Annotated in this window: 32 protein-coding genes, 1 riboswitch and 4 other annotated features; of the genes, 28 read left to right on the top strand and 4 right to left on the bottom strand. The window is 30.9% G+C overall.

The annotated features are described in order from the left end of the window. The first annotated feature begins 36 nt into the window (after positions 1 to 36). The 5 genes from J418_RS17140 to J418_RS0113530 all read left to right on the top strand — a co-directional run bounded on the left by J418_RS17140 (position 37) and on the right by J418_RS0113530 (position 5,372). On the top strand, positions 37 to 171 hold the full coding sequence (locus tag J418_RS17140) for a zinc ribbon domain-containing protein (protein WP_472297967.1): 135 nt from the start codon (positions 37 to 39) through the stop codon (positions 169 to 171). Next, on the top strand, positions 129 to 293 hold the full coding sequence (locus J418_RS15730) for a zinc ribbon domain-containing protein (protein WP_472297968.1): 165 nt from the start codon (positions 129 to 131) through the stop codon (positions 291 to 293). Before J418_RS17140 ends, J418_RS15730 begins: the two co-directional genes overlap by 43 nt. 123 nt (positions 294 to 416) lie before the next feature. Continuing rightward, a complete protein-coding gene (locus tag J418_RS0113540) occupies positions 417 to 2,132 on the top strand; it encodes a sigma-54-dependent Fis family transcriptional regulator (protein WP_017895878.1) in 1,716 nt (571 codons plus the stop codon). 227 nt (positions 2,133 to 2,359) lie between these two features. Next, the gene (locus tag J418_RS0113535; protein WP_017751818.1) at positions 2,360 to 3,952 is read left to right on the top strand and encodes an acyl CoA:acetate/3-ketoacid CoA transferase; all 1,593 of its coding nucleotides are present in this window, start codon (positions 2,360 to 2,362) and stop codon (positions 3,950 to 3,952) included. Positions 3,953 to 3,977: 25 nt separating this feature from the next. Then, a complete protein-coding gene (locus tag J418_RS0113530; protein ID WP_017751817.1) occupies positions 3,978 to 5,372 on the top strand; it encodes a GntP family permease in 1,395 nt (464 codons plus the stop codon). 107 nt (positions 5,373 to 5,479) lie between these two features. On the opposite strand, the gene J418_RS16670 is transcribed toward J418_RS0113530, so the two are convergent. The 3 genes from J418_RS16670 to J418_RS0113515 all read right to left on the bottom strand — a co-directional run bounded on the left by J418_RS16670 (position 5,480) and on the right by J418_RS0113515 (position 6,403). Further along, positions 5,480 to 5,635, bottom strand: coding sequence for a hypothetical protein (locus tag J418_RS16670; protein WP_017895877.1), 156 nt, complete (start codon positions 5,633 to 5,635; stop codon positions 5,480 to 5,482). Positions 5,636 to 5,929: 294 nt separating this feature from the next. Further along, positions 5,930 to 6,127 carry a leucine-rich repeat domain-containing protein gene (locus J418_RS17125; protein WP_418235834.1) on the bottom strand — a complete coding sequence of 66 codons (198 nt, stop codon included), beginning with the start codon at positions 6,125 to 6,127 and terminating at the stop codon, positions 5,930 to 5,932. Between the two features lie 57 nt (positions 6,128 to 6,184). Then, the gene (locus J418_RS0113515; RefSeq protein ID WP_017895875.1) at positions 6,185 to 6,403 is read right to left on the bottom strand and encodes a hypothetical protein; all 219 of its coding nucleotides are present in this window, start codon (positions 6,401 to 6,403) and stop codon (positions 6,185 to 6,187) included. Between the two features lie 514 nt (positions 6,404 to 6,917). Here J418_RS0113515 and J418_RS0113510 point away from each other — a divergent pair. The 14 genes from J418_RS0113510 (at position 6,918) to J418_RS0113445 (ending at position 23,704) form a co-directional block, all read left to right on the top strand. Next, positions 6,918 to 7,145, top strand: coding sequence for a hypothetical protein (locus J418_RS0113510; RefSeq protein ID WP_017751813.1), 228 nt, complete (start codon positions 6,918 to 6,920; stop codon positions 7,143 to 7,145). 71 nt (positions 7,146 to 7,216) lie between these two features. Next, positions 7,217 to 7,786 carry a tRNA 5-(aminomethyl)-2-thiouridylate-methyltransferase MnmM gene (gene mnmM / locus J418_RS0113505; protein WP_017751812.1) on the top strand — a complete coding sequence of 190 codons (570 nt, stop codon included), beginning with the start codon at positions 7,217 to 7,219 and terminating at the stop codon, positions 7,784 to 7,786. 94 nt (positions 7,787 to 7,880) lie between these two features. Next, complete coding sequence (locus J418_RS0113500; RefSeq protein ID WP_017751811.1) at positions 7,881 to 8,207, top strand: HesB-like protein; 327 nt, start codon at positions 7,881 to 7,883, stop codon at positions 8,205 to 8,207. A 46-nt stretch (positions 8,208 to 8,253) separates the two neighbouring features. Beyond that, positions 8,254 to 8,553, top strand: a complete 300-nt coding sequence (locus J418_RS0113495) for an MTH1187 family thiamine-binding protein (protein ID WP_017751810.1) — start codon at positions 8,254 to 8,256, stop codon at positions 8,551 to 8,553. Between the two features lie 170 nt (positions 8,554 to 8,723). Further along, the gene (locus tag J418_RS0113490) at positions 8,724 to 10,895 is read left to right on the top strand and encodes a DNA topoisomerase III (RefSeq protein ID WP_017895874.1); all 2,172 of its coding nucleotides are present in this window, start codon (positions 8,724 to 8,726) and stop codon (positions 10,893 to 10,895) included. Between the two features lie 74 nt (positions 10,896 to 10,969). Beyond that, positions 10,970 to 11,164: a binding site (T-box leader), on the bottom strand. Between the two features lie 389 nt (positions 11,165 to 11,553). Then, positions 11,554 to 11,752 (top strand) — a binding site (T-box leader). A gap of 204 nt (positions 11,753 to 11,956) precedes the next feature. Next, a complete protein-coding gene (ilvC, locus tag J418_RS0113485; protein ID WP_017751808.1) occupies positions 11,957 to 12,970 on the top strand; it encodes a ketol-acid reductoisomerase in 1,014 nt (337 codons plus the stop codon). A gap of 29 nt (positions 12,971 to 12,999) precedes the next feature. Continuing rightward, positions 13,000 to 14,679, top strand: a complete 1,680-nt coding sequence (gene ilvB, locus J418_RS0113480; RefSeq protein WP_017751807.1) for a biosynthetic-type acetolactate synthase large subunit — start codon at positions 13,000 to 13,002, stop codon at positions 14,677 to 14,679. Positions 14,680 to 15,042: 363 nt separating this feature from the next. Next, complete coding sequence (gene ilvD / locus J418_RS0113475) at positions 15,043 to 16,701, top strand: dihydroxy-acid dehydratase (RefSeq protein WP_017751806.1); 1,659 nt, start codon at positions 15,043 to 15,045, stop codon at positions 16,699 to 16,701. Positions 16,702 to 16,907: 206 nt separating this feature from the next. Next, a complete protein-coding gene (locus J418_RS0113470; RefSeq protein ID WP_017895873.1) occupies positions 16,908 to 17,288 on the top strand; it encodes a hypothetical protein in 381 nt (126 codons plus the stop codon). A gap of 37 nt (positions 17,289 to 17,325) precedes the next feature. Then, positions 17,326 to 17,523, top strand: a binding site (T-box leader). Between the two features lie 127 nt (positions 17,524 to 17,650). Beyond that, positions 17,651 to 17,848: a binding site (T-box leader), on the top strand. Positions 17,849 to 17,894: 46 nt separating this feature from the next. Next, on the top strand, positions 17,895 to 19,505 hold the full coding sequence (gene ilvB, locus J418_RS0113465; protein ID WP_017895872.1) for a biosynthetic-type acetolactate synthase large subunit: 1,611 nt from the start codon (positions 17,895 to 17,897) through the stop codon (positions 19,503 to 19,505). A gap of 20 nt (positions 19,506 to 19,525) precedes the next feature. Continuing rightward, positions 19,526 to 20,017 (top strand): acetolactate synthase small subunit, encoded by a 492-nt coding sequence (gene ilvN / locus J418_RS0113460; protein WP_023625258.1) that lies wholly within the window; start codon positions 19,526 to 19,528, stop codon positions 20,015 to 20,017. Positions 20,018 to 20,087: 70 nt separating this feature from the next. Continuing rightward, positions 20,088 to 20,188, top strand: a riboswitch (THF riboswitch). A gap of 132 nt (positions 20,189 to 20,320) precedes the next feature. Beyond that, the gene (locus J418_RS0113455) at positions 20,321 to 21,112 is read left to right on the top strand and encodes an ECF transporter S component (RefSeq protein ID WP_017751802.1); all 792 of its coding nucleotides are present in this window, start codon (positions 20,321 to 20,323) and stop codon (positions 21,110 to 21,112) included. Positions 21,113 to 21,364: 252 nt separating this feature from the next. Continuing rightward, entirely contained in the window at positions 21,365 to 22,726 is a 1,362-nt protein-coding gene (locus tag J418_RS0113450; RefSeq protein WP_017751801.1) for a short-chain fatty acid transporter, read from the top strand. Between the two features lie 42 nt (positions 22,727 to 22,768). Then, positions 22,769 to 23,704: a 3-hydroxyacyl-CoA dehydrogenase family protein gene (locus tag J418_RS0113445; protein WP_017895870.1), complete on the top strand. Its 936-nt coding sequence runs from the start codon at positions 22,769 to 22,771 to the stop codon at positions 23,702 to 23,704. A gap of 57 nt (positions 23,705 to 23,761) precedes the next feature. On the opposite strand, the gene J418_RS0113440 is transcribed toward J418_RS0113445, so the two are convergent. Beyond that, positions 23,762 to 23,962, bottom strand: coding sequence for an alpha/beta-type small acid-soluble spore protein (locus J418_RS0113440; protein ID WP_017751799.1), 201 nt, complete (start codon positions 23,960 to 23,962; stop codon positions 23,762 to 23,764). Positions 23,963 to 24,278: 316 nt separating this feature from the next. On the opposite strand from J418_RS0113440, the gene nifS reads away from it, so the two are divergent. The 9 genes from nifS (at position 24,279) to J418_RS0113395 (ending at position 40,283) form a co-directional block, all read left to right on the top strand. After that, positions 24,279 to 25,433: a cysteine desulfurase NifS gene (gene nifS / locus J418_RS0113435; protein WP_017751798.1), complete on the top strand. Its 1,155-nt coding sequence runs from the start codon at positions 24,279 to 24,281 to the stop codon at positions 25,431 to 25,433. Positions 25,434 to 25,474: 41 nt separating this feature from the next. After that, the gene (mnmA, locus tag J418_RS0113430) at positions 25,475 to 26,551 is read left to right on the top strand and encodes a tRNA 2-thiouridine(34) synthase MnmA (protein ID WP_017751797.1); all 1,077 of its coding nucleotides are present in this window, start codon (positions 25,475 to 25,477) and stop codon (positions 26,549 to 26,551) included. A 269-nt stretch (positions 26,552 to 26,820) separates the two neighbouring features. Next, entirely contained in the window at positions 26,821 to 27,582 is a 762-nt protein-coding gene (locus J418_RS0113425; RefSeq protein WP_017895869.1) for a DeoR/GlpR family DNA-binding transcription regulator, read from the top strand. Positions 27,583 to 27,629: 47 nt separating this feature from the next. Beyond that, a complete protein-coding gene (gene pdxA, locus J418_RS0113420) occupies positions 27,630 to 28,628 on the top strand; it encodes a 4-hydroxythreonine-4-phosphate dehydrogenase PdxA (protein WP_017751795.1) in 999 nt (332 codons plus the stop codon). Between the two features lie 252 nt (positions 28,629 to 28,880). Further along, positions 28,881 to 30,197: a four-carbon acid sugar kinase family protein gene (locus J418_RS0113415; protein ID WP_017895868.1), complete on the top strand. Its 1,317-nt coding sequence runs from the start codon at positions 28,881 to 28,883 to the stop codon at positions 30,195 to 30,197. A gap of 31 nt (positions 30,198 to 30,228) precedes the next feature. Then, entirely contained in the window at positions 30,229 to 31,602 is a 1,374-nt protein-coding gene (locus J418_RS0113410; protein WP_017751793.1) for a GntP family permease, read from the top strand. 169 nt (positions 31,603 to 31,771) lie between these two features. Beyond that, complete coding sequence (locus J418_RS0113405) at positions 31,772 to 34,123, top strand: VIT and vWA domain-containing protein (RefSeq protein WP_017751792.1); 2,352 nt, start codon at positions 31,772 to 31,774, stop codon at positions 34,121 to 34,123. A 182-nt stretch (positions 34,124 to 34,305) separates the two neighbouring features. Next, the gene (gltB, locus tag J418_RS0113400; RefSeq protein WP_017751791.1) at positions 34,306 to 38,832 is read left to right on the top strand and encodes a glutamate synthase large subunit; all 4,527 of its coding nucleotides are present in this window, start codon (positions 34,306 to 34,308) and stop codon (positions 38,830 to 38,832) included. Between the two features lie 20 nt (positions 38,833 to 38,852). Continuing rightward, the gene (locus J418_RS0113395) at positions 38,853 to 40,283 is read left to right on the top strand and encodes a glutamate synthase subunit beta (protein WP_017751790.1); all 1,431 of its coding nucleotides are present in this window, start codon (positions 38,853 to 38,855) and stop codon (positions 40,281 to 40,283) included. Positions 40,284 to 40,378 lie beyond the last annotated feature (95 nt).

Here is a 40,378-nt window from a genome sequence, read left to right as displayed (position 1 = left end):
GAATGTTATAACCACATTATACAAGGAGGATATATTATGGAACAGAAGTATTGCCAAAGTTGTGGGATGCCATTAAGCGAAGAACTTTATGGTACTGAATTGAGCAAGGGAAAAATCATGAATACTGTATATATTGCTATGAAAAGGGAGAATTTAAACAGCCCGATATAACTATGGAAAAGATGATTAAAGCTTGTGTCCCTTTTATGGTAGAAAAGGGTATGGCAGAAAATGAAGCAATATCACTTATGGAAAATGTTCTTCCAAATTTAAAGAGATGGAAAAAAGATTGATGAATTTAAAAAAGTTGAGATATTATAGTTCTCAACTTTTTTTCTTTGATAAAAAAATATAGTATTAATATAATATAATTAGGTAGCTTATTTATAGAATGAAATAAGGAGTGTTGTTCATCTATGTTTTTGGAAAAATGTTTTGAATTGGTAGTACAAAATATAAACGAAGCTTTAATAGGTATAGACGAAAGTGGAAAACTAATCATAGCAAATAACAGAGCCGAAGAGATACTTTCAATTAACTCAAAAGAGAATATAGGAAAATATATAGAAGATGCGGTGCCTGAAACAAAATTAAATAGAATTTTAAAAACAGGTAAGGATGAATTAAACAAGAATTTTTTTGCGAACAACAGAGAATTTATGACAAGTAGAATTCCTATAATTATTAAAGGACAAGTTAAAGGAGCACTGGCAATTTTTAAAGACATAACAGATAATAAAAAGATGCAGGAAAAGCTATTAGATAATGAAATATATATAGATATTTTAAACACTATAATGAATACGCTTAACGAGTGTGTAGTTCTAGTTGATGAAAACGGTGTTATAACGATGATGAGCAAAGCCTATAAGGAATTTTTAGGGTGCAGTGACCCAGAGGGAAAAGATGTACGGGATGTAATAGAAAATACAAAATTACATGAAGTAATAAAGAGCGGAAATGTAAAAATAGGAGATATTCAGGAGATAAGAGGAAACAAGATGATTGCAGTACGTGTACCAATCAAGGAAGAAAATAAGATTATAGGAGCTGTAGGAAAAGTCATATTCAAGGACATTGGAGATTTCTATACTTTAAGTAAAAAATTAAATAATTTAGAAAGAGAAATTGAAGTATATAAGAATGAACTTGGCAAGGAAAGAAAGGCAAGATATTCTATTAAAAATATTATAGGCAATTCACCTAAGATACAGAAAGTAAAATCAATGGCTTTAAAGGTTGCCAAAACTGATTCTAATGTACTTATAACAGGTGAAAGCGGTACTGGCAAGGAGTTATTTGCCCATGGAATTCACAATGCAAGTGGCAGATATTTGGGACCATTTGTGGAAATAAATTGTGCAGCTATTCCTTCTGAGCTGTTTGAATCAGAGCTATTTGGATATGAAGAAGGTTCTTTTACTGGAGCTAAAAAGGGAGGCAAAAATGGAAAATTTGAATTGGCCAATGGAGGCACTATATTTTTAGATGAAATAGGCGATATGCCAATGTATATGCAGGCAAAGTTGTTAAAAGTTATACAGGATAGGGAAATTGAAAGAGTAGGTGGAAATATAATAAAGGAGATTAATGTAAGAATAATTGCAGCTACAAATAAGAATCTTGAGGACAGTATAAAAAAAGGAAAATTCAGGGAAGATCTTTACTATAGGCTTAATGTAATGAGAATAGTTATTCCTCCATTAAGAGAAAGAAAAGAAGATATTCCACTGCTTGCAAATAGTTTGAAAATTAAAATAGCTACTAAATTGGGGATATATGTTGAGGGTATATCAAAGGAGGCCATGAGCTGCCTTGTATCATATGATTGGCCGGGCAATGTAAGGGAGTTGGAAAATATTATTGAAAGAGCTGTAGATATGTTGGATTCAGACCTAATAATAAAAACTTATCATCTTCCAGAGAGATTGGCAGATTGTAAATCAAAAAATTATAGAAATTATATTAATGAAACTAATTATTTAAAGGATATAGTTTCAGAGGTTGAAAAACATGTTATTTTGGAATGTCTCAATAAAAATCATTGGAATAAAAATAAGACTGCAAATATACTTGGAATAAGCAGGGCTGGTTTATATAAAAAGATAGAAGAATATAATTTAAGACATTAGTATAGCCAGTTAAAAATATTGACATGTAAATAATCTATACACTGTCCATAAATCCAGTTAATTTAAGACAATAAGAGAAAAATATAAATATTTATGAATATATAATAGACATATTAATTGAATTAAAGTTTTTTAAAGCTTGAATTGGAGTCTTCTTCATTTTGGCATAATATTTGCTATATATAATAGTGTAATATATTTTATTATCATATGAAGGGGGATTCAATATGAAGTCAAAATTAATGTCTAAGGACAAGGCAGTTAAATTAATAAAAGATGGAGATACTGTTGCAGTAGGTGGCTTTGTTGGATGTGCACATCCAGAGGATATTACATCTGAAATTGAAGAAAATTATATTGAAAATCGTACTCCTAAAAATCTAACATTGATTTATGCTGCGGGACAAGGTGACAGCGCTGATAGAGGACTGAATCATTTTGGACATGAAGGATTAGTCAGTAAAGTAATAGGTGGACATTGGGCATTAAGTCCTAAACTTCAGAAATTAGCTCTTGACAATAAAATAGAAGCGTATAATCTGCCCCAGGGAATAATATCACAATTGTATAGAGATATTGCTGCTAAAAGGCCGGGAACCATAACCCATGTTGGATTAAAGACTTTTATAGATCCTAGACTTGAAGGTGGAAAGTTAAATACAATTACTAAAGAAAACATAGTAGAACTTATAAATATAGGAGGAAAAGAATATTTATTTTATAAAACTATACCATTGGATGTTGTAATTTTAAGAGCTACTTATGCTGATGAATTTGGAAATGCTACTATGGAAAAAGAAGCGGCAATATTAGATGCAACAGCTATGGCTCAAGCTGCAAAGAACTCAGGAGGTATAGTTATCGTACAAGTTGAACAAGTAGTATCAAAAGGATCTTTAGATCCTAAAAAAGTAAAGATACCTGGAATATATGTAGATGCTATAGTTGTATCACAACCTAAAAATCATATGCAGACTTTTAGTGAAAACTATAATCCATCATATTCTGGAGAAGCAAGATTTTTAGTGAATTCCATAGTTCCTATGCAACTTAATGAAAGAAAGGTTATAGCCAGAAGAGCGGCTATGGAGCTTGTTCCAAATTCTGTAACTAATCTTGGCATTGGAATACCAGAAGGAATAGCGACAGTTGCCAATGAAGAAGGCATTGCAGATGAAATGACATTGACTATAGAATCAGGTGGTATAGGAGGAGTACCTTCAGGTGGACTGAGCTTTGGTGCTTCAACTAATCCTCAAAGCATACTTGATCAGGCAAGTCAATTTGACTATTACGATGGAGGAGGTCTTGATGTAGCATTTTTAGGGCTTGCTCAGTGTGACAGAGATGGTAATATAAATGTAAGCAAATTTGGGCCTAAAATTGCAGGTTGTGGAGGATTTATTAATATAAGTCAAAATTCCAAAAAAGTTGTGTACTGTGGAACATTTACAGCAGGTGGTTTAAAGGTCAAAGTGGAAAACGGAAAACTTAATATAGAAAAGGATGGAAAGTTCAATAAATTTATAGATACTGTTGAACAGATATCTTTCAGTGGTCAATATGCTCAGAGTATTGGACAAACAGTACTTTATATAACTGAAAGAGCAGTATTTAGATTGACAAAAGAAGGTCTCTTTTTAGAGGAAATAGCTCCAGGTATAGATATGAAAAAGGACATATTGGATCATATGGATTTTAGGCCTAAAATATCTGAAAATTTAAAGATAATGGATGAAAGAATATTTAAAGAAGAACCAATAGGAATAAATATTGGACAATCATCAAAAGAATTCCCAGGAGAATTAAGCAATGTATAAAATAAATTGTATGGAGGTTTTCTAAATGGCAGTTATAGGAATTATAGCAAGTTTGGGATTATTAATATTCATGGCCTATAAAGGTTTTTCTGTTATTTTCTTTGCCCCTATTTTTGCTCTTCTTGCAGCATTATTTTCAGGAATGTCTCTTTTACCAACTTATACAGAAGTGTTCTTACCTAATCTAGGCAACTACGTAAAGATATATTTTCCATTTTTCTTGTTGGGAGCTGTATTTGGCAAGGCCATGGAAGAATCTGGAGCTGCAAAGTCAATTGCTAAAACAATTGTAGAAAAGCTTGGAAAAGATAAAGCAATATTCTCTGTAGTTTTGTCAGCTGCCATTTTAACTTATGGGGGAGTAAGTCTTTTTGTAGTAGCATTTGCAGTATATCCATTTGCTGCATCTATCTTTAAAGAAGCAGATATTCCTAAAAGACTTGTTCCGGCTACTATTGCTCTAGGTGCATTTTCATTTACTATGGATTCACTTCCCGGTACACCTCAGATTCAAAATACAATACCTATGAAATTTTTCAACACTGATTTATATGCAGCACCTGTTTTTGGAACATTGGGGTCTGTAATAATGTTAATTGGAGGAATATTTTATTTAGAGTGGCGTAAACGTTGTGCTCAAGCATCAGGTGAAGGGTATGGTTCAGGTCATATTAATGAGCCTGAAACAGCTGATGATAAAAATATACCTAATATGTGGATGTCGATTATCCCTCTTGTTGCTGTGTTGGCCATAACTTTAGTTTTACAAAAAGTGATTTTCCCAAACTGGGATATAATTTCATGGGTAACTCAAAAACCTTATAATATGCCTAAAGATGGAGTGGTAGGTTCCATGAACAATTGGGCACTTATAATTGCATTAGTGTTTGGAACTATAATTGCATTTTGTATTAATCCAAAAAGTATGAAAGGTAATCTGGCAAGAACAATAAATGCAGGAGCCATTGGTTCCCTATTGGCTGTTATGAATACAGCATCTGAAGTTGGGTTTGGAAACGTTATAAAGACACTTCCAGGATTTAAATCAATAGCCAATGCACTTATAAATATAAATCCTCATGGTAGTCCTCTTTTATCAGAAGCTGTTAGTGTAAATGTTTTATCCGGAGTTACAGGATCGGCATCAGGTGGTATGAGTATTGTCCTTGATATGTTTGGAAAAAAGTATGCAGAATGGGCGGCCAGTACAGGAATAAGCCCCGAACTGCTTCATAGAGTTGCATCCATGGCATCAGGTGGTATGGATACTTTACCTCATAATGGAGCTGTAATTACACTTTTGGGAATTGCAGGATTAACCCATAAACAAGCTTATAAAGATATTTTTGCTGTAACTTTACTTAAAGCAGGAACTTGTTTCTTCCTCATATTTATGCAAAGTATTTTCCACTTCGTATAAATGGCTGTATACCTTCGATTGCATGGATAAATGCAGTCGGGGGTATTATATTTTTGATAGGATTTTTAATGGGATTTTAAGTAAAAAGCCAAAATGGCAAAAATTTGTCAAAAATACTTGTTTATAGTTTCCATACCATATCTACCATTTTTTAATATTTTCCATTGACGTTGAACTTTTATTACACATCTTTTTTCATCTATAATTATAGAAACTGATAGATTGTCTTTTACGAAAGTATCAATACAGTTTTGAATATCCATGTTTTAAACTTTTAGCATTTCTGAATTATTCAATGTCTCAACTCCGTTCAAAACAGTACTGTAAGACTTAATGTATTATCTTCCTTGTACAGCTCAGCATGGCTTAAAAACATTTTTGAAAATTCTTTAAATGTTATATCTTTATAGTTAGCATCTAACTTTAGATTTAAGTTTAATATCTGATTTTAAATCTTCAAGCAATTTGTCTTTATTAAAATAATCATAAAGTTTACTTTCTATATTAGCCATTGCAATTTTATCCGTTATTTTAATTCCTCCACTGAATCTTATTTATTACTCATGTCTATAAGAAACTTTTCTGTATTTGACATTCCATATTTGATTACCAGAAAACGAGATATATTTTAAATTAGTTAAATTTTTGATGGAACTTATATCGGTTATCTGGTTGCCGCCTAATCCAAGTTTCTGTAAGGCAGTTAAATTTTCAACTCCACTAATATTTTTTATTTTGTTATAATAAAAATTTATTTCAGATATCTTATCTATATCATTTTTATATAAAGTACCAGTAGACTTATTTATATTTTATCTTATTGCTTGTTCTAAATTTTTATCTTTAAAAGATATCATTGTATTACCTTCACTTACGGCATTATTTATTTCATTAATTACAAAAATTGGAATTACGCTGGTTCCACCAATAACTTCTATATCAGTATTTTCTGTAACTTTAGTTTTTATATAATTTATGGCATTTACAGTTGTTAAAATTATAGAAGTTAGATAATGATGTATCCCACTCATTTATTATTCTTACATAATTGCCATTAGAATTTTATTCCCAACCTAATCCTATTATATCGTGATATCCTGTTAAGCTTGGATCTAGTGAACTTGTTGCAATACTAATAATTGGATAGGCGAAAAGAAATTACCCAGGAAGGAAATAGTCAAACGATTCCCTGAAAAATTCAATAGATACATATAAATATTTGAGGGTGAGGCATGGGTATTATTTTCAAAAGATAAATTGGTTAATATGGAAATTTACAACGATATAAATGGAGATCTAGCGAATCTGTTTAGATGTGTAAAATTTTATTTTGGGGAATTACAGGGAGAACTCTATTTTATGTTGAGTTCAAGGGAGCTGTTTCATGGTTTTGCCAGTTAGGAAAATAACTGATATTCAAAGGGTAGCTATATGATTATATATATCAATGAATTTTTTTTGCTATATGAACATGGACAAACTATTTGTATATTATTATAATACAAGAATAATATATAAATTTTATTGAAAGGAATGTGAAATTAAATGAAAATTGCAAGCATAGTTTTTATTGTATTAAGTGTGTTAGGAATCATCTTCAGTAATTATATGTATGGAGAAATAAAATTAATTATTATGACAGGTGCACTTGCTTCTTTGATGTGCGGCATAGGTTTTATTCTTTCTTACGTTAATTTTATTAGATTATATAATACAAAAGATTGCAGTAATTCTTGTATAAAAGGCAGAAATCCTGGACCTAATGCAATATAAAATTTAAAAGTATTTTATTGTGATATAATATATTATAAAGTTATAAATTAAATCATAGAGGAAGTACGATAATGAATAAAAATTATTTCACAAATGCCGTAAATATTGCTAAAGATATATGTAGAAAAAAGATCAACAAGGGTGATATTGTAGTTGATGCTACTATGGGAAATGGAAATGATACATTATTTTTATCAGAACTTGTAGGGGACTCAGGTAAGGTATATGCTTTTGATATACAACAAACTGCACTAAAAAATACATATGAGAAGATATCTAAAAATGGCATTTTACAACATGTGAAATTGATAAATGATAGTCATGAGAATATGGATATGTACATAAATGATAAAGTAAAGCTTGTCATTTTTAATTTAGGATACTTGCCTAAAGGAGACCATTCTATTACAACTACTGCTGATACTACACTACTTGGATTAAAAAAGGCTTTAGATTTAATTGAGGCAAATGGAATAGTAATTTTAGTGGTATATTATGGACATGAAGAGGGAAATCATGAGAGAGATGCATTGGAAGATTATATTAAAAATTTAAATCAAAGAACATATAATGTAGTTAAATTGTGTTTTGCAAATCAGGTAAATAGTCCACCGATGCTCATAATAATTGAAAAAAGATAATTTATATAAATTTTATTTGTTAAGTGGTTAATAAAATGGTATAATATCTACTAATATTATTATGAACTATTATACTTTAAGGGAGGGTATCCTTATGAAATTTATGAAAATTAGTGATGAAGCATATGATGAATTTAAAAGCTTTTTAGAATCCAGTAATGTACAAGATTATAATTTGAGAATAAATTATTTAGGCACAAACTGTAGTGGACCTGTATTTAATATTGATATTGGAAAAGTTGAAGATGATGATGTTTCCGATCAAGTTAAAGACATTAATTTTATAACCACAAGGGAACTTATAAATGTATGCAGTGGATTCGAAATCTTATCCAATTCAGAAAATAATGGTAAAGGATTGGAATTGAAGCCTTTTATAGCACCACCTTCAGGATGTGATGGATGCTCAAAAAATGTTTAGGAATATTATTTTTATATATAAAATATATTGATGGAAGGTGTAAAGTATGGCTATAGCACAATTGACTATAGTTCCTTTAGGAACTGAATCTACAAGCGTCAGCAAATATGTGGCTAATTGTCATAGAGTACTAGAAAAGGATAAACGGGTTAAATATAAACTTACTCCAATGTCTACAGTTATTGAAGGGGAATTGGATGTTATATTTGAAATTGTAAGGAAGATGCATGAAGTGCCTTTTGAAAATGGTGCTAAAAGAGTTATTACTTCAATAAGTATAGATGATAGAAGAGATAAAAGGGCTTCTATGGACCAAAAAATTAATTCTGTAAAAGAAAAATTATGAACCAATTAAAGCGATAATTTATATAAATTATCGCTTTAATAGTATATTAGCATAGACAGATTGCTTGTAAACAAAAATAATAAATCGTATAATATGAATTGAAACTCATAAACATATATGAGTTTTTAATTTTATGTATTATTAATACAATCAATGAAAGGAAATAAATAATGAGCAAAATATTAGTGCTGGCAGAAAAACCTTCTGTAGGAAAAGATTTAGCAAAAGTACTTCACTGTAATAGAAAAAATGGAGGATATATTGAAGGAGATAAATATGTAGTGACATGGGCCCTTGGACACTTGGTTACATTAGCTGACCCAGAGGTTTATGATCAAAAATACAAAAGTTGGAATATGGAAGATTTACCCATGCTTCCTAAATATCTTAAATTGGTAGTCATAAAGCAGACTGGAAAGCAGTTTAATATAGTCAAATCACAGATGAATAGAAAAGATATATCAGAAATAGTTATTGCTACAGATGCAGGAAGAGAAGGGGAACTTGTAGCAAGGTGGATAATAGAAAAGGCACATATTAAAAAAACATTAAAAAGATTATGGATTTCTTCTCAAACTCAAAAAGCTATAAATGATGGATTTAGAAATTTAAAGTCATCTTCAAAATATGATTATTTATATGATGCAGCAAAGTGCAGAGCTGAAGCGGATTGGATTATAGGTTTAAATGTTACACGTGCCCTGACATGCAAATATAATGCTCAACTTACAGCAGGTAGAGTGCAGTCACCTACTCTTGCAATGATAGTTAATAGGGAAGAAGAGATAAATAATTTCAAACCTAAAGATTACTATAATGTAGAAGCAAAAACTAAATATTTTAATTTGAAATGGACAGATAGTAAAGGTAATAGTAATATTTTTGAAGGAGAAAAGGCTAATAATCTAGCGAATCATCTGAAAAATCAAAAATGTACAATTATAGAAGTAAATACACATTGTAAAAAGCAGTTTCCTCAAAAACTATATGATTTAACAGAACTTCAGAGGGATGGTAATAAATTATTTGGATATTCAGCTAAACAGACATTGTCTATAATGCAAAGATTATATGAAAACTATAAGATATTAACATATCCTAGAACTGATTCAAGATATATTTCAACTGATATAGTTGGCACGCTGAAAGATCGTCTAAAATCTATATGCTTAAGTCAATATGGAATTTTTATAAATGAAATATTAAAAAATGGGATAAATGCAAATAAAAATTTCGTTGACAATAGTAAAATAGGAGATCATCATGCTATTATACCAACTGAAGAAAGTATTCCCATATCCCGTTTGAGTTTGGAAGAAAGAAATATATATGATTTAGTAGTTAAGAGATTTATATCTGTTATGCTTCCACCTTATGAATATATAGAGACATCTATAAAAGCCAATATAGGTAAAGAAATTTTTTCTTGGAAGGGAAATGCACCAAAAAATCTTGGATGGAAAAAAATCTATGTAAATAACAAACAAAATGTAGAAGATCATTCATCTGTTCCAAAAAGAGGAGACTCCATTGATGTCATTTCAATAGAATTGGAAAAACTTCAAACAAAGGCTCCACCAAGGTTTAATGAAGCCTCATTATTATCAGCTATGGAAAATCCTCAGAAGTATGTAAAAATGGATAAAAAATATGCGGATACGCTTGGAGAAACTGGAGGAATTGGAACTGTTGCTACAAGAGCGGATATAATAGATAAGCTTTTCAATATGTTTTATTTAGAAAAGAGAGGCAAGGAAATAATACCTACTTCAAAGGGAAAACAACTTATAAATTTAGTACCTAGAGGACTAAAATCACCATTATTAACTGCGAAATGGGAAAAGACATTGGATGAGATTAGTAAAGGGAAAAAAGACCCAAAAGTATTTTTAAGGGATATGAGAGAATATGCTGTTGAATTAGTTAATAATGTTAGTAGTAGTAATAGTAAATTTAAATATGACAATCTATCTGGGGAAAAATGCCCTAATTGTGGAAAGTATATGCTGGAGGTTAAAGGAAAACGCGGCAGAATGCTAGTGTGCCAGGATAGAAATTGCGGTTATAGAGAGAATATTGCAGTGTTTACCAATGCAAGATGTCCGGAATGTCATAAGAAAATGGAACTCCGCGGACATGGGGATGGTAAAATTTATGTTTGTTCTAATTGTGGTTTTAGAGAAAAATTAGCATCTTTTAAAAAAAGATTTAACAAAAGTGAAAGTAAGTTAAATAAAAGAGAAATTTCAAAATATATGAACAAAATGCATAATGAAAACAAAGAACCTATTAATTCTGCACTGGCAGATGCACTCAGCAAATTTAAAAATCAGAATAAATGATATTAAATATACACTAAATATTTATTGTACAATTAATTAAAAGTAGAATATAAAAAGGCAAATAGACTCCCAGTTAATGGGGCGTCTATTTGCCGCGGTACCACCCAAAGTATTACTTAATTATAGATAACGGCTGTGCCGGCGTAACTTACTTTTATTTTCAGTTTGCAACTCAGGAGTGATTTTCAACAATTTTAGCTTATTGGTTTCCACCATGCCCAATTCTCTGAAAGCATATTTTGTTTACTTATCTCCATCATAGTTTTTTATTGGAACTAATAGTACTATAAAAAATTATTTATGTCAAATACAACAAATAAGTAATTTTCATTAAATTACTTTCTAAAAACAATATATCAATAATAAAACATCTAAAAATATAGCATTTTGTTAATATAAATAAAGAAAATTAAATTTAATATAAATAAAACTTGTTTTTTAAAGTGAGTTTTATTTATATTAAAAACAAGCTTTTGTAACAAAAAAATCAAAAAACTATTGACATTCTATTCATAAGGTATTATTATCGTCACATACACTAAATATTAATTAAGTAATTTGTTCAATCTAAATATACGATTTGAAGTAAATCATTATTTATAGACATGATTGGTTTATAGTATTATAATTTGTATTAATTAGCATAAATTGTAGAATGTAAAAAACATTGATAGGGAAGAGTAGATAGTGACTATTTTTTAGAGAATGAGGATTTTGGTGAAATCTCATAATATAGCTATTGAAGGTAGCCCTGGAGTTATGAGCTGAACTTTGAGTAGGCTTTATCGGTAGAAACCGTTATTACTTTAAGTAAAAAAATTGGGTGGTACCGCGCGACCAGACTTCTCGCCCCAAAGCAGAGAATGTTGGTTGCTTTTTTTATACAAAAATTTATGATTTTAGTTATTTATAGAATGCATAAATATTAAGTTTATTTGTGTACATATAATAGTCTTAAAATTTAAAATAGTCATAAATTTCATTTAATTAATATTAAAATGCTAGCTACTAATTAAAATACATAATTAGTATAAATAAATTATTTTTAGGAGGAAATTTTTATGGAACCATTAAAAGTTTATTATGATGAGGATGCAAATTTAGACCTTTTGAAAGGAAAGAAAATAGCAGTACTTGGATTTGGTAGCCAAGGACATGCTCAAGCATTAAATTTAAAAGATAGTGGACTTGATGTAATAATCGGATTATATAAGGGTAGCAAATCCTGGAAAAAGGCTGAAGACTATGGATTTAAGGTATATGAAGTAGCTGAAGCAGTTAAGCAGGCACAACTTGTAGCAATGCTTTTACCAGATGAAAAACAAAAACAGATATATGAAGAAAGTGTAAGAGATAACCTAGAAGATGGAGATGCATTATTATTTTCACATGGATTCAATATTCACTTCAATCAGATAGTACCAGCTAAAAATATAGATGTACTTATGATAGCACCTAAAGGACCTGGTCATATAGTTAGAAAACAATATACTGAAGGCGGTGGAGTTCCATGCTTGTATGCAGTATATCAGGATTATACAGGAAAAGGCAAAGATTATGCATTAGCTTATGGAAAAGGAGTTGGCGGAACTAGAGGAGGGGTTATGAACACTACCTTCAAGATAGAAACTGAAACTGATTTATTTGGTGAGCAAGCAGTACTTTGCGGAGGAATCTGTTCCCTTATACAGGCAGGTTTCGATACATTAGTTGAAGCTGGATATGCTCCTGAAAATGCGTTCTTTGAATGCTTCCATGAAATGAAGATGATTGTTGACTTGATGTATGAAGGCGGCATGAGCAAAATGAGACATTCAATAAGTGATACAGCTGAATATGGTGACTACAAGATAGGAAACAGACTTATAAATGATAGTGTAAGAAAAGAAATGAAGAAAGTTCTTAAAGAAATACAGGATGGAACTTTTGCAAAAGATTGGTTACTTGAAAATAAGATAGGAAGACCAACTCTTGAAGCTAGAAGAAGAATAGAAGCAGATACTCAATTAGAAAAAGTAGGAAAGAGACTTAGAGGAATGATGTCTTGGATTGAAGAAAATCCTTCAAACGAGTAATTATTATATAAAAAGGAGGCTGTGATACTATGAAGGGAGCTAAAATGCTTTTAGAATGTCTAGTACAGCATGGAGTTGATACTATATTTGGATATCCCGGTGGAGCAGTTTTACCTATATATGATGCATTATATGATATGAAAGATAAGATAAATCATATAATTACTGCGCATGAGCAGGGAGCTTCTCATGCTGCAGATGGCTATGCTAGGTCCACAGGAAAGGTTGGGGTTGCACTTGCAACCTCAGGACCTGGTGCCACAAATACTGTTACAGGTATTGCTACAGCATATATGGATTCTGTGCCAATTATAGTGTTTGCAGGTCAAGTACCTGTAAGTTTAGTAGGAAAAGATTCATTTCAAGAAGTAAATATAAGAAGTATAACTGGAACTATAACAAAGAAAACTTTTACAATTGATAAAGTAGAAAACATAAAGAGTGTAATAGATGAGGCATTTAAAATAGCAACTAGTGGTAGAAAAGGACCTGTAGTTATAGAAGTGCCAAAGAATGTCCAGGTTTCTGAAATTAGTGAAATGTCTTTAAATAGTATAGAAAATGAATTAATATATGATTTGTTTTCGAATAAACATGAAAATGCTTTAAATAAAGCAATTAAAATCATAGAGAATAGTGAAAGACCTATGGTATATGCAGGTGGCGGAGTTGTGTCATCTGGTGCAGAAGATGAATTATCAAAATTTGTAGATAAATTAGATACTCCAATTTCTTGTTCTCTTATGGGCACGGGTGCTTTCCCGCAGGACAGGGATAATTATACAGGTATGCTTGGAATGCATGGAACACATACTTCAAATCAGGCTATAAATGATTGCGATTTGTTAATTGCTATAGGTGCAAGATTTAGTGATAGAGTTATAAGTAAAGTAAGCACTTTTGCTAAAAATGCTAGAATAATTCATATAGATATAGATGAAAAAGAGTTTGGAAAGAATATAGATGTAGATTTAACAATAAAAGGTGATATAAAAAATATTTTAGAAAAGTTGAATTCAAGTATAAAAAACCAGAATCACAGTAAATGGATGAGAAAAATAATTTCATCAAAGAAAAATGAAGAACTAAAAATAGAAAATAACGATTCAGAGAAAAAAGATTATGTAAGTCCTAGACATATTATAGAGACATTATATGAATTAACAGGTGGAGATTGTATAGTGACAACAGAAGTAGGTCAAAATCAGATTTGGACTGCACAATATTTTAAGTTTTTAAAACCAAGAACATTCTTAACTTCAGGTGGGTTGGGAACTATGGGATTTGGGCTTGGTGCTGCAATTGGAGCCTGTGTTGGAAATCCTGACAAGAGAGTAATAAATGTAGCTGGTGATGGAAGCTTTAAAATGAATTGTAATGAACTTGCTACTATTTCAAAATATAAATTACCTGTTATTCAATTGGTTCTGAATAATAATTCACTTGGTATGGTTCATCAATGGCAGGAGATGTTTTATAATAGAAGATATTGTTTTACAGAATTAACTGATGATGTGGATATATTAAAATTAGGTGAAGCATACGGAATAAAAACCTTAAAAATAGAAAATAATAATGAAATAGAAGATTGCTTAAGATTTGCTTTGGAGAAAAGAGAACCTATAATAATAGAATGTAGTATAGATATAAATGAAAAGGTATTTCCAATAGTACCTCCAGGAGCATCTATAACAGATAGTATAGGTTAGAGTTATTAAGTGAATTTTAGTTTAAATATAAATTTCATAAAAAAGTTTAAAAAATATGTTGCCTAAATTATATATAAAGTTTATTATATATGTAATTTAGAATTTAAAAAACTATGATGGAGAAGAGTAAATAGTGTAGGATTTAATAGAGAGTGGGAAAAGGTGAAAACCCATATATCTAAAACTTTTGAAAATCACTCTTGAGTTGTAAGCTGAAATATAATTAAGCTGTGCCGGTATTGCCGTTATTAATTAATTAAAAGAATTGGGTGGTACCGCAAAGCTTCTTGACCCAGACAGAGGCTTATTTTTTTACAAAAAATTAGAACTTTGAAAATAGATTATTCAGGGAGGTTTCACAATATGAAAAGTGATTCAATAAAAAAAGGAATAAAAGGTGCTCCTGCTAGAGCCCTTATGTATGGAATGGGATATACTAAAGAGGAAATTGAAAGACCTCTTATAGGAATAGTAAATTCGCAAAATGAAGTAGTTGCAGGCCATATGCATTTAGATGAAATAGCCAAGGCGGCAAAACTCGGAGTAGCTATGGCTGGAGGAACACCTATGGAGTTTCCTGCAATTGCAGTCTGTGATGGAATTGCAATGGGACATGTTGGTATGAAGTTCTCTTTAGCTAGCAGGGAACTTATAGCTGATTCTATTGAAGCTATGGCAACTGCTCATGGTTTTGATGGATTGGTACTTATCCCTAATTGCGATAAAGTGGTTCCAGGAATGCTTATGGCAGCTGCAAGACTTGACATACCATCAGTTGTAGTAAGTGGTGGCCCTATGAGAGCCGGCAAATCAAATGGAAAAGTATTAGATTTTAGTACTTGTATTGAGCAAGTTGGAGCTTGCAGTGATGGAAAAATAACGGAAGACCAGCTTGAAGAGGAAGCTAAAAAATCATGTCCAGGTTGTGGATCATGTTCAGGGCTTTTTACAGCAAATAGCATGAATTGTCTTACAGAAGTGCTTGGAATGGGACTTCCTCTAAATGGAACTGCACTTGCACAGACTGGAGAGAGAAGACAGCTTGCGAAATATGCAGGAATGTATGTAATGGACTGTGTAAAAAACAATAGACGTCCAAGTGACATATTAAAACTGGATGCATTTAAAAATGCTATAACTATGGATATGGCAATGGCTGGATCTACTAATACTGTACTTCATCTTCCTGCTATAGCTCATGAAGCTGGAATAAAACTTGATTTGGATTTATTTGATGAAATAAGTCAGAAAACACCTTGTCTTATAAAATTAAGTCCAAGTGGAAAACATCATATGGAAGATCTTCATATGGCGGGTGGAATACCGGCCCTTATGCATGAACTTTCCAGCAAAGGATTAATTGCTGAAGATTCCATGACTGTTACAGGAAAAACTATAGGAGAAACTATAAAAGAATATAATGTCCTCAATCGTGATGTTATCAGAAGTATAGATAATGCGTACAGTCCTAAGGGAGGACTTGCAATACTTAGAGGAAATCTTGCAGTAGATGGAGCAGTAGTTAAAGAGTCTGCCGTAGCAAAAGAAATGATGGTACATGAAGGTCCTGCTAGAGTTTATAATTCTGAGGAAGAAGCAGTTAAGGCTATATTTGGAGATGAGATAAATAAAGGTGATGTAATTGTAATAAGATATGAAGGACCAAAAGGCGGCCCAGGAATGAGGGAGATGCTTTCACCAACTTCTGCTATAGCAGGTATGGGACTTGACAAAGATGTGGCACTTCTTACAGATGGAAGATTTTCTGGAGCTACAAGAGGAGCTTCTATAGGACATGTATCCCCTGAGGCAATGGAAGGTGGATTGATTGGACTTGTAGAAGAAGGAGATACTATATTTATAGACATAAAAAATAAAAAATTGGAATTAAAAGTAGATGCCAAAGAATTAGAAGAAAGAAAGAAAAGGTATGTAAAACCTGAACCTAAAGTAAAAAAAGGGTATTTGGCTAGATATGGTAAGTTAGTTACTTCTGCCAATACAGGTGCAGTGTTAAAATAGTTTTAAGTATTAATAAAGTTTTTAAAGAATACTAATATAGTTCAGTACCGATTGAATAAAAATTCAATCGGTACTGAACTATTAATTTTTTATGAAAATAATGCAAGATATTTATTTTAATAATTATATAATTAAGATTAGTGGAAAAAATAATTATGATATAATATTGTTTAAAGATTTTATTTTGAAGAGGTGAATTTAATTATATGGATATTATTAAAGTTAATATATATGGAGAAAAAAACAAGAAAATAATTGGAGGATGTTGTAGTAATAAGGATACTGGTTGTAATTCATGTTCAAGTAAAAGTGGATGCAGCAATTGTAATACAGAAACAAGGACAATTATAGATGCATACAGGAGCTTAAATGACTTTTTGAACCTTACAGATGTATGCGGAAAAGTAAATGTGAATTTTATAGAATTAGATGATAATAGATTTGAGACAGATGAAAAAGATAGAGTATTGGATGTTATAGACAGAGGATTTGACGCACCTATAACTGTTATTGATGGAATCATAAGATATTATGGTGGTATATCAAACAAACTTGTTTATAAAGATGTGAAAGAACTATTGACATAATATTTTATTTATATTATAATAATGACAAAGTTAAATGATAAAGACTATGACAGGGAATATTAGATGTGTTAATTATTTTTAAGAGAGTGGGATTTGGTGAAAACCCATAAATATTTCATATTAAACTCGCCCTTGAGTTGCAGGCTGAATTAGTAGTAAGCTGAGCCGATGTGAATCGTTATTGAATTAAGTAATAAATTTGGGTGGTACCGCGAACAGATTTCTCGCCTCAAGGGAAGTGCTGTTTTTTTTATGCTGATTTTCAAATATGACAAATTTAGTATATTGGTATTTTAAATTATAATATTTAGTGTTTAGTGTTTAGTGTGTAGGATTATGAGCAAAAAGTGTGACATTTATATATAAAAACTTTGAAAGGGACAAGTAAATATATGTATTTTCAAAGAGAGTAGGTAATGGTGCGAGCCTATAAAATATTTATATTGAAAACTCACCCTCAAGTTGTAGGCTGAACTAAGTAAGCTGTGCCAGCATATAGTGCCGTTATTTAATTAAGTAAAATTTGGGTGGTACCGCGAAACAGACTTCTCGCCCCATGGGAGAGTCTGTTTTTTTGTATCCCAAAAAGTATGAGGAGAGATGAATATGAAGGCTGCTGAAGCTATTATCCAATGTTTAAAAAAAGAAGAAGTGAATATGGTATTTGGATATCCAGGTGCTGCAGTAGTTCCTATATATGAAGCGTTGAGAAAGTCAGATATAAAACATGTATTAGTAAGACAGGAACAGGCAGCAGGCCATTCTGCAAGTGGCTATGCTAGGTCTACCGGAAAAGTAGGTGTTTGTATTGTTACATCTGGCCCAGGTGCTACAAACCTTATTACAGGTATTGCTTCAGCATATATGGATTCCATTCCAATGGTTATTATTACAGGTCAGGTTAAATCTACGTTAATCGGAAGAGATGTATTTCAGGAATTAGATATAACGGGTGCTACAGAATCATTTACAAAATATAGTTTCCTTGTAAGGGAATCTAAATTTATTCCTAAAACTATAAAAGAGGCGTTTTATATAGCTAATACAGGTAGAAAAGGCCCTGTGCTTGTAGATATACCTGTAGATATAATGGAAGAAGATATTGATTTTAAATACCCTGAAGTTGTTAATATAAGAGGATATAAGCCTACTACAAAGGGACATATAGGTCAGATAAGGAAAATAATTGAAAGAATTAAAACTAGTAAAAGACCAATTATTTGTGCAGGTGGAGGAGTTATACTCGCAAAGGCTGAAAATAAATTAAGAGAATTTGTAGAAAAATCCAATATACCTGTTGTGCACACATTGATGGGAAAAGGAAGTATTAATGAAGATAGTAATTATTATGTGGGTTTAATAGGAACTCATGGATTTGATTATGCAAATAAAGCTGTAGATAATGCAGATGTTCTAATACTCATAGGTGCTAGAGCTACAGATAGGACTACAAGAGGAATAAAGGATTTTGCGAAAAATGCAGATGTAATTCATATAGATATAGATCCTGCTGAAATAGGGAAAAATTTAGAAACCTTCATTCCAGTAGTTGGTGATATTGAAAATGTTTTATCAAAATTGATAAAAGAAATAACCCCTATAGATACGGAAAATTGGATAAATCAAATTAGAATATGGAAAAATAGTATTGAAATAAATAAAAATCCAACAGATAAAATAAATCCTAGATATGCATTAAACAATGTTTCTAAAAAGCTGGATGAAGAATCTATATTAATAACCGATGTAGGACAAAATCAAATTTGGTGTGCACGGAATTTTAAAATTATGGGCAATAGAAAATTTTTAACTTCTGGTGGGCTTGGAACCATGGGATATTCAATACCAGCAGCTATAGGCGCTAAAATGGGATGCCCTGATAAAAATGTAATAGCAGTTGCTGGTGATGCTGGATTTCAGATGAGTCTCTTTGAGCTTGGAACTGTTAAAGAATATGATGTGAATATTGTTATGATTATTTTTAATAACTTAGGATTGGGCATGGTAAGGGAAATTCAGGATAAAAAATGTGAAGGAGAATTTGGAGTTAATTTTAAAACAAATCCGGATTTTGTAAAACTGGCAGAATCTTATGGAATATGTGCAGAAAGAGTTGAAAAAGACGATGAGTTTGAGACTGTTTTTGAAAAAGCTTTAAATTCAGATAGGGCATTTTTAATAGAGTGTGTTGTTGACCCACATGAAAGTACGTTTTAAAAAAATACGGGGTGATTGCTATAAAAAAATATGTGTTGTCAGTATTAGTAGAAAACCATCCAGGGGTTCTAAGTAAAATTGCTGGACTATTTAGCAGAAGAGGCTATAATATTCATAGTCTTACTGTAGGAATTACAGAAGATCCTGAAATATCAAGGATGACTATAGTTTCTGTTGGCGATGATTATATGTTTGAACAGATAAACAAACAATTAAATAAGTTAATTGAAGTTATAAAGGTAATAGACCTAAGTGATCATAAAGCTGTTGCAAGAGAACTTTCACTAGTAAAAGTTTCAGCAGATTCCAATAATAAAGTGCTTATTATGGAAATTGCCCATACTTTTAGAGCAAAAGTACTTGATATGGATGAAAAAAGTATGATAATTGAAATAACTGGTAGTGAAAGGAAAATATCTTCTTTTATTGAACTTATGAGACCTTATGGAATTAAAGAAAGTATTCGTACAGGGCTTACATCTCTTCAAAGAGGAAATAAATTAGAAAATTAATTGGAAAATAGACTTGTTTTATCAATAATATTGTAATATTATATTATTATAATGAATTGAATATAAAAGTAGCAGAGTAAATATTGTGCGTAAAGTGTTAGAGGATGGGAAGTTGCCTCTAAACGAAAAGCTCGGTTTTGAAGCTTACGATGCAATGTTGCTTCCACTGTTACATTAAAGGGATACGTATTTATTTACCTCTTTTCTCTTTAATGTGACCACATTAAAGAGAAAAGAGGTGTTTTATTTTTCTAATAAAACTATTTTTATATTGATTATTTTATTTAAAAATGGAGGAAAGATATGAACAATAATATGAATACTAAAGCCCTTGTTACTACAGCATTGTTTGTAGCTATTGCACTTGTTATAAGAACTTTTTCAATAAATATAGTAGCAGGTGGAATACTTACTATGAGAATAAGCTTTGCTGCAATATTTTATGTTCTCCCAGGTCTTCTATTTGGACCTCTTTATGGAGGAATTGCAGGTGGACTTGTAGATTTACTAGGCTATGTTATAGCTCCTATGGGAGGTTACATTCCACTTTTGACTATAACCAATGTATTGGCAGGAATTTTGCCTGTGCTCATATGGAGAATTATAAGAAAAGCGGATATTTATAAAGTAAAAAAATATTATGGAATATTTTTTGTGATTATGCTTTTAGTTGGATTAGTGAATTTTTTATTTACAAAATTTATGCCTTCTATGGTATGGAGCAGAATACTTTTAAATTTAGGTCAAAAATCTCAATATTTAGGAATAGGATTTATGATCGTAGCTGTAATAGGTCTTTTGTTATTAGTTATAAATACTTTCATAAACAAAAGAACTGGAAAAGTTTATAAATATGTAAACAGTAGATATTTTAAACTTGTAATTGCTCTTGGAATATCGGGAATCATAGTGTCTACCCTTAATACTTATATTTTACTTATATTCACTCCTGCACTTATGGCAAAAGGGTTTATGATATTGTGGATTCCAAGGATGTTTCAAACAATATTTATTACACTAATAGATTCTTATATTATATGCATACTCATGTATTATTATCAGTTATTGGAAAAAAGAATAGTAGAGAAAGTTTAAGAATAAAAAAATTGCCAGTTAATAAAACTGACAATTTTTTTTGTAAACAGAATATACATGTAAATAAAGTATACAATGCAGACTATTGGTTTATTGGCGAAATCAGCTAAAAACTAATGGTTTATAATGTATAAAGAGTATACATTAATAGGTGATTTTAAATATGGTATATAAATTGCTTTATTAAAATATAATTATAAAAAGTTTAATTTATACCGATAATTGAGAAAAATAAGGAAGGACGTGAAATTTATGTTTAAAAAGATCACCAATGCATGTGTTATACTAGTCCAAAAATACTTACCAGATCCATTTCTATTTGCATCAATACTTACAGTAATAGTGTTTATAGCTGGCATAATAGTCACCAGGCAAACTCCTCTTGATATGCTTATACATTGGAATTCAGGATTTTGGGGATTACTGTCGTTCTCAATGCAGATGGCTTTAGTAGTAGTTACAGGTCATACACTTGCCAATACTCCTGTAGTAAATAAGGGAATTAAAAAGATAGCTTCTATTCCCAAAACGCCATGTCAGGCTATAATAATAACTACAGTTTCTGCTGGTATAGCATGCTGGATAAATTGGGGATTTGGTCTTATACTAGGTGCAATATTGGCAAAAGAAATAGCTAAAAAAGTTCCGAAAGTTGATTATAGACTTTTAATTGCTTCTGCATACTCTGGATTTGTAGTATGGCATGGTGGATTATCTGGCTCAATACCACTTACGATTGCTGCAGGAGGACAAGATGTAAAAACTGTAAGTGCAGGCATCATAACTTCTGCCATACCTACTAGTCAAACCTTGTTCAGTCATTATAATTTATTTATAGTAATAATAATTTTAGTTACCATGCCAGTTGTAAATTGGTTTATGCACCCAAAAGGAAAAGATATATTTATTATAGATCCTAAAAGATTAGAAGATGAAATACCAGTTAAAAGTTTGAATAAATCAAAAAAGGAAATGACACCTGCAGAAAGACTGGAAAATAGTTCAGTGATTTCAGTAATTATCGGATGTATGGGCATTATATACACTATTTACTATTTTGCGACTAAGGGATTTAAACTAGATTTAAATGTAGTTAATTTTACATTCTTGTTTTTGAGCATACTTCTTCATGGAACTCCAAGAAAATTTCTTAATGCTGCAGCTTCAGGAGTAAAAGCTACTACAGGAATAATTATTCAATTTCCATTCTATGCTGGAATAATGGGCATGATGATAGGAACGAATGTTATGGGGATTTCTCTTGGAAAGACTATTGCTTCTGGACTTATAAGTATAGCAACACCTAAAACGTTTTCTTTATTTACAGTATTAAGTACTGCATTTTGTACTATATTTATTCCATCAGGAGGTGGTGAATGGGCACTTCAAGCTCCAATAATTATGCCAGCTGCTTCACATCTTGGAATAAGTTCAAGTATAGCAGCAATGGCTATATCCTGGGGAGATGCCTGGGCAAGTATGATACAACCATTTTGGGCATTACCGGCACTTGCGATAGCTGGACTTGGAGCAAGAGATATAATGGGATTTTGCATAATAGATTTATTTTATACAGGTATAATTATATTGGGTACATTTTTAATAATAGCTTGAATATGTAAATGATATAATATAAAAAAAGGAGGTAATTTTGATATGAATATAAAAAGTATATCAGTTTTAGGTACTGGAACTATGGGACATGGCATAGCATTATTTTCGTCAATGGCTGGTTTAAATGTAACTATGTACGGTAGGTCAGATGCAAGTCTTAAAAGAGGATTTAGTGCTATAAAAGAGGACTTAGGACGATTAGAATCACAAGGAGAATTAGATGATGGTACTTGTAAAAGTATATTAGATAGAATAAAAGGGGTCAAAACTATTGAAGAAGCCTCTAAAGGAACAGATTTTGTAATAGAGTCTTTAGCCGAAGACTTGCAGATCAAAAGAAAATTTTTTGAAAAGTTGGATGCTCTTTGTAAATACGATGTTATTCTTGCTACAAACACTTCAGGACTTAGTCCTACAAAAATAGGGGAAGTTACAAAACATCCAGAGAGAGTAGTGGTAGCTCACTTTTGGAACCCACCTCAATTAATTCCATTAGTAGAAATAGTACCTGGGGAAAAAACTTCTAAGGATACTGTATTAAAGACAAAGGAATTAATTGAATTTATAGGGAAGAAAGCTGTTTGTATGGAAAAAGAGTGTGCTGGTTTTATAGGAAATAGATTACAGCTTGCACTTCTAAGAGAGGCTATGTATATAGTAGAGCAAGGATGGGCAAAACCAGAAGAAGTAGACAAGGCTATGGAATATGGACATGGTCGAAGACTTCCAGTTACAGGACCATTAAGCAGTGCAGATCTAGGGGGACTGGATATATTTTACAATATATCATCTTATTTATTTAAAGATCTGTGTGATTATAAAAAGCCATTTGAATTAATGAAAGAAAAGATTGAAAAAGGTGATTTAGGAAGTAAAAGTGGAAAAGGATTTTATAATTGGTCTAAAGGGGATTTAGGAAAAAAACAAAAAGAACGAACAGACCTACTTTTATATTTCTTAAAAAAGGATGCCAATTAATTGAATTTATGCTGATAAAAACATATATTTTTATCAGCATAAATTTTTAATTATATATTATTTTAAACCTTGTTCATATGCTTCTACCATTTTTTTAACCATATTACCACCTATTGATCCAGCTTCTCTTGAAGTTAAATCTCCATTATAACCTTGTTTTAAATTTACTCCAACTTCTTGAGCTGATTCCATTTTAAATTGATCTAATCTTGCCTTAGCTTCAGGAACTACTAATTTGTTACTATTATTATATGCCATAATTAATCTCTCCTTTTAAACTAAATTTATTGATTACATTTAAAGTTTCTGCATTTTAGAAAAATATATGTTAGGGAATGGCATGAATATATGGATAATATTTCACAACAGATGTTAAAATTGATTGTATATTAATGTATCATTAAATTGAATTGATTAGTATAATAATTAGTGTAGATTAAAATTGCAATTTTTATTAATAAGCTGATTTTAACAAATAAATATTGCATTTTATTATAAAATACAATATCATTATATCATAGTAAAATACTCTGAATTGGAAAGAAATTTTATTAGTTATAGGAGTGCGATAATTATGGAAAAGCAAATTTATATGGATTATTCAGCTACTACTTTTGTTAAACCAGAAGTATTAAAAGAAATGATTCCATATTTTACTGAGTATTTTGGAAATCCATCTTCGATTTATAATATAGCTCGAAAAAATAAAGCTGTTATAAGTAAAGCAAGACAAAAGGTGGCGGATGTAATAAATGCTAGAAAAGATGAAATCTTTTTTACAAATGGTGGATCAGAATCGGATAATTGGGCTCTTAAGGGAGCTGCTTTTGCAAATAGAAATAAAGGCAGGCATATAATTACTACCAATATTGAACATCATGCAATTTTAAATACTGCTAAATATTTGGAGAAACAGGGATTTGATGTGACATATCTTAATGTAGATAAAGATGGATTTGTTAATATAGATGAACTTAAACATGCTATTAGAGAGGATACAATAATTGTTTCTATTATGTTTGCAAATAATGAAATAGGTACAATTGAACCTATCCAGCAAATAGGAAAATTTTTAAAAGAAAAAAATATATTATTTCATACAGATGCAGTTCAGGCAATTACACATGTTCCAATTGATGTTAAAGAAATGAATATAGATTTATTATCTATGTCATCGCATAAATTTTATGGACCTAAGGGCATGGGTGCTCTTTATATAAAAAAGGGTACTAAAATTGACAATTTAATACATGGGGGAAGTCAGGAAAGAGATAAAAGAGCTGGAACTGAAAATGTACCTGGAATAGTTGGGATGAGTTATGCAATTGAACTTGCTGCAAGAGATATGAAAATTGAATCAGAAAGGCTTATGGAACTTAGAGATAAATTAATTGATGGTTTGTTAAAGATACCGGAAAGTAAACTAAATGGTCCAAGAACAAACAGACTGCCTGGAAATGTAAATGTGTCTTTTAAGGGAGTGGACGGTGAAATACTATTAGTAGTTTTAGATGATATTGGAATTTATGCGTCAAGTGGAAGTGCTTGTTCAGCAGGATCAATAGAACCATCTCATGTACTGACCTCAATAGGACTTGAAAGGGATATGGCAAACAGTGCCCTAAGACTTACATTAGGAGCAGAAACAACAGAAGATGAAGTTGATTTTGTAATAGATAAAATAACAGAATCAGTTAAGAGTTTGCGAGAAACTAAAAGTCAGGAATAAACAGTAAAATTACAACAGATGAATAGAGTAGGTGATTATAAATGAAAGAAAAAGTAGTAATAGGTATGAGCGGAGGAGTAGATAGTTCTGTTGCTGCATATATTCTTAAGGAACAAGGATATGATGTCATAGGAGTCACTATGCAAGTTTGGCAGAATGACAAATTTTATGAAAATATGGAAAGCGGTTGCTGTTCACTTAGTGCAGTAGATGATGCAAGAATGGTTGCATATGATCTTGATATACCATATTATGTCATGAACTTTAGAGATTCTTTTAAGAAAAATGTTATAGATTATTTTATAAATGAGTATAAAAAAGGTAGAACACCTAATCCTTGTATTGCCTGTAATAAATTTTTAAAATTTGACGAGCTTTTGATAAAAGCCATGGAATTAGGAGCAAGTTATGTAGCTACAGGTCATTATGCTAATGTGGATAAAATTAATGGCAGGTATGTACTCACAAAATCTAAAGATGATAGAAAAGACCAAACTTATGCATTATATGGTTTAAATCAATTTCAATTGGCACACACTTTGATGCCATGTGGATTTTATAAAAAGACTGAAATAAGAGAAATTGCCAAAAAAATAGGTCTTGCTGTCCACAATAAAAGAGACAGTGAAGAAATTTGCTTTATACCTGACAATAACCATGGAGCCTATATAAATAGGCAGTTGAATGGGAAGATAAAAGGTGGTAATTTTGTAGACAAAAGTGGAAAAGTACTTGGCAAGCACAAAGGTATAGTATATTATACCATAGGACAGAGAAAAGGACTTGGCATTGCTTTTGGAGTTCCAATGTATGTAATCAATATAGATCCTGTTAGAAATGAAGTAGTTCTTGGAAATGAACAAGATTTGTTTAAAACAGAATTTTTAATAAATCAAGTAAACTTCATGCCATTTGAAACACTCATAGAACCTGTAAGTGTACAGTGCAAGATAAGGTATTCTGCAAAACCCAAAGATGCTTTAATAATACCAGATAAAAATGGAATGGTAAAAGTAATATTTAAAGAACCACAGAGAGCAATAACGAAAGGACAATCAGCAGTATTTTATCAGGATAATGTAATGGTTGGTGGAGGAACTATTGATAAAATATTGTAGGTAGTTTCATGAATACACAAAATTGTATATAGAAATAACCCATCTATGATTTAAAAAGGTGGGTTATTTTAAATTATATGATATATGTCAAACTAAATAATATCTGTTTAATTTAGCAATTATTTTTGCAATCTTATGATTTTACTTTCTGGATTTTGTGAAAAATTTAATAAACAAAATACAATGAAACATATTGAAAGTATATGAAGCATATGATATAATAAATTTGCTTTCAAAGAATAAATATTTATTTTGAAATGGAGAAGATTATGTTTGCATTGGAGAGAAGAGAAAAAATATATGATTATATTTTAAAAGCTAAAAATGTAACCGTATTAGAACTTTCGAAAAAATTGAATGTATCTGAAGTTACAATAAGAAAAGATTTATCCTTCTTGGAAAATCAAAGGCTTATTGATAGAACATTCGGAGGAGCTATAATTAAAAGTCCCATAATCAAGGAAGAAAGCTATTTTCAAAAAGAAAAATACATGATTAATGAAAAGCATTTAATAGGAGAAAAAGCTGCTGAATTTATTAAGCCTAATACTACAATTATTTTAGATACTGGTACTACCATAATGGAAATGGCGAAATGTATAGTAAATGTTAAAGATTTAGAAGTTATAACAACTAATTTGAAAATTGCCCTTTTTTTAAGTGACTTTGAAAATATAGAAGTTACATTAGTAGGAGGTAAAGTTTCTATGAAATCAAAAGGATGCAATGGTATTGAAACATGTAAGATTATAGAAAAGTATAATGTAGATTCTTGTTTTCTAGGATGTGATGCCTTTGATATAAGTAAAGGATTTATGACTACCAATATTGAAAAAATGTATTTAAAGCGTACATTTATAAAAACAAGTGAAAAATCATTTTTGCTTGCTAGTAGTAATAAATATGGTAAAAGAAGCATGCTTAAGGTATGTGATCTTAGTGAATTGACAGGAATTATTGTTGATAAACAATCACAGAAACTTATTGATGATTTTAATGAATCAGATTTAGATAGTTGCGTATTTGTTTAATTCTCATACGTTAATTAATATAAATAAATTGAAAAGAGGAGATATAGATGAATAAACCTATTATTGCAATTACATTGGGAGATCCTGCAGGAGTAGGACCTGAAATTGTAGTTAAAGCACTTAAAAACAAAGAAATTTACTATCAATGTAAACCTTTAGTTATAGGGGATTATGAAGTTTTACGCAAGGCATTGGAAATAACGAAATCTTCATTGAAGCTAAATGTTGTTTCAAAACCTGATGAAGGTAAATATACTTTAGGAACTATAGATTATATTAATTTAAATAATATTGACATTTCAAAATTGGAGTATGGAAAAGTACAGGCACAGTGTGGTCAGGCAGCTTTTGATTATCTTTCATATGCTATCAAGCTTGCACTAGATAAAAAAGTAACTGCAATTGCAACAACACCTTTGAACAAGGAGTCATTTAAAGCTGCAGGTGTTCCATATATAGGGCATACTGAAGTTCTTGAAAAACTTACTAATACACCGGATCCATTAACTATGTTTGAAGTAAGGGGATTAAAAGTATTTTTTTATAGCAGACATGTACCACTTAGAAAGGCTTGTGAGTTAATTACGAAGGAAGGAATCGAAAAATTTATAGTTAGATGTGAAAAGGCATTAAAAGTATTGGGGATTGAAAAACCTCATATGGCTATAGCAGGACTTAATCCACATTCTGGTGAACATGGTCTTTTTGGTGATGAAGAAGTTAAATATATCTTCCCAGCTGTTAAGAATTTACAAGAAAGAGGTGTGGATATTAATGGACCAATTGGTGCGGACTCAGTATTTTATCAGGCATTAAATGGAAAATATGATGCAGTTCTTTCACTTTATCATGATCAGGGACATATTGCTACTAAAATGGTTGATTTTGAAAGAACAATTTCACTTACAAATAACATGCCATTTTTAAGAACTTCAGTAGACCATGGAACAGCATTTGATATAGCAGGAACTGGAAAAGCAAGTGATGTTAGTATGGTAGAGTCTATTTTATTAGCAGCTAAATATGGACCTGGATTTTTAATTTAGAGTAATACAAATAGCTAAATATAAATGAAAGCCTCAATTTGTTTATGTAGAAAAGATCCCTTAAATCAAATCTATAAAACAAAAAGAGGCATCTTACAAAGAATATAACAACTTATCATAATTAGTTTATCATAAATAAAGTAAAAATGTAAATATAATGCTTATTGTAAAATATCAATTCACATATTATATGTAAGCGTTTGATCTTTAAAATTACTATTAAATACAATTTATTAAAGGAGAGAGGTTAATATGTTGAAAACAGTAATTATAGCGGATGATTTAACAGGTGCTAATGATACAGGAGCAATACTTGCTAAAAATGGATTGAAGGTAGGAACCTTACTTGATAAATCTGATTTATCTAAGTTTGAAAAATTTGATGTTTTGAGTATAACAACTAATAGCAGAGGTATGTCAGCTAACGATGCATATAACAAAGTTTATAATGCTGTAAATTTATTTGAAAATAAAGAGAATATATTTTTTAGTAAAAGAATTGACTCAACTTTAAGAGGAAATGTTGGATATGAAATTGACAGTATTATTGATAATTTAGGAAATGATACCAAAGCTATCGTTGTTGCCTCATTTCCTAATTCTGGACGTGTAAGTATAGGAGACTTCTTGCTTGTAAATGGGGTTCCTCTTGAGAATACAGAAGTTTCGAAGGACCCTACATCACCTGTAAAAACATCTAGAGTAACTGAAATAATAAAAAATCAAAGTAAGCGTAAAGTAGGTTTTATATCTTTGGATAAAGTATTGAAAGGATCTAATATAATAAAAAATGAAATTATACAAAATGTAAAAGATGACAGTGAAATTATAGTTATTGATGCATGTACAAATGAGGATATTGATGAAATTGCTAAGGCATGTATAGATAGCAAAATAAAGTTTGTATCAGTTGATCCAGGTCCCTTTACTGCAGCTGCAGCAAACATATTTTATAAAAAAGATGAAGGATTAAAAATTAGAGAAAAAGTATTATGTGGAATTGGCAGTGCAAGTAGTTTAACAAGAGAGCAGATAAATTATTTAAGAACAAAATATAATCCGCTAATTGTAAAAGCTAATACAATTAAATTTTTAAATAAAGAAGAAAAGGATACGGAGATAAATCAAATAGTGAATGAAGTTGTAAATAAAGAAAAGGATTACGATATTTTAGTTGTTACAACTACCACAGAAGATAATGATGTATTAGATTTTTATGAAATAGGCAAGAAATATAGGCTGGATAAAAAAGAATGTTCACGATTGATAACGGCTTCCATAGCCGAAATAGTTTATAGAATAATTAATAAGCTGGGAAATGGTATAGGAAGTGTTTATACGTCTGGAGGAGATGTTACTGAGGCTTTCTGCAGTAAAATAAATGCAGAGGGTATAGAAGTAAAAGATGAGGTTATTCCACTGGCTATCTATGGAAGAGTAATAGGAGGAATTTTCGATAAGAAACCTATTATAACAAAAGGAGGATTAGTAGGAACTAAAAATACATTAAGTAAATGTGTTAATTACTTGAAAACTAAAACATCAAGCCAATATAGCGTTGAAGATTAAATTATTATAAATTTGAAAGAGGGATGAGAAAATGATTTCTGGAATACAAATGATATTTGGATTGATTATTGGTATATGTTTGCTTGTATTTTTAATTACAAAAACAAAAGTGCACGTATTTCTGGGATTGATTATTTGTTCAATTACTGTAGGGATAATAGGTGGAATGAATCAACAAGATGTTATTTCGTCAATTACGAAGGGATTTGGTAATTCACTAAGCAGTATTGGCATTATCATTGGATTTGGTGTTATGCTTGGTAAACTACTTGAAGTATCAGGTGCAACGGAAGTAATGGCAAATGCATTTATAAAATTGTTTGGTCACAAGAAGGAAGAAGAAGCTTTGGCAGCTTCTGGATTTGTTACATCATTATCTATTTTCTGTACTTCTGGATTTATTATTTTATCACCATTAGTTAAAGGACTATCCAAAAAAACAGGTAAATCAGTTGTTTCATTAGGTATATCTCTGGCAGGAGGATTGTTGCTGAGTCATACTTTGGTTCCACCTGCTGCTGGGCCTATAGGTGTTGCAGGTATTTTAAATGTTAATATTGGAAAATTTATGTTGTTTGGAGCTATTATTTCTATACCAATTATTTGTGTCATAATTCCATATGCAAGATATCTGGGAAATAAAATATATCAACTTCCAAATAATGATGAGGATGGATGGATAAGACCTTCAGAAAAAAAAGTTATTAGTAGTAATAATATTAATACTAATACTAATAAAAAATCTCTTTCTGGATCTATGGCTTTTGCACCAATAGTAGTACCAATATTATTGATATTATTAAATACAGTTTTAAAATCATTAAGTTTTAAGAATAATATTTTAGCTTCAATTTTATCTTTTGCAGGCTCACCAATAATTGCACTATCAATTGGATTGCTAATTGCTATATTTGGATTAACAGGGAATCTATCTAGAAAAGAAACATTAGATGCCATGGAAGAAGGACTTAAGGCAAGTGGTAAATTAATATTATTAGTTGGTGGTGGTGGAGCACTTGGCATGATTATACAAAACAGTGGAGTTGGAACATATATTGCAACCAGTATTTCAAAAACAAGTATACCTCCAATTCTTCTACCTTTTATTATTTCATGTTTGTTAAGAGTAATACAAGGTTCAGGTGCAGTAGCTATGACAACTGCTGCTTCTGTAACTGCTCCAATGATTTCAACACTTCACATTGATCCTGTTTTTGCAGCACTTGCGGCTTGTGTAGGTTCTATGATGTTTTCGTATTTTAATGATTCATATTTTTGGGTTATTAATGAATCAATTGGAATAAGTAATGTTAAGGAACAGATGAAAGTATGGTCCATTACTTCTACACTTGCATGTATTACTGGATTAATTGCCTTACTTATTTTAAATTTCTTTTTAGGATAAAAAGGAACAATTTAAATTTATGCCTATATATAAGATTTGTAAAAAGTATCTTAATATATGGGCAATTTTTATATTTAAATTTAATACTTATTATGAATAGTACAATTAAGTATGGTAAAATCTATATATGATATAGTGCATTGTAGTTAATATGAAGGAGGAATAGCTTATGTTAATATCTCATTTGAAATTAAATAAAAATAATTATGGTGAAATACTTCTTAAAAAGGTAGATATAAATGGAAATTTATGTGCAGGATATGGGGAAATAACCATAAATCAAATATATGAAAATGTAGGTAAGAAAGATATTGAAGGAGTATATGCCTTCCCAATTCCAGATACTGCTGTTATATCTGGGTTTGAAGCTGAAATAGGTGGAAAGACTTTAAAAGCAGTAGTAGAGGATAAGAGCAAGGCAAATAAGATATATGAGAATGCCAGGAGATCAGGAGATACTACATTCTCTTTAGAAGAATTTAGTCCTCATTTTTTCAAGATAAATATAGGTAAGATAATATCAGGTGAAAAAGTAAAAATAAAATTTTCCTATATGGATGAATTGGATTATGCAAAAAATGAATTTAAATTAACTATACCAGCTATTTCTGAACCTAAAATATTCAATAAGGATAGTGCTTCAAGTGTAAAAAATTTTAAAAGTGAAGATTTTGAATTTAAAATAAATATAATAGTTGAATCATTAACTAATTTGGAGTTTAAATCACCATATCATAATATAAGAATAGATAGAGATGGAGAGACCATAGCAAAAATAAGCCTTGATGAAAAATCCAGTCATATTGATAAAGATTTTACAATTATTATGCGGGAAAAAGAAACTTTAGAAGCAGATGGGATGATATATGAGTATAAGAAAAACGATGAAAAAAAAGGTATAGTGTACATAAGGATGATTCCTAAATTGGATAAATTTGAATTGGAAGGAAATAAAAATTATGTATTTCTAATTGATATTTCTTATACCATGGAAGGAGAGAAGTTAAATCAGGCTAAAAATGCATTGCATCTTTGTATTAGGAATTTATCTGAGGGGGATACTTTTGATATAGTGGCTATGGGAAATAAACTCTATAGTTTTTCAAAAGGTGAATCGCTTGGATATAATGCACAATCATTGAGAGAAGCTTCTAAATGGATAGATGATTTAAATACTGAATTGAGTTCAGATATATTTGAAGGTATAAAATACAGTCTTGAAAAGGGAACAAAAGAAAATACTATACTTATATTTACAGATGATCAGGTTAATGAAGAAGACAAAATACTTTCGTATGTAAAAGAAAATGTTGGGGACAATAGAATATTTGCTTTTGGTGTAGGGGAATTTGTTAATAATCATTTCTTAAATAAATTATCTCATGAGAGTTCAGGAAAATCGGAATTTATAGGAGAAAATGAAAGAATCGAAGATATAGTTGTTAGGCAATTAAACAGAATACAAAATCCTCAAGTTGATAATATAAAAATTGATTGGGGAAGATTAAAAGTAGAGGCATCATATCCTAGAACAATTAAATATATGTATGACAGAGAACTATTTTCAATATTTGCTAGCGTGGTAGGAGAAGTAGAAGGCCATATAGTATTAAGTGGAAATGTTAATGAATCTGAATATTTAAGTGAAATAGATATTGATAATTTTAATACAGAAGAAAATGCAAACTTATTAAAAAAAGTATGGGCTAGAAAAAGAATAAAATCTATTGAAGCAGCTATGAAAGCAGAACGCGGCAAAAAAAGAGAGGCTATGCGAAAAAAAATCATACAAATATCCAAGGAGAATGAAATTATAAGTTCTGAAACTACTTTTATACTTATGGAATTGAGGGAAGAACCAGTTCTTGGTATTCAACTTAGAAATATAATTCCAATAAAAGTTAGTGAAAAAACTTTAGGGGAGCAGATAAGTATTAAAAGTAAATCGGGTTTCTTTTATAAAACTTGTCAGGAGAATATTATTGATGATAATTCATATTTACATAATAAGTATCCAAGAGAAAGGTTACTTAGAATAATTGCTAAAAATCAATTTGCAGACGGTTCATTTGTAGATTATGAAGATAGTAGCCTGGAAGATAAGGTTGAGACAACATCAATGTCTATATTGGCATTTTGCTTGGGAAAAGAAAATATAGATATATATTTAAAACAGTTGAATAAGGCAGTTGTTTATATATGTGAAAATTATTGGAAAATTGATTTCCACTCTAGAGAAGACATAAATAAACTTGTATTTTTAGCACTAACTACTATTAAAAGGAGAAATATAATTAAAGCTAAATATATGGAAACTGTAGATTGTACTATAAATAATATGTATAATATAAAAGAATTATCAGGATCTATTATTAATGGATCACTAAATAAAAGCATGGCAAGCTTGTTCAATATAGATAAAAAGAATAAATGTATAAAAGAGGATATAACTATATATGATGAAAGAAATTCGATTTTTGATATGGCAAAACTTTCAGTACTTATGTCATTAAATGGGTAAAGCATATAAAATGTTTAAGATAATTGAATAAAATTATCAAAAATTATTATAATTTTACTTATTTTAATTAAATAGTATAGTTTTTATAAAAAATAAATAAAAAAATGAAATTTTTTTGTTGAAAAATTTCATTAATAAATATATAATTTAAACTAAACCGAAAAATTAAAGGGGGCAATTACATGAAATTAGTTGGGGGATTACCACCAAAGCAAGGACTCTATAACCCAAAATTTGAAAAAGATAATTGTGGAGTTGGTTTCGTTGCAAATATTAAGGGTGAAAAATCTCATGATATTGTAAAGAAAGGACTTCAAGTATTAGTTAATTTAACTCATAGAGGTGCTGTTGGTGCAGATCCTAAAACTGGAGATGGAGCTGGAATACTTGTTCAAATACCAGATGAATTTTTTAGAATAAATTGTGACAATGCAGGAATATCACTTCCTAAAGTGGGTCGTTACGCAGTTGGAATGGTATTTTTACCTAAGGAACCTGCAATTAGATATCAATGTGAAGGAATTTTAGAGAGAATAATAAAAGAAGAAGGACAAAAAATATTAGGATGGCGTAATGTCCCTACGGATGATCGAAGAATTGGCGAAACTGCTAGAGGAACAGAACCTATAGCAAGGCAGGTATTTGTAGAAAATTGTTCGGAAGATCAGATCCAATTTGAAAGAAAATTATATGTAATACGAAAAAGAGCAGAAAATGAAGTCAAGAAATTAGTAAAAAGGAATGCTGAATATTTTTACATATGTTCTCTGTCAAGTAAAACGATAGTATATAAAGGGCTTCTTCTTGCAGATCAAATATCCGGATACTATCTTGATTTGAATGACATAAATTTTAAAAGTGCAATAGCATTAGTACATCAAAGATTTAGTACAAATACCTTCCCTACATGGGATTTAGCACAGCCTTTTAGATATTTAGCACACAATGGTGAGATAAATACTATAAGAGGAAATAGAAATTGGATGAATGCTAGAGAAGGTATTTTAAAATCAAGTGCATTTAAGAATGATATAGAAAAATTATTTCCTATTATAACACCTAATGGCAGTGATTCTGCATCTTTAGACAATATGTTTGAATTGTTAGTTGCAGATGGAAGAAGCATTTCTCATGCAATGATGATGCTTATTCCAGAAGCTTGGGAAAAGAATAAGGATATGCCAAAATATAAAAAGGACTTTTACGAGTATCATTCTTCTTTAATAGAACCCTGGGATGGACCTGCAGCTGTATTCTTTACAGATGGAACTCAAATAGGAGCTACACTGGACAGAAATGGTCTTAGACCTGCAAAATATGTAATAACAAAAAATGGCCAGGTTGCTATGGCCTCTGAATTAGGAGTTTTGGAATTTGAGCCTGAAGAAGTAATTGAAAAAGGGCGCCTAAATCCCGGAAAGATGTTCTTGGTTGATACAAAAATAGGTAAAATTATAGATGATGCACAACTTAAAAAGTCAATTGCTACAAAGAAACCCTATGGAAATTATATAGACGGTACTAAAAAAACACTTGAAGATTTTAAAGATGTTTCAGTAAATAATAATATGAGCCCAGAAGTTTTAAGAGAGGAACAACAAGCTTTTGGTTATACTATGGAAGATTTAAAACTAATACTTAAATACATGGCTGAAAGTGGAAAGGAACCGATTGGTTCCATGGGAAATGATACACCTCTTGCAGTTTTGTCCAACAGACCACAAATTTTATTTTCATATTTTAGGCAGTTATTTGCACAAGTTACCAATCCGCCAATTGATCCTATAAGAGAAGGAGTAGTAATGTCTCTTATGAATTATTTGGGACCTCAAAATAATATATTGAGCAAAGGCAAAATAGAGGATCCATTTATAGAACTTGAAAATCCAATTTTAACTGATGCTGAAATGGCTAAAATAAAAAATATGAGGAATGTAAACTTTAAAACCACAACGGTTCCTATAACATTTAAATATGATAGCGGCATATCTGGATTTAAGCAGGCACTTAAATTAATTTGTGAAAGGGTTGGCACAAAAGTAGAAGAAGGATATAACATAATTGTATTAAGTGATAAAAAGATAGACGAATATGAAGCTACTATACCAAGTTTACTTGCAGTATCAGCGGTTCATCATTATCTTATAAAGAAGAAGACTAGAACTAAGGTATCTATTGTAATAGAAACAGGAGAAGCCAGGGAAACTACTCACTTTGCACTTCTTATTGGTTATGGTGCCAGTGCTGTTTGCCCATATTTAGCATATAGATCTATGGAAAATCTAATAGATAATGGATCTATAAAGAAGGTTTCTAAAGAAAAAGCAATATCAAATTATATAAATGCAATCTGTGGTGGACTTTTGAAAATACTTTCTAAAATGGGTATATGTACTATACAAAGTTATCATGGAGCCCAAATATTTGAAGCATTGGGTTTAGACCAGAAATTTGTAGATGAATACTTTAAAGGTACTACAACTACAATAGGTGGAATAGGAATAGACACTGTAGCTAAAGAAGTTTTATTGAGGCATAAGAAGGCTTTTAATAGATTCAGAAATTCTTCTTTGGCATTGGATGTAGGTGGTTTGTATTCGTGGAGAAAAGATGGAGAGTTCCATTTATTTAATCCTACAACCATTTATAAATTGCAACTTGCATCTAGAACCAATGATTATAATATGTATAAGGAATATGCAAATTTAATAAATGATCAAAGTAAACAACCATGTACACTTAGAAGTCTTTTTGAGTTTAATACTGATGGTAATAATGAAATCCCAATTGAAGAGGTAGAGCCTGTAAGTGAGATAATAAAAAGATTTTGTTCTGGAGCTATGTCTTTAGGCGCACTTAGTAGGGAAACACATGAAACCATAGCTATTGCCATGAATAAAATTGGAGCTAAGAGTAATTCAGGTGAAGGTGGAGAAGATGATAGAAGATTTAAGGTAGGCAGTGATGGTCAAAATAAAAGAGGTGCTATAAAACAGGTAGCATCAGCTAGATTTGGAGTTACTACCAATTATTTGGTAAATGCAGATGAAATTCAAATAAAGGTTGCTCAGGGGGCTAAACCTGGTGAAGGCGGGCATCTGCCTGGACCTAAAGTAGATCATTTTGTAGCAGAAGTTAGACATTCTACTCCTGGAATAGCACTTATTTCACCACCACCACATCATGATATATATTCTATAGAGGATTTGGCACAACTTATATATGATTTAAAGAGTGTAAATCCAAATAGTAGAATTAGTGTAAAATTGGTTTCTGAGGTAGGAGTAGGTGTAATAGCAGCAGGTGTTGCAAAGGCACATGCAGATTTGATACTTATAAGCGGACATGATGGAGGAACAGGAGCATCACCACTTTCTTCCATGAGATATGCAGGTACACCTTGGGAAATAGGCCTTTCAGAAACTCATCAAGTTTTGTTGTTAAACAATTTGAGGAGCAGGGTAAGACTTCAAACGGATGGTCAGCTTAAAACTGGCAGAGATGTAATAGTAGCAGCTTTACTTGGAGCTGAGGAATTTGGATTTGCAACCAGTATATTAGTAACATTGGGTTGTACTCTTCTTAGAAACTGTCATTGTAATATGTGTTCTATGGGAATTGCAACTCAAGATCCTGAATTGAGGAAAAAGTTTAAAGGTAAGCCAGAATATATAATAAATTTCTTAACTTTTATAGCAACTGAAGTTAGGGAGTATATGGCTAAATTAGGATTTAGAACTATGAATGAAATGATTGGAAGGGTTGACAAACTTAGAGTTAAGGATCAAGAAGTATTAAACCACTGGAAGACTAAAGGACTTGATTTTTCCAACATATTATATAAGCCAGATATACCTGAAAAAATAAAGACATATTGTACTATATTACAGGATCATGGAATAGATAAGGCTCTTGATCATACTCTAATAGAAGTTGCATATCCAGCACTTAATGATAAAAAATATGTAAGCGGGAATTTTGAAGTTAAAAATGTTAACAGAAGTGTGGGAACTATGTTAAGCGGAAGAATAGCTAAGAAATTTGGCAAAGAAGGTCTTCCTGAGGATACCATAGTATTTAATTTTAAAGGATCTGCAGGACAGAGTTTTGGAGCTTTTGGAATGAAGGGACTTACATTAAAACTTGTAGGTGATGTTAATGATTATGTAGGAAAAGGATTGTCTGGAGCTAAAATTATAATAGAAACGCCAGAAAACGCAGCTTATAGGGCACAAGACAGTTTCATTGCCGGAAATACCATATTATATGGAGCTACTAGTGGAAAGTTGTTTGTAAATGGTATGGCAGGAGAAAGATTTGGTGTAAGAAATAGTGGGGCTTTGGCTGTAGTAGAAGGTGTAGGAGACCATTGTTGTGAATACATGACAGGTGGGACAATAGTAGTTATAGGAAGTACTGGAAGAAATTTTGGAGCAGGAATGACCGGTGGAGTAGCTTATGTTTTAGATGAGAAAAATGATTTTAGTAAGAAATGTAATATGGATATGATAGAAATTAATGAACTTGAAAATGATGATGAATCTTTAGTATATGATTTAATAAAAGAACATCATGAAAATACAAATAGTTCAAAAGCGAAGAGTATTTTAGATAATTGGGATGAACTTAAATCTAAATTTAGGAAAGTTATCCCTACTGCTTATAAGCGTATACTTGCAAAAAATAAGCAGTCAGTTAAAGTATCTTAATGAAAGGTGATATATAATTAATGGGAAAATTAGGTGGATTTAAGGAATTTGATAGAAAAGATTTTGCTACAAGACCTGTAAAGGAAAGAGTTAAGGATTACGAGGAGGTTCATACTCCTCTTTCATTAAGAAATATGGAAGAACAAGCTGCAAGATGTATGAATTGTGGTACTCCGTTTTGTAATTGGGGATGTCCTGTTGGAAACTTAATTCCTGATTGGAATGATTTTTCCTATAATGATGATTGGGAAAAAGCATATAAAAGACTTTCACTTACAAATAATTTCCCTGAGTTTACAGGAAGGATATGTCCAGCTCTTTGTGAAGCATCATGTACATTAGGAATAAATTACAACCCAGTATCTATTAGAGAAATAGAATATATGATTATAGAAAAAGCATTTAAAGAAGGATGGGTTAAACCTAATCCTCCTAAAAATAGGACTGGAAAAAAGGTAGCTGTCGTTGGCTCAGGTCCTTCAGGACTTGCTGCAGCAGCGCAATTGAATTCTGTAGGACATAGTGTAGTTGTTTTTGAAAGACATGATGAGATTGGCGGGCTTTTGAGGTATGGTATACCTGATTTTAAGCTTGAAAAAGCTGTAGTTCAAAGAAGAGTTGATCTTATGAAACAAGAAGGTATAGAATTTAAAACAAACATAAATGTAGGAGTCAATATAAATTATAAAGATCTGTTAAATGAATTTGACGCAGTAGTACTAGCAGGAGGTTCTACTATGCCCAGAGATTTGAAAGCTCCAGGAAGAGAACTTGATGGTATATATTTTGCAGTAGATTATTTATCATTGCAAAATAAAAAGAATTCAAATAAAAAAATAGATTCAGATATTACAGCCAAAGGTAAGTCAGTAGTTGTAATTGGTGGTGGAGATACTGGCTCAGATTGTATAGGTACGGCCATAAGGCAAGGTGCAAAAAAAGTCTGTCAGATTGAGATAATGCCAAAACCTCCTGTTAATAGAGATAAAACTATGCCTTGGCCAACTTATCCACGAACATTAAAAACTACAACATCCCATGAAGAGGGTTGTGAACGTAAGTGGAACATATCCACTAAGGAATTTATAGGCAAGGACGGGTCGGTTAAAAAACTTCATTGCACTGAAGTAAAATGGTATAAAGATGATAATGGAGTTATGAAATTTAATGAATTAAAAGGCAGTGAATTTGATATAGATGCAGATTTGGTACTTATAGCTATGGGATTTTTACATCCACAACATGAAGGATTATTGGATGATTTATCACTAGAGTATGATAAGAGGGGAAATGTTATAACTTCAAAGGAAAATATGACAAGTGTTAAAGGAGTATTTTCTGCTGGAGATATGAGGACAGGTCAATCACTTGTTGTAAAGGCAATACATGATGGAAGAACTACAGCAAAATATGTAGATAAATATTTAATGGGAGATACTTTTCTTAAATAGAATATGGTTTAAAAGTTATAAAAAATATCCTGGATAGTTTTAACTATCCAGGATATTTTATACTTATAGATCAAGTAAATTCTTTTTATAAGTTG

The sequence above is a fragment of the Clostridium tyrobutyricum DSM 2637 = ATCC 25755 = JCM 11008 genome (assembly GCF_000359585.1).
Taxonomy (GTDB): domain Bacteria; phylum Bacillota; class Clostridia; order Clostridiales; family Clostridiaceae; genus Clostridium_B; species Clostridium_B tyrobutyricum.
Note: the sequence above shows the minus strand (reverse complement) of the source record. Positions and strands in the feature narration are given on the sequence as shown.

Coding starts and splice junctions, on each gene's coding strand:
- J418_RS0113470 (WP_017895873.1), top strand. CDS start 16,908: ATGGATATTATTAAAGTTAATATATATGGAGAAAAAAACAAGAAAATA.
- ilvB (WP_017751807.1), top strand. CDS start 13,000: ATGAAGGGAGCTAAAATGCTTTTAGAATGTCTAGTACAGCATGGAGTT.
- J418_RS0113455 (WP_017751802.1), top strand. CDS start 20,321: ATGAACAATAATATGAATACTAAAGCCCTTGTTACTACAGCATTGTTT.
- J418_RS0113530 (WP_017751817.1), top strand. CDS start 3,978: ATGGCAGTTATAGGAATTATAGCAAGTTTGGGATTATTAATATTCATG.
- J418_RS0113440 (WP_017751799.1), bottom strand. CDS start 23,962: ATGGCATATAATAATAGTAACAAATTAGTAGTTCCTGAAGCTAAGGCA.
- J418_RS0113450 (WP_017751801.1), top strand. CDS start 21,365: ATGTTTAAAAAGATCACCAATGCATGTGTTATACTAGTCCAAAAATAC.
- pdxA (WP_017751795.1), top strand. CDS start 27,630: ATGAATAAACCTATTATTGCAATTACATTGGGAGATCCTGCAGGAGTA.
- ilvC (WP_017751808.1), top strand. CDS start 11,957: ATGGAACCATTAAAAGTTTATTATGATGAGGATGCAAATTTAGACCTT.
- ilvD (WP_017751806.1), top strand. CDS start 15,043: ATGAAAAGTGATTCAATAAAAAAAGGAATAAAAGGTGCTCCTGCTAGA.
- J418_RS0113415 (WP_017895868.1), top strand. CDS start 28,881: ATGTTGAAAACAGTAATTATAGCGGATGATTTAACAGGTGCTAATGAT.
- J418_RS0113395 (WP_017751790.1), top strand. CDS start 38,853: ATGGGAAAATTAGGTGGATTTAAGGAATTTGATAGAAAAGATTTTGCT.
- J418_RS0113405 (WP_017751792.1), top strand. CDS start 31,772: ATGTTAATATCTCATTTGAAATTAAATAAAAATAATTATGGTGAAATA.
- mnmA (WP_017751797.1), top strand. CDS start 25,475: ATGAAAGAAAAAGTAGTAATAGGTATGAGCGGAGGAGTAGATAGTTCT.
- J418_RS0113540 (WP_017895878.1), top strand. CDS start 417: ATGTTTTTGGAAAAATGTTTTGAATTGGTAGTACAAAATATAAACGAA.
- J418_RS0113500 (WP_017751811.1), top strand. CDS start 7,881: ATGAAATTTATGAAAATTAGTGATGAAGCATATGATGAATTTAAAAGC.
- J418_RS17140 (WP_472297967.1), top strand. CDS start 37: ATGGAACAGAAGTATTGCCAAAGTTGTGGGATGCCATTAAGCGAAGAA.
- J418_RS0113425 (WP_017895869.1), top strand. CDS start 26,821: ATGTTTGCATTGGAGAGAAGAGAAAAAATATATGATTATATTTTAAAA.
- J418_RS0113495 (WP_017751810.1), top strand. CDS start 8,254: ATGGCTATAGCACAATTGACTATAGTTCCTTTAGGAACTGAATCTACA.
- mnmM (WP_017751812.1), top strand. CDS start 7,217: ATGAATAAAAATTATTTCACAAATGCCGTAAATATTGCTAAAGATATA.
- nifS (WP_017751798.1), top strand. CDS start 24,279: ATGGAAAAGCAAATTTATATGGATTATTCAGCTACTACTTTTGTTAAA.
- J418_RS0113445 (WP_017895870.1), top strand. CDS start 22,769: ATGAATATAAAAAGTATATCAGTTTTAGGTACTGGAACTATGGGACAT.
- J418_RS0113490 (WP_017895874.1), top strand. CDS start 8,724: ATGAGCAAAATATTAGTGCTGGCAGAAAAACCTTCTGTAGGAAAAGAT.
- ilvB (WP_017895872.1), top strand. CDS start 17,895: ATGAAGGCTGCTGAAGCTATTATCCAATGTTTAAAAAAAGAAGAAGTG.
- J418_RS0113535 (WP_017751818.1), top strand. CDS start 2,360: ATGAAGTCAAAATTAATGTCTAAGGACAAGGCAGTTAAATTAATAAAA.
- J418_RS0113510 (WP_017751813.1), top strand. CDS start 6,918: ATGAAAATTGCAAGCATAGTTTTTATTGTATTAAGTGTGTTAGGAATC.
- J418_RS16670 (WP_017895877.1), bottom strand. CDS start 5,635: ATGGATATTCAAAACTGTATTGATACTTTCGTAAAAGACAATCTATCA.
- gltB (WP_017751791.1), top strand. CDS start 34,306: ATGAAATTAGTTGGGGGATTACCACCAAAGCAAGGACTCTATAACCCA.
- J418_RS0113515 (WP_017895875.1), bottom strand. CDS start 6,403: ATGAGTGGGATACATCATTATCTAACTTCTATAATTTTAACAACTGTA.
- J418_RS0113410 (WP_017751793.1), top strand. CDS start 30,229: ATGATTTCTGGAATACAAATGATATTTGGATTGATTATTGGTATATGT.